This is a genomic window from Pseudomonas sp. P1_F1_2 (assembly GCF_056405815.1).
Window position 1 is genome coordinate 1 of sequence record NZ_JBFUBK010000036.1, and the last position, 53352, is coordinate 53352.

Genomic DNA, 53352 nt, shown 5'->3' on the forward strand with positions numbered 1-53352 from the left:
GTCCTGAATGTCGACGACATCGGCTGTTTCGATCCAGACCTCCATGTAGTCAGGAGCCGAGAATCCCAAGTACCAGGATTTGTAAGGCATTGACTGGCTGTTAGCAAATGTACAGCCACTGAGCAATAACGCGCAGAAGGTAGGTCGTAAATAACTAATCATTAGAGCGTCACGGCTCTGTCACTTCCAAGAATCATAGGGCACACCAAACTTTTCGACGTACGCTTTGGATTGGTCGGATAGCTTGTCGTACTTGCCGCCAGAGTTACCTTCATAAGGTCCACGTGGGTCAATCTCGGCTTTTACCTTAGCCACTTCTATCGCTGGCAGGCACGATCCCATTACCCACACTTTAGCCATCCCTCCGGGTGCCAGATTTATTACCAATACCTCGCGGTAGCCTGTTATCCATTTTCCATCAGCAGCACAAAAGGCTTTTTCACCCTTGCGCATAAGTTCCCTGGTCGACTCGGGTATGTCGATAACCATTTTATAAGTTTGAGGTTCAACCAATGATTGCCATCGGACGTAGATTTTTTTGGGTAAGTCTGCTCCAGTTACATTCTTACCTTTGCCCTGCCCCGGCTTTTCCGGCCAGCCTCTAGGGTCGCCCGTGTTATTGGGAGGAGTCTGTATCGCAGCTATTCCACTCATGGCACGTCTGTATACTTGGCCTTCGACATCAATAACATCAGCTGCTTCGATCCAGACTTCCATGTAGTTAGGTGCTGAGAAACCCAAACGCCAGGCTTTGTAAGGTAGCGTTTCACTGTTGGCTAACGTGCATCCACTGAGCAGAAAGGCGGCGATAGCGACGCGTAAAAAGTTACTCATTTTGATGTGCCGTGCGTACAGAATTTACGTCTGGTCGATTGATGAAGACTATATTCAAGTCACTATTGTTTCGATTTTTAGCGGCGTTCCAGTTGTCAGATAAATGAACGTAACGCTGGAAGAGCAGTTCCTCTTCCTGTGAGGTCAGCCCTATTGTTTTGCTTTTCCCCTGAGCGTACGACAACAATTTTTCGGAGATGGGTATGAGCTCCGCAGGTAGCGCCAGTCTTGGGTTGCTCTCGGGGATTTGTCCAAAAGGCACTCCATTTTCAACGGCTAGTTCGCGCATGATCCGAAAGTAGATCAAGGACAGCTCACTGCGGACCTCTCGTTGACTGCTGACAGCGGCATAAACGTATTTCATATCTTTGCGGTTTTCTTTACCCGTGGTACGAAACGGCACCTCCCACGTGCGGATCTCCAATGGGAGGTTATATTGGGCCAATTGATCCTGTAGCCGCCTCAAGTCCTCTTGGGCAACCTTGTAACTGTTAGCTTCAACAAAAGATGTCCTTTCGTCTACCGGACTCCTACGCGGTTTGCTGAGCAGTATCCGCTCCCTCGCCTTGGGTAGATAGCCGCCACCGAGGTCCGAGTGCACGCCCGGCAAAATAATATCGGCAGCCCCAAGACTGTTTAACGCAAAATTGTAACGTCGCTCATTTCGAGCGACTAATTGGACGACTTTCTTTGCAGCGTCTGGTGCTAGATAGATATTGATCCCTGGGTTAAAAGCATTATTACCATTCCAGTCCCCTACCAGCGGGTTGGCAATGGCTGCAACTGTGTCGTAGACGCCGATGAAATTTATGGAGATGTCGGTATTTGGCTTCCATGCAAAGCTGTCCGATAACATTGGCGATCCCGCCGGCAGCGCTTTAGCGAGAATACTTTGGCTACCTTTTAGTATTTCATTAGCAAAGTCTCTTGCCGCCGCAGAGCCTCGACTGAATCCGAAAATGTCGAACTCAATGTTAGAAATACGCTTATCAGGATTGTTGTTTTTAAAGAGTCGGATCGCCTGAATAAATAGGTCTGGAGTCTCTTCTACCCGCGCCCGGACACCCTGTGCACCTATGCCTGTGCCTTGTGAAAAAGTGGAGTCCTCCTCGGTACTGCTGGTGCCGATCCCATCCACATAAATCGATAAACTCGCCCTTTCTGCATCAATAGGCAGCGCTTCATCCACTTGGTTCTGATAAAGGTCATACAGTCTGGCTACGTTACTGACATCATTGCCATAACTGTTGTCCGGGCTACTTCCTTTGCCGTCGTAGCCAAAAGAGGCGCAGTACTGACGGATGTCTGCGGCCGAATCTTGCAGGTTTACATCCGGAGCGAAGCAACCATAAACACGCTCGCTATTACTGCGGTTGTTCCCCGTACCATCAAAGAACACCCCAATCCGCAACGTAATATCTTCCAGCTCGACCTCTTCTTCCTCTTCCTCAAGTTCCTCTTCAGGATCATCCCCTGCAGCCGTTTTCACTGTCTTGGGCACGGAATCAGCAACAGCATTGAACTTGCCAACCGGCGGAGCACTCAGCACTTTCCCTGCCGCGGCAGCCGCAGCAGCGGCCGGTGTGATCGGCGCAAGAATCTGAATCCCGCTCCCCGCACCCGGCGCACCACCGGAGTTGGTCTTGACCTCAGCCCCGCTGATCGTCACACCCCCCGTATCGACCTTGACGAAACTCCCGCCAGCCGTGGCCGTCAGTTCCATCCCGCCCTCAACCACAACCTTTTCCCCGGCGTTGTAGTGAATCTCCTCACCGGCCTCGACAAACTGCGCCGTCCCGACCTTCACATGCTGGGTCACGGCGACGGTCAGGTGGTCATCGGCTCGCGCTTCGGTCTTGCGGTCGAGGTGGGTGATGCGGTGTTCTTGAACTTTGAACTCGCTGTAAACATTGGCCTCAACCGTGTCGTGCCGCTCGTTGCCGATGCGGATTTTCTGGTCGTGCTCGATGTTTTCGTCCCAGTCGCGCTGGGCGTGGAGGTAGATCTGTTCCGCGCCTTTTTTGTCTTCGATGCGAAATTCGTTGTAGCCCTTGCCGCCCGGTGAGCTGAGGGTTTTGAAGGTGCTGCGGGTTTTGTTCGCCGGAAGGTCGTAGGGGACAACGTTTTCCTTGTGGTACAGGCAGCCGGTCACCAGCGGTTGGTCGGGGTCGCCTTCGAAGAAGCTGACCAGCACTTCCATGCCGACGCGCGGGATGGCGATGCCGCCGTAGGCACTGCCGGCCCAACCGGTGGCGACGCGCAGCCAGCAGCTGGTTTTGTCGTTGGCCTGGCCGTCGCGGTCCCAGTGGAACTGGACTTTGACGCGACCGTATTCGTCGCAATGGATTTCTTCGCCCGGCGGGCCGGTGACGATGGCGGTCTGGCTGCCCAGGACTTTCGGTTTCGGGTGTTCGAGGGCGGGGCGGTAGTGCGCGTCCCAAGGCGTGGCGAGGAAGCGGTTGCGGTAGCCCTGATGGAAATCGTCTTTGTTTTGGGTGACGTCGCTGGTGATGTTCTCGCCCAGCACCTGCGGTTGTTTGCCTTCGTGGACGACTTCCAGCAGCAGCCAGAGGTCGTTCCACTCGGCGCGCGGGTGTTCGCTGAGGGCCATGAAGTGGCCGCTGACCAACGCGGGTTCGTCACCTTTGCCTTCAGCGAGTGCGTAGTCGCTGCGATGGCGCTCCAGGGCGCGGGTCGCCAACTGCTTGCCACGCTCGCGGGTGAGGAACAGGCCAGGGTAGTCGTAGTCTTCGAGGTCCGGGGCGAACGCGGTCTTGGCGGCGCCTTCGGGCAGGATGCGCGGTTTTTCGAAGTCGTAGTCGCGGCGACTGACGCGGGTGGTCCGGGTTTCCAGGCGCAGGTTGAAACGTTTGATCACCGGTTTCTCGGCGGCCATGCCAGAGTCTTGCTGGTAGGCCACGGGCGCCAGTTTGCGGAACACGGTCTGGTCATCGCCAAACACCAGTTTGTGGCCGCTGGCGCTGTGCTGGAAGTGGAAGTGAATGCCTTCTTCTTCGCACAGACGCTGGATGAAATGCAGGTCCGACTCGTCGTACTGCACGCAGTAGTCGCGGTCGGGGTAGATCGCGCCGAGCTGGAAACTGTACGCGTCAGCCAGAATGCCGCGCGCTTCCAGCACCTGCGCGATGATCTTCGGCACGCTCAACTGCTGGAAGATTTGCTGGTCGTGGCTGTGGCGCAGGTACGCCAATTGCGGGCACAGGCTGATGCTGTAGCGGGTCAGTTTTTTACCCGAGTCGCCTTGCTCGATGCGATAGACCAGACCGTGAATGATGCCTTTGCCGGTCGCGCCGAAAGTCAGGCAGCCAGGCTTGTGCAGGATGTCTTCGAGTTTCAGGTCGGGGCGGGCGCTGACCAGTTCGATGTCGAAACAGAACGGTTGGTTGAGGGCTTCGCGACCGACGAAACTGAGGACTTGCAGGTCGGCAGAAACGCCTTCCAGCGTGAGGGAAATATGGGTTGCGTTAGCGTCCAGCATGCCTTGAATTCCGTCCTTTGGATAAGCTGGGGCGGATGGTGCAGGATTAAACGGCCTCGTTCAAGGCGCAAATGGCGTAGGCGAGCGGCTCTCCAACCATCGGGAAAACCCTTAGTGGCACGGTTTGGACCAGTGAATCCGGGAGGTATTTCGTTATGTTTTACTAGGATTTCTGGTGTCACAGTCTTGAAGTAGCGACGAACCGAGAGGAGGCGGTGTGAGTGACACCGCCATCGCGGGCAAGCCCGCTCCCACATTGGGATTGTCGCCGACCACAAAAACTGTGCTCACCGCAAATCCCCTGTGGGAGCGGGCTTGCCCGCGATGCGGCCATCAGCTACGGCGAAGATCCAGTTGATGCCGATACGGCAAATCCGGYCCGGTCTTGCTGCACGTCAACGCCGCCGCCTGCACTGCAAACTTCAGCATCGCATCAATCTGCTCGCGCCCAAGCTGCTTCAACCCCTCAATCGAATCCAGCTGCTGCTCGGTCAACCAGGTAATCAACGCCGCCTGGAACGTATCACCAGCCCCAACTGTGTCAGCAATCTTCACGGTACTGGCCGGCACCGACCATTCGCCATGAACACGGCTAAACACCGTCGCACCTTCACCGCCCCGGGTCAGGAACACCAACTGACAGCGATGCTGCAACCAGCCTTCGATCACCCGTTGCGGATCTTCCTCGGGGTACAACAGACTCAAATCCTCGTCGCTGACTTTGATCAGGTCCGCATACTCGACCAGTGTCGCGATCCGCGAACGCCAGAGTTCGATGTTTGGTTCTGGATTGAGCCGCACGTTGGGATCAAGGCTGATCAGGCGTTGACCGCTTTCGCGTTGCACCAGCGCCAGCAGCGTGTCGGCAATCGGCTGCACCACCAGCGAGAATGAGCCAACGTGCAAGCCGCGCACCTCGGGCCCCAGCGCCGGCAGGTGTTCGAGTGTCAATTGCCGATCCGCGCAACCTTCACCTCGAAAGCTGTAGTGCGGCGAGCCATTGGCGCCGACGGCAACCATTGCCAGCGTGCTTGGCGCGGCGAAATCCACCAGGTAATCGGCGCGTACGCCTTCACCCTGCAGCACTTGCTGCAAGCGTCGGCCGAGGTAGTCGGTGGACAGCCCGGCAAACAACGCCGACTCCACACCCAAACGGCGCAAACCGACCGCCACGTTGAACGGCGAACCGCCGGCAATCGCCTTGAAATTCACTTTTGAAGCCAGGCCGCTGGCGTCCTCTTCACTGAAGAAATCGAACAGCGCTTCGCCACACACCAGGTACATAGTTACTCACTCTTTAAAGGGTTGCGACATGCTGTCGATAGCGTTCATAGGCCTGCTCAAAGGCCTGCACATTGGTGGCAATCGGCAAGGTTTCGCTGGCCAGATCAAGCGTTACGCAGCGCTCGCACAGGTCGGCCAGGCTGTCCTCGTGCCCGTTTGCCCAGGATTTGCACCACGCCACCTGAATCGCCGCGCCAAGGGCGGCGGCTTCGCTTTGTTCGGTGCAGATGACAGGGGTGTTCATGATGTCGGCGACGATCTGTCGCCACACCGGACTCTTCGAGCCGCCGCCGATCAGGCAGATGCTGCGGCTTTGTAAGCCATTGTGCCGCAACAGGTCCAGCCCATAACGCAATCCGAAGGTCGTGCCTTCCACCCCTGCACGGCACAGATTTGCCTGGGTCAGGTTAGTCATCGTCAAGCCCAGCAGGCTGCCGGTGGCGTGGGGCAGGGCGGGGACGCGTTCGCCGTTAAGGAATGGCAGCATGCACACGCCTTCGGCTCCGATGGGGGCCTGCGCGACCCAATCGTTGAACTGTTGGATATCCAGGTCGAACAACTCGCGAATAGCACCCGTCGCGTTGGTCAGGTTCATGGTGCAAATCAACGGCAACCAACCACCGCTGGATGAACAGAAGGTGGCGACCGAGGCGTCCGCGCTGACTTTGGGCTGATCGGCATAGGCGCACACCGTGCCCGATGAGCCGAGGCTCATGGTGATCGCGCCGGGCTTGATGTTGCCGGTGCCAATCGCGCCCATCATGTTGTCGCCGCCACCGCTTGAAACCAGCGCTTGCGGGTTGATGCCCAAGTGTTCGGCGATGCTCGGCAACAACGTGCCGACGGCCTGGTGGGCGTCGATCAACTCCGGCAATGCGGCTTGCAGGCGGCCGGTGGGATCAATGTCACGCAGCAGTTGCAGATCCCATTGACGGGTGCGTACGTTGAAATAACCGGTGCCGGAGGCGTCGCCGTATTCACTGCAACTGCGGCCGGTGAGCCAGAAATTGAGGTAGTCGTGGGGCAACAGGATGCGGGCGATGCGGGCGAACACGTGCGGGTGTTGCTCCTTGGTCCAGAGCAGCTTTGACACGGTGTAACCGGGTGCGATGACGACGCCGAGGCGCTCAAGCGAACCCTTTTCACCACCCAGATGCGCCAGCAGGCGATCGTTTTCCGGAGTGGATTCGGTGTCGCACCAGAGTTTGGCCGGACGCAGCACCTGGCCTTGATCGTCGAGCAGGACCAGACCATGTTGCTGGCCGGAAACGCCGATGCCGAGGATGTCCTGGCCGTCGACATTGGCTTCGCGCAGCGCATTTCGGGTGGCCAGGGTGAAGGCATACAGCCACTGGCGGGTGTCTTGCTCACGGCGACCGTTGGCGTCGCTGATCAGGCTGTGGGCGGCGGCACCCTGGCCCAGCACCTGGCCGCTGACCGAGTCGAGGACAATGGCTTTAGTGCCTTGGGTGCCGCAATCGATGCCGAGAAATAATTGTTGATTTGCCATGAATGTCCCCTACAGATCGTCAAGCCAACACCCGTTCCAACGTCCGCGTCACACCCACGTCGCGCAAGCTGTTGCAACACCACTCGAATGCCGCCACAAACTCGGCCGAATGCGGGATCGCCGTGCCAAAAATCTCCTCGACCGCGAGCAATCGTTGGGTGATCAACACATCATCCGCTACCAGTGCCTGACAGAACGCCGCCCGTGGATCAGGGATCGAGTAGGTATCGCCATTCTCATCCACACCCTTCAAATACAGGGCCCACGCCGCCACGACCAGCGCGGCCCGTTTGGTTTCGCGACCATCAGCAATCAAGCGGTTGATGGTCGGGAGGGTGAACTTGGGAAACTTCGACGAACCGTCCGAGCACACCCGCTCCAGTTGATCGGCAATGGCCTGGTTGGAGAAGCGCTGCACCAGCGTGTCTTTGTAGTCCGTCAGGTTAATCCCTGGCACGGGCGACAGCTGCGGGGTCACGTCCAGGTCCATGTAGGCGCGCATATAGCGCACGAACAGCGGGTCGTTCATGGTTTCGTGGACAAAACGGTAACCCTTGAGAAACCCCAGATAGGTCAGTGCCAGATGGCTGCCGTTGAGCAGTTTGATCTTCATCTCTTCATAAGGCGTGACGTCATCGGTGAATTGCACGCCGACCTTTTCCCACGCGGGGCGACCGTTGACGAACTTGTCTTCCAGCACCCATTGCACAAACGGTTCGCAGACCACCGGCCAGGCATCGTCGACCGCGTGTTTGTCGGCCAGTTGCAGACGATGTTCGGTGCTGGTCATCGGCGTAATGCGGTCGACCATGGCGTTGGGAAAACTCACATTGCGCTCGATCCAGTCGCGCAGATCGGCGTCGCGCAACGCGGCGAAGGCCAACAGAGCCTTGCGGGTGACCGCGCCGTTGTGGGGCAGGTTATCGCAGGACATCAGCGTGAACGCCGGCGTGCCGGCCGCTCGACGCTGGGCCAGCGCCGCACACAGGAAGCCGAAGACGGTCGTCGGCGAATCCGGGTGCGCCAGGTCGTGCTGGATCTGCGGCAGATCGGCCATGAACTCGCCGGTACTGTCGTCGATGCAATAGCCGCCCTCGGTGATGGTCAGCGAGACAATGCGGATGTCGGGGCTGGCGAGTTTATCGATCAGCGTTTGCGCACCGTCTTCAGCCAGCAGCATGTCGCGGATCGCACCGATGACCCGGACTTCGGTGTCATCGGTATCGCCCAGCTCAAACAGGGTGAACAGGTAGTCCTGCTCGTTGAGATCGTCCCGGGCGCGGCGGTCTTCGGCGCGCAGGCCGACCCCGCAAATGGCCCAGTCCAGCGCTTCGCCAGTATTCATCAGCGCGTCGGTGTAATACGCCTGATGCGCGCGGTGGAAACCACCCACGCCAATGTGCGCGATGCCTTGGCGCGTGTGGCTCAGTGCATAGGCGGGCAGACCCACCTCAGGCTTGAGGCGATGCAGATTCTGATTATTGAGTTTCATCACATAGTCTCGGGATCAGGCGGCGGCGCGCAGTGGGCGAGTGAGCGCCACGCCGTCGGCATCGAATAAATGGCAGTGTTCAGCGTCCAGGTGCAGGTTCAGGGTTTCGCCATAACGGCTGGCCAGGTCGCCACGCACGCGCAGGGTCAGGGCTTCACCGGACGTGGTCACGACGTGGCAGAAGGTGTCGCTGCCCAGGCGCTCGCTGACGTCGGCGGTGACCTGCAGCGTGCAGTCGCCGGTCTGCGCCAGTTCCAGATGTTCCGGACGAATGCCCAATGTCACAGCGCTGCCGACGCTGAGGGTCGCCGCGCTCAATGGCAGGCTGATGCGGGTTCCGGCGTCCAGCAGCACTTCGGTGTGCTGGCCCTCGATGCGGGTCACTTTGCCCTTGAGGAAGCCCATTTTCGGCGTGCCCAGGAACCCGGCGACAAACAGGTTGGCCGGCTGGTGATACAGGTCCAGCGGCGAGCCGACCTGTTCGATTTTACCGCCATTGAGCACGACCACCTTGTCGGCCATGGTCATGGCCTCAACCTGGTCGTGGGTCACGTAAATCATCGTGGCTTGCAGTTCTTTGTGCAGGCGCAACAGTTCCAGGCGCATCTGCACCCGCAGGGCGGCGTCGAGGTTGGACAGCGGTTCGTCGAACAGGAATATTTTCGGGTTGCGCACAATCGCCCGGCCGATGGCCACGCGCTGACGCTGACCGCCAGACAGCTGTTTCGGCTTGCGTTCGAGCATCGGCCCCAGTTCCAGGATGCGCGCCGCTTCGCCGACTTTCTTCTCGACTTCCGCTTTTGGCACGCCGGCCAGATCGAGGGCGAACGACATGTTTTTGCGCACACTCATGTGCGGGTACAGGGCGTAGGTCTGAAACACCATCGCCAGGTCACGCTTGGCCGGGCTGACTTCGGTGATGTCGCGTCCATCGAGCTCTATGGTTCCGCCGCTGACTTCTTCCAGGCCGGCGATCAGCCGCAGTAGCGTGGACTTGCCGCAACCCGACGGACCGACGAACACCACGAACTCCTTGTCGTTCACTTCCAGGTCGATGCCTTTAATGATGGAAAAGCCTTCGAAGCCTTTTTGCAGATTCTTGATTTTCAGGTTGGCCATGGTGGCGCTCCTTTTGTGCTTATTCTTTGAGGGCTATTTCACGGCGCCGAACGACAGGCCGCGGACCAATTGTTTCTGGCTGATCCAGCCGAAAATCAGGATCGGCGCACAGGCCAGCGTCGACACCGCCGACAACTTGGCCCAGAACAACCCTTCGGGACTTGAGTACGAGGCGATCAATGCAGTCAGTGGCGCGGCTTTCGACGAGGTCAGGTTCAGCGACCAGAACGCCTCGTTCCAACACAGGATCAGCGACAGCAAAACGGTCGACGCCAGGCCACCCTTGGCGATGGGCAGCAGCACCCGGACCATTTCCTGCCACAGCGTGGCGCCGTCCAGGCGTGCGGCTTCGAGGATGTCTTTGGGGATGTCTTTGAAGTAGGTGTAAATCATCCAGACCACGATGGGCAGGTTGATCAGCGTGTAAATGACGATCAGCGCAATGCGCGTATCGAGCAGGCCAAAGCTCTTGGCCAGCAGGTAGATCGGCATCAACACGCCCACCGGCGGCAGCATTTTGGTGGAGAGCATCCACAGCAGCGTGCCTTTGGTGCGCTGGGTTTCATAGAACGCCATCGAGTAGGCCGCCGGCACCGCAATCAGCAGGCACAACGCAGTGGCGCTGAACGAAATCACCACCGAATTCCAGGCAAAGCTGAAGTAGTCACTGCGCTCATTGATGTGCAGGTAGTTCTCCAGTGTCGGCGTGAAGATGAACTGCGGCGGCGTGGCGAATGCATCGATTTCGGTTTTGAAACTGGTCAGCACCATCCAGAAAATCGGAAAGAAAATCAGGATGGCGATGGCCCAGGCCAGGGTGCCGAGCAGCAGGCTTTGCAGGCGGCGGGATTGTTGAAGGGTCATGGCGCAGGCCTCAGGCTTTGTCTGTCAGGTTTTTGCCGATCATGCGCACCAGCACGATGGCCGCGATGTTGGCGATCACCACGGCGATCAAACCACCCGCCGAGGCCATGCCGACGTCGAATTGCACCAGCGCCTGGTTGTAGATCAGGTAGGCGAGGTTGGTCGAGGCGTAGCCGGGGCCGCCGTTGGTGGTGGTGAAAATTTCGGCGAACACCGAGAGCAGGAAGATGGTTTCGATCATCACCACCACCGCAATCGGTCGCGCCAGATGCGGCAAGGTCAGGTGCCAGAAGATCGCAATCGGCCCGGCACCGTCGAGGCGCGCCGCTTCTTTCTGTTCCTGATCGAGGGACTGCATGGCAGTCATCAGGATCAGGATCGCGAACGGTAGCCATTGCCACGACACAATGATGATGATCGACAGCAACGGGTAATGCGCCAGCCAGTCCACCGGTTGCGCGCCGAACAGTTTCCAGACGTAGGCGAGGATCCCCGACACCGGATGGAAAATCAGGTTCTTCCAGATCAGCGCACCGACGGTGGGCATGATGAAGAACGGCGAAATAAGCATCACCCGCACAATGCCGCGGCCCATGAACTCAGAGGCCTCAAGCAGTGCACTGATCAGCACGCCGAACACCACGCTGATCAGCAAGACGCTGCCTACCAGCAGCAACGTATTGGTAGCGCCGGGCAGGAAGCCCGAATCCGTCAGGAAGTAAGTAAAGTTCTCCAGCCCGACGAACTCGTTTTCACCCGGATTAAGCAGGTTGTAGCGAATCGTTGAGAAGTAGACGGTCATGCCCAGCGGCACAATCATCCACAACAGTAACAAGGCCACTGAAGGGCTGACCAAAAACCAGCCGGGATTGGTCAACCGGCTTTTACGCACCGGTTGGGGCAGGTCCATGTGAGCTTTGGCAGTTGAAATATTCATGGCATCAAAACCGATTGGCTACAGGTAAATGAAGTTCAGCTGTAGGAGCAAAGCTTGCTCACGATTGCCGCGATGCAGTCCTTCGGATGAACCTCGTTATCGTTCATCGCGAGCAAGCTTTGCTCCTACAGGGATTGAGGGGTTACTTGGGATAACCAGCGCGCTTCATCTCGCGTTCGGTGGTTTGCTGGGCAGCAGCCAGGGCTTGATCAACGGTGGTTTGACCGATCAGCGCCGCTGAGAACGCCTTGCCAACCTGGGTGCCAATGCCTTGGAACTCAGGAATGGTCACCAACTGAATGCCGATATAAGGCACCGGTTTGAGCGTCGGTTTGCTCGGGTCCGCGGCCTTGAGCGATTCCAGCGTGATCTTGGCGAACGGCGCGGAGTTCATGTAGGACTCGCTGTAGGTCGAGGCGCGAGTGCCGGGCGGCACGTTGGCAATTCCGTCTTTTTCCGCGACCAGCGCGCCATATTCCTTGGAGGTGGCCCAGGCACTAAAGGTCTTCGCGGCGTCCTTGGCCTTGGAACTGGTCGGGATCGCCAGTGCCCATGAGTAAAGCCAGGCCGAGCCCTTGTCGGTGGTTTCATGCGGGGCATAAGTGAATCCGACGTGGTCAGCCACTTTGCTTTGCGTTTTGTCGGTGACGAAAGACCCGGCGACGCTGGCATCGACCCAGATCGCACACTTGCCGCTGTTGAACAGCGCCAGGTTTTCGTTGAAACCGTTACTGGAAGCACCCGGAGGGCCGGATTGCTTCATGGTTTCGACGTAGAAATTCAGGGCGTTTTTCCACTCAGGGCCGGTAAATTCCGGCTGCCACTTCTCATCAAACCAGCGTGCGCCATAGGCGTTGGCGACGGTGGTGATCAGCGCCATGTTCTCGCCCCAACCGGCCTTGCCGCGCAGGCAGATGCCGTACTGTTCTTTATCCTTGTTGGTGAGTTTGCTGGCGAATTCGCCGATCTGGGTCCAGGTCGGGTGCTCGGGCATGGTCAACCCGGCGTCCTTGAACAGGTCAGTGCGGTAATAAGTGATCGAGCTTTCGGCGTAGAACGGCAGGGCATACAGCGAGCCCTTGACCGACAGGCCTTCACGCACTGACGGGAAGACATCGTCGAGTGCATAGCCGGCCGGCAAATCCTTCATCGGCTCCAGCCAACCCTTGGCACCCCACAGTGCGGCTTCGTACATGCCGATGGTCAGCACGTCGAACTGCCCGCCCTGTGTCGCGATGTCGGTGGTCAGGCGTTGGCGCAGAACGTTTTCTTCGAGCACCACCCAATTGAGCTTGATGTCCGGGTGCTCGGCTTCGAAGGTTTTCGACAGCTTTTGCATGCGGATCATGTCGCTGTTGTTGACGGTGGCGATTGTCAGGGTTTGAGCGCCGAAGCTGACGCTGCTGAGGGTCATGCAGGTGAGGGCAAGCAGAGCTTTTACAGAAGGTTGCATCGAGCACTCCTTTTCTGCACCTCGAGGGTTACAGAAGGACAGTTATTGTTTTTGTGTCTTCCTGAGCAGGGAAGAATGTGCGCTGATTACAGCCTTCAATCGATGGCGTGACAAATCATCCATCGCACTTGAATCGATACTATTTTGCACTGGGATCTGGAAAGGAAGAATTCCGCACCAAGCGCCCTGTAGCAGCTGCCGAAGGCTGCGTTCGAGTGCGCAGCACTCGTTAGGGCAGAGTACACGGTGTTACTGGCGGACCAGAGTTGCAGGTTTTGCGCCTGCTTTGCAGTCGAACGCAGCCTTCGGCAGCTGCTACAGGTCGGAACGTCAGTGCTGATTTTGCTCAGTAAGGCGTTGCACCGCCAACCGCCGGTAGTGCGACGGCGTCATGCCCTTGAGTTGCTGAAAGCGTCGATTGAAGTTGGAAATATTGTTGAAACCCGACTCGAAGCACACATCGGTCACCGGTTTGTCGCCATCGGCCAGCAGCTCGCAGGATTTGCTGATTCGCAGCCGATTGACGAATTCGATGAAGCAGCGCCCGGTGGCTTGTTTGAACACCCTGCTGAAGTACGTCGGCTTCATGCCCAGATGCTCGGCAACTTCCTCAAGCGGCAGCTCCCGGGCGTAATGGGCAAAAATGTAATCGACGGCGCGGTTGGTGCGATCGATGTTGTGTTCATCGGCCAATTGCGGTGTCGTTGCGCCCGACAGTAATTGATAGTCGTCGCATGCCGCCAGCAGCTCCAGCAGAATAAAAAAATGCCCGAGGCGAGTGACGCCTTGGGTGTCGGCAATGCGTTGCATCAGGGTCATGGCCTGGCGGATGGTGCGCTTGCCACGAAACTCGATACCGTACTGCGCGCGCTCCAGCAGTGGCGCGAGGGTCTTGAGCTCGGCGAATACCTGGTGGCCGCTTTCGAACAGTTCGTCGGTGAAGTTGACCAGCATGTCGCGTTTGGGCACCACTTCGTCTTCCGCGACCTGGCTGATCCAGTTGTGAGGCAGGTTGGGGCCGGTGAGGAATAGTGTCTCGGGATAGAAATTACCGATGTAGTCGCCGATGAACACCTTGCCGGAGCTGGCGACGATCAGGTGCAACTCGTATTCCTTGTGAAAATGCCAGCGCACCAGCGGGCAGGGGAAGCCGTGCTGACGATAGATGATGGACAGCCCGTTGTGGTCGTCCATCAATTCGTAGGAGGGGTCGGTCACGCGGGCTGTTCTGGTCATGTTTGGTTGCTTTTTTTGTTATCGCGTTTCGGATCATGCCTCGTTTGCTGCCTGCGGTGCCAGCGTGGCGCGACGTTCGCTTATGCGGGTGTATGCAACCGGTGTCCGTAAACTGCCTTCATGCTGGTGGCGCTCCAGCAATAGCGAACGATATCCGTCTCTTCAAAGAAATCAGTGCTGATGATGCTGCACCGGGTGACCCAATTGCCGGTGGTGTGGAACCAGTCATTGATTTGGTTTTTGATGTGCTGCGGGCCACCCAACAGCGAATAGCAGGTCGCCGGCAACGACCAAAGAAATGACTCGTAAGGTGCTTGCGCAAGGGTCGTTTCGATATGCGTTTGCAGTTCGCCGATGTCGGTGAACACCTTGCCGTTCCACTTGTGACGGATGTGCGGCCAGAAATACTCGCTGTTCAGCCCGGGATTTGCTTGAGCCGCCATGACGATGCGCCGCTGCGAGCTGGCGTGCTTGAGCTGTTCCACGGTACTGAAAGCATCCGCAGAACGGATCAAGCGCGTCCCCAGTCGTCGCATCAGCAAATCATTGAATTGTTGATAATCAAAAAGCTTTGAATCATCGCCCAATTGATGGAAGTCGAAGATGATGAACTCGTCCGGATTTTGAGTGAGGAACGTCGTCACCGCCTCGATCAACTCATCAAGAATGCGGTGGGACTGATAGCCGTTGTGGTGAAAGTAGTAGACCGGTGCTTGCGGGCCGGCGGTGCAGCCGAGGCGAATATCGAACGCCCGTGCGCCGTTGGCCAGTTGCCAGGCAAATGTGTCGGTCTGGCAGGTTGTCCAATTGCCGAGTACCACTTCGTAGTTTGGCGCCCGTTCGTCCATCCCGGCATTATGCGTGCCGGGCCAAATAATATCGGTCAGCTTCAATCGACCTACATCCAGTACGTTGCTCATCCATTGTTTTTTGTCGAGTGGGGTTGCCGTGTTGCGGGTCATGAGAGTTCCTTGTTGTGGAGTCGCCCCATCCGTGGGAAGACTTTCATGACCCAGCGTAGGAGTGCTTGGCCGCATTGCCAGTCACTGAAACAACTGCACAAAAATAGCCATTTAATGGCACTGCAACTAAGGCGTCCGGTTGCCAGCTTTTGTCAGGTTGACGGTTCGGCAATAAGAAACCAGTTGTGATTCGTCAAAGAAGTCGACATTGATAATGTTGCACTTTATCGCCCAGTCGCTGTTCTTTGGGTCAAACCAGGAATCAAGTTTTTCATGAATGTCCACCGGGCCGCCCAGCACGCTGTAACTGGTGGCGGAAAGCGACCAGGGCGCCCAGGTTCCCGGTGGAAACTTCAGCACATCAACAATATGTTTCTGCAGTTCTGCGACATTGGTAATTGCGTTGCCAGTCCACTTGTGCTGTATCTGTTCGAGAAACACATCTTTATCAAGTGCCCTGTGCCAGGGTGCCGCGACTAACACGCGTTGTGCCGGACTGATGTTTTTAAGTTGAGCCAGGCTCTTGGAGCGGTTTTGGGTAGGGATGATGCGATCGCCGAGAAACCGTATCACCATGTCGTTGAAGTAAGCGAAATCAAAGTCATCACCATCCAATGCATGGAAATCCAGGATGATGAATTCGTTGGGATTCTCTATAAGGAAACGCCTCACGTCTGTGACAAGATTGCCCAGGATACGATTATTGCGGTGACCATTGTGATGAATGCGGAATTTCCCCAGCCCGGGCGCCTTGGTTCAACTGGGCATAAAACGATTCGTGCTGACAGGCGAGCCAGTGCGCTGGACGCGGAAACCACGACGCTTTCCAGTCGCTGCCCGCATTATGGCTGCCCGGCAAGGTTAATTGACTGAGCGACAAAGTATCAATAGCCGGCGTCGCGGACATCCAGTTTCTAAGTGCGTAGTTATTCTGAGCGATAGTATCCATTCAATGCATCCGTGCATAAGTTTGTTAGTTGGTTGGTTGTGCCGAACATCACTAATAAAGTTGATGTTCGGTCGCGTATTTATAGAGGGGGTGTCGGGCGCGGTCAATAAGGCGGGTTATGCAAAATGTTTGTTACTGGCAAAAACACTAAGATGGATTGCGGTTCTTGGCTTCAATCCATTGAGACATGTATTGCGTACTTTTATGGTGATGATGGCGCAACATGCTGCCAGTGAAGTTGTCGCGTCTAAGTTGCGCGAGATGTTGTTGGCAGTACAGCAACTTTTCGATGAGTGCAGGGCCATGTTCCGACTGTCGATAACGATCGGCCAACAGCGTTTGCCCCTGGGATTGGGCGTCTGTCCAAAGCGCTTCGTCCTGGTACAGTTGAACCGCGCAATCGGCGAACGCCTGCGCTGTGCGGGTCACCGCGCCGGGCCAGCGGTGTTCGCCGTGCATGGCCTCGGCTCCGATTGGTGTAGTGATCGTCGGCGTTCCACATAACATGGCGTCGACAATCTTGCCTTTGATGCCGGCACCGAAGCGCAGGGGCGCCAGGCAAATCCGCGCCGCCGACATGACTTGCAAGGCATCTGGCGCCCAGTTCATCACATGAAATCCCTGGGCGGCGTTGTGCAGCGCGGTCGCTTTGGGCGGGGTGTAGGCACCGTAAATGTGTAGTTGAGCCGTGGGCAGTTGCGCGCGGATCAGCGGCCAGATGGTGGTTTTCATCCAGAGCACTGCATCCCAGTTCGGCGCGTGTCGAAAGTTACCAATACTCAAAAAGTGCGCACGGTCTACAAAGGGCACCGGAGGTGCACTGGGCAGATCGACCATCAACGGGCACCAGTGCAACACCTTGCGTGGCAGCTTGAACTGCTCGACCAGCAACTCGATTTCCACTTCGGAGATCATCAGGTTCAAGTCGCAACGATACAGCGCCGCGATCTCGCGTTTGGCCAGGTCGGTATCCGCCATCAGTTCGAACTCTTCACGCAGTGCCGGGGCAAATAATTCGCTGAAGTCATTGGCGTCATCACGCTCTTTCAAACGCTCTTTAAGCCGCTGGTGCCGGGCGTGTCGCAGGCTTTGCAAGTCCGAAGTCTCAAGTACTCGCAACGCGTTGGGGCAGTGCTTTTCAACACGCCAGCCAAATTGTTCTTCAATCATGAACTGGTCGAACAACACGATATCTGGTGCCAGTTCACTGATGAACGCGTCGAAACTGCTGTTGTTCAACTCGATGTCCACTTCGCGAATACCCAACGCAGTCAGGTCCGCGCGGTGTTCACCGGTACCGGCGGGGCTGCTGAAGGTAATGTCCCAGCCTTGCTGCAAGAATGTATCGAGGATTTGCATCACATGACCACTGGCCGCAGAAGAACGCGGCTCGGGCCAGACGTAACCAATGACCAGGACTTTGGTTGCGCGGGGCTGACTCATTAACGGGTATTCCTTGGTGCGGGTAAAGGGAAGGGGGGGCGAGACAATCAAGCCTGGCAGGCGAGTATGGATTTGACCTTGTCGCGCAACTGATCGATCGAGAACGGTTTTCCGATCATATGCATGCCATCAGGCACGTCGATGTTTTCGGCATAACCGCTGGCGAACAGGATTGGCAACTGCGGGCGCAGCTTACGCGCCTCATTGGCCAATTCCCGGCCGTCCATCACCGGCAAGCCGACATCGGTCATCATCAAATCAATGTATTGGTCTTCGTCGTTGAGAAATTCCAGGGCCTGTTCGCTGCCATCCGCCTCGAGCACGTTGAATTCCAGCTCCTCCAGCACGTCAACGATCAGCATGCGCACGATCGCATCGTCTTCGACGACTAAAATGATGGATGCCTTGGCGGACATAATGTGTGCTCTCAAAAGATGAGTTCAGGGGGCGCGGGTGGAAAGAAATCGTCGGGCTCTTGCATGAGTAAGTGGTGGATCCCGACAAGTTCCCTACGCTGTGCAAAAAGAATAGCTGCGCGGCGGCCGGCAAGGATAACCGGTCCCTTTTAGGCTCGCGCAGCTAAATGCGGGGATTGCGCTTGATTCATGGCATATAGTTGGATCAATACGCCTTTTTTGGGGCAAACTCCCTGATTTCGAACAGTTCGACAAGGCCTCCCCATGACCACTGCGTCTTCGGTTGATGAGCAACGATTCCGCAAACTCCTGAGCCGCAACGTCAGCCTGCCATTGGGTGTCGGTGTCATCAGTGCGGTGTTTTTTGTCTCACTGATCACTTATTTGTTGTCAGTGATCCAATGGGTCGATCACACCGACCGGGTGATCAATAACGCCAATGAAGCGGTAAAGCTGACAGTCGATCTGGAAACCGGCATGCGGGGTTACTTGCTCACCGGCGACGAGCATTTCCTCGACCCCTACGAGACAGCCAAGCCGAAAATCACGGTTGCGCTCAACACCTTGCTCGAACTCACGGCCGATAACCCGGTGCAGACCGATCGCTTGCGCCGGCTTCAAGCGTTGCAAACTGAATGGGCGAGCTATGCCCAGTCGATAATTGATTTGCAGCGTTCCAGTGGCGATTACCGCAGCGTGGTCAAGGCCGGTCGTGGCAAGCGACTGACCGACGAGATTCGCAAACAGTTCGAAGACGTGATCGACTCGGAGCAGCAATTGCGCACCGCGCGCAACGAAGAGGTGAGTAGAGCCACGATCTGGAGCATCTCCCTGTATCTGATATTCATCGCGACGATCAGCGGTTTGCTGGCTTACATCGGTCGTCGGGATTTGCTTGGCCTGTCGCAAAGTTACGCCGCGAATCTGGCCGCACAACACGCCAGCGCCCAGCGCCTGGAACAGCAAGCCTGGCTGCGCAATGGCCAGACAGAACTTGCCGAGCAAGTACTGGGGCAGTTGAGCCTCAATCTGTTGGGTCGCAATATTCTGCAGTTCTGCGCGCAGTACCTGGGCACCGCCGTGGCCGCCATTTATGTGCGTGAAGATCATGGCGCGCTCAAGCGCATAGCCTCCTACGGTTTCTCTCGCGAGCAAGAAGAGCGCGATCAGCAGATTTACAGCGATGAAGGGATTGTCGGCCAGGTCGCCAACCAGGCTCGCCTGATTCGTCTGGATGACGTGCCGAGCAACTATTTCAAGGTCAGCTCCGGTCTGGGCGAAGGCTTGCCACACAGCGTGCTCGTGGTGCCGACCAGTGACGACGACCGGGTCAACGGTGTCATTGAACTGGGCTTCCTGCGACCGCTGATTGATCGTGACATCGAGTTGCTGGAGTTGATCGCCGGCAACATTGGCACCTCCATCGAGGCGGCTCGCTATCGCCAACGATTGCAGGAAGTGCTGGCCGAAGCCCAACAACTGAATGAAGAGCTGCAAGTCCAGCAAGAAGAGCTGAAATCCGCCAACGAAGAACTCGAAGAACAGTCACGGATTCTCAAGGAGTCCCAGGCCCACCTGGAAACCCAGCAGGTTGAACTGGAGCAGACCAACGAGCAACTGGCCGAGCAAGCGCAAATCCTCGCCGATCAGCGCGACGCCATGGACCAGAAAAACACCGAGCTGAACCAGGTGCAAGTCCAGCTTGAAGACCGCGCCGAAGAGCTGCAACGCTCCAGCAAGTACAAGTCCGAGTTTCTCGCCAACATGTCCCACGAACTGCGCACGCCGTTGAACAGCTCGTTGATCCTGGCCAAATTGCTCGCCGAAAATCCCCAGGAAAACCTGACTGTCGAGCAGGTGAAGTTTGCCGAGTCGATCTATTCCGCCGGTAATGACTTGCTCAATCTGATCAACGACATCCTCGACATTTCCAAAGTCGAGGCTGGCAAGCTGGAAATACGTCCCGAGAACACCAGTGTCGAGCGCCTCGTCGACGGCTTGCGCGGGATGTTCGAGCCGGTGGCGATGGACAAGGCGCTCGCGTTTCATGTCGAGTTGCAGCCCGGTTCGCCAAAGATGCTTTTCACCGACCGCCAGCGCCTGGAGCAAGTGATCAAGAACCTGCTGTCGAACGCTGTGAAATTTACGGAGAAAGGCTCGGTCAGCCTGACCGTCGCGCCGCAGCCCAATAACGGCGTTGCCTTCGTCATTCGCGATTCAGGTATCGGTATCGCTGATGAACAGCAGGAAAGCATTTTCGAGGCGTTCCGCCAGGCTGACGGCACCACCAATCGGCGTTACGGCGGCACAGGCCTGGGCTTGTCGATTTCAAGGGATCTGGCCGCGTTGCTCGGCGGCTCCATCAGCGTGGCCAGCGAACCGGGGCAGGGCAGCGTGTTCACGCTGGTCTTGCCTCAACAATACGTCGAGCCGACCGGGGAACCGGTTGAGCCCCTTAGGGCTTCAGCCGTTGCCATCGCCCACCGCGTGGCGCCAGCAGCACCGGTATTGGTGACTGCCGCGGTTGATATTCCTCGCTTCAACGATGACCGCACTCAGGCGCCTTTCACGACTCGATGCATTCTGGTGGTGGAAGATGAGCCGAACTTTGCGCACATCCTCTACGATCTCGCGCACGAACTGGGCTATCAATGCCTGGTCGCCCACGGTGCCGATGAGGGGTATGACCTGGCCAGGGAGTTCATTCCCGACGCCATTCTGCTGGACATGCGCCTGCCGGATCATTCCGGGCTGACCGTGTTGCAACGCTTGAAGGAACACGCCGAGACCCGCCACATTCCGGTTCACGTGATTTCGGTTGAAGACCGGGTCGAAGCCGCGATGCACATGGGCGCCATCGGTTACGCGGTCAAACCGACCAGCCGCGAAGAGCTCAAGGATGTATTCACCCGCCTCGAAGCCAAGCTGACCCAGAAGGTCAAGCGGGTGCTGCTGGTCGAAGACGACGATTTACAGCGCGACAGCATTGCCCTCCTGATTGGCGATGAAGACATCGAAATCACCGCCGTTGGCCTGGCTCAGGATGCGCTGGACCTGCTGCGCACGACGATTTTCGATTGCATGATCATCGACCTGAAGCTACCGGACATGCTCGGCAACGATTTGCTCAAGCGCATGTCCACCGAGGACATCTGCTCGTTCCCGCCGGTGATTGTCTACACGGGGCGCAACCTGACCCGCGATGAAGAGGCTGAACTGCGCAAGTATTCGCGCTCGATCATCATCAAGGGTGCGCGCTCGCCCGAACGCTTGCTGGATGAGGTCACACTCTTTCTGCACAAAGTCGAATCGAAGTTGTCCCATGAGCGGCAGAGGATGCTCAAGACCGCGCGCAGCCGCGACAAGGTCTTTGAGGGTCGCAAGGTGCTGCTGGTGGACGACGATGTTCGCAACATCTTTGCCCTCACCAGTGCGCTGGAGCAAAAGGGCGCCGTCGTGGTCATTGGCCGCAACGGTCATGAAGCCATTGAGAGACTGAATGAAGTCGAGGACATCGATCTGGTGTTGATGGACGTGATGATGCCGGAGATGGATGGCTTTGAAGCCACGATCGAGATCCGCAAGGACCCGCGCTGGCGCAAGTTGCCGATCATTGCGGTGACGGCCAAGGCCATGAAGGACGATCAGGAGCGCTGCTTGCAGGCGGGCGCTAACGATTATCTGGCCAAGCCCATCGACCTCGATCGGCTGTTCTCGCTGATTCGTGTGTGGTTACCGAAGATGGAACGCATTTAGTGGAACGCATTTATTCCGTGGAGCGAAACAGCGAAATCGAGTTGCGCTTGTTGATCGAGGCGATTTACCTCAAGTACAGCTACGATTTTCGCGATTACTCCGGTGCTTCGATCAAGCGTCGGGTGAATCATGCGCTGGCACAATTTGAGTGCACTACCATCTCGGCCCTGCAAGAAAAGGTGCTGCATGACCCGAACGCGTTCATGCAGTTGCTGCAGTTGCTGACGATCCCGGTCAGCGAAATGTTTCGTGACCCATCGCATTTCCTGGCGATCCGCAAGGAAGTGGTGCCACTGCTCAAGACCTATCCCTCGATCAAGATCTGGATCGCGGGTTGCAGCACCGGTGAAGAGGTCTATTCGATGGCGATTCTGCTGCGCGAAGAAGGCCTGCTGGAGCGCACCATCATCTATGCCACCGACATCAACCCGCGCTCGCTGGAGAAGGCCAAGCAGGGGATTTTCTCCATGGAAAATGTCCGGGCCTACACTGCTAATTATCAGCAGGCAGGTGGCCAGCGTTCATTTGCCGATTACTACACGGCGGCCTATGGTTACGCCATTTTCGACAAGAGCCTGTGTGAGAACGTGACCTTTGCCGATCACAGCCTGGCGACGGACAGTGTCTTTTCAGAAACCCAATTAATTTCGTGTCGTAATGTATTGATTTATTTCAATAAAAAACTTCAGGATCGTGCGTTCGGGTTGTTCCATGATTCCCTGTGCCATCGTGGCTTCCTGGTGCTGGGCAGCAAGGAAACGCCTGATTTTTCGGCCTTTGGCAACCAGTTCGAGCCGTTGGTCAAACAAGAACGGATCTACCGCAAATCATGAAAAAGGCTGCAGAGTTTCCTTCCATCGAGGCCATCGTCATCGGCGCGTCGGCCGGCGGCGTGGAGGCGTTGCTCACGTTGCTCAGCCCGCTGCGTAAAGGTTTCGCGTTGCCGATCATCGTGGTGCTGCACTTGCCCGACGAACGCTGCAGCCTGTTGTCCGAGGTGTTTGCGCGCCGGGTTTCGATGCCCGTCGAAGAAGCCGCCGATAAAACCCGGGTCAAAGCCGGCACGCTGTATTTCGCCACACCCGGTTACCACTTGTCGGTGGAGCAAGACCGCAGTTTTTCGTTGAGCCTGGAAGATCGCGTGCACCATTCGCGCCCCGCCATTGATTACTTGTTCCAGTCTGCTGCTGACGCCTACGGCCCGAGCCTGGCCGCGGTGTTGCTGACGGGCGCCAATCGCGACGGAGCGGTTGGTCTGTCTCACGTTAAATATCACGGTGGGCTGACCGTCGTGCAGGACCCGAATGAGGCGCAGGTAGCGACCATGCCCCAGGCTGCGCTGGATATTCAGCAGCCCGACCACATTCTCTCTATTGGCGGCATCGGCCGTCTGCTTGTCGAGCTGGAACGAATAGCATGCTAAGTAACATCCAAGCCAAACTGCTGATCGTCGACGATCTGCCGGAGAACCTGTTGGCACTCGAAGCGCTGATCAAGCGTGAAGACCGGGTGGTCTATAAAGCCTTGTCTGCCGATGAAGCGTTGTCGCTGTTGTTGCAGCATGAATTCGCCATGGCCATTCTCGATGTTCAGATGCCGGGCATGAATGGTTTCGAGTTGGCCGAGTTGATGCGCGGCACGGAGAAAACCAAAAACATTCCGATTGTGTTTGTCAGCGCTGCAGGTCGAGAACTGAACTACGCGTTCAAAGGCTACGAAAGCGGTGCCGTGGACTTCTTGCACAAGCCGTTGGACATTCACGCGGTCAAGAGCAAGGTCAATGTGTTTGTCGACCTGTATCGCCAGAGCAAGGCGATGAAACAGCAGGTCGAAGCGCTGGAGCAAAGCCGCCGCGAGCAGGAAGAACTGCTCAAACAGTTACAGCACACGCAGTTGGAATTGGAGCAAGCGGTGCGCATGCGCGATGACTTCATGTCTATCGTCGCCCATGAAGTGCGTACGCCGCTCAATGGCCTGATTCTCGAAACTCAGCTGCGCAAGATGCACCTGGCTCGGGACAACGCGTCGGCGTTCACCCTGGACAAGATGCACGCCATGGTCGACCGCGACGAGCGCCAGATCAAAAGCCTGATCCGCCTGATCGAAGACATGCTCGATGTGTCACGTATCCGCACTGGCAAGCTGTCTATCCGCCCGACAAAATTCGACCTGGTGCAACTGGTGGGCAATGTGTTGAAAAACTTTGCGCCGCAGGTCGATTCCGCCGAGTGTTCCACGCACTTTACGGCCGGGCAGCCAGTGGTCGGCAATTGGGATGAATTTCGTATCGAGCAAGTCATTTCAAATTTACTGACCAACGCCTTGCGTTATGGTGGCAAAAGCCAGATTGACGTGCGGGTTTATGCACAAGACGGTCAGGCGCGGGTTGAGGTGCAGGATCGAGGGATCGGTATCAGTGAAGAAAACCAGAAGCGTATTTTTCAGCAGTTCGAGCGTGTTTCAGCCAAGACCGTGGTCGCGGGGCTGGGGCTTGGGCTGTTTATTTCCGAACAAATTGTCGCCGCACATGGCGGCTCCATCGCCGTCGAGAGCAAAATCAACGAAGGCGCCTTATTTCGCGTTTGTCTGCCGCTTTAGGAAATGAGCCAGATAAACGCAACCTCTGAGCGACCCCAGGGTCGTATCAGCAGCTATTGACCGAACAAAGGCTTCCCATGAGTGAAGATGCACAAGACGTCGTACTGATCGTCGAAGATGATCCGTCTATTTTGATGGTCCTTTCGGCGTATTTGTCGGGCGAGGGTTACCGGGTACTGCAAGCGGAAAACGGCGAGCAGGCCTTTGAAATTCTGGCCAGCAAACCGCACCTGGACATGATGATCACCGACTTTCGCCTGCCGGGCGGGATTACCGGCGTACAGGTCGCGGAACCTGCGGTCAAGTTGCGCCCGGAGCTCAAGGTGATCTTTATCAGCGGCTATGCACAGGAAGTCCGCGAGACGGACAGCCCGATCACCAAAAAAGCGCCGATTCTGGACAAGCCGTTTGATCTGGATGTATTGCAAGAGCTCATGCAACAAATGCTTTCCTGAGCACCTTGCCATCGGCGGTCACGGTAGGGATCAGATGCTGATCATCTCCCGAACCTTGGCCGTCAGCAGATCAAAGGTAAAAGGTTTGGTGATCATCTGCATGCCAGGGTCCAGAAACCCTCCACGCACGGCCGCGTGTTCGGCATAGCCGGTGATGAACAGCACCTTTAGATCAGGTCGGTACTGCCGACCGATTTCCGCCAGTTGCCGGCCATTCATGCCCGGCAGCCCGACGTCACTGATCAACAGATCAATGCGTTGCGCCGAGTCGAGAATTGGCACGGCACTGTCGGCGTCGCCGGCTTCTACATAGGCGTAGCCCAATTCACTCAACACGGCACTGACCAGTACCCGGACCGCCGGATCGTCTTCGACAATCAGCACGGTTTCACCGTCCAGGGCGTGAGGGGCATGCTGGATGTCGATCAGGTTTTCCTCAGCCAGATCCCCGCTGTAACGCGGTAGAAACAGGCTCACCGAGGTGCCGTGACCGACTTCGCTGTCGATCGTGACGTGACCGTGGGATTGTTTGCTGAATCCGTAAATCATCGACAACCCCAAACCGGTGCCCTGGCCAATCGGCTTGGTCGTAAAGAAAGGGTCAAAGGCCCGGCTGATGGTGCTTTCGGGCATGCCGCAACCGGTGTCGGTGACGCGCAACAACACGTAATCACCCGGTAGCAGATTGCCGTGAGCTGCAACGAACCGCGAGTCCAGTTGCTGATTTGAGGTGTTTACAATCAACGTGCCGCCTTCAGGCATGGCATCGCGGGCGTTGAGCACAAGGTTGAGCAGGGCACTTTCGAGTTGATTGGGATCGGCCTCGGCCACCCACAGGTCTTCGCTCAGTTGTATGTCCAGTTCAATACTTTCGTTGATGCTGCGTTGCAGCAATTCGCCCATGGACGCTACGAGGGTGTTCATTTCAACGGGCTTGGAGTCCAGTGATTGGCGCCGCGAGAACGCCAGCAATCGATGGGTCAAACCGGCGGCGCGGTTGGCGGATGTCACGCCAAGGTCGATCAACCCGTCCAGGTCCTCGGTGCGCCCCCTCGCAAGGCGCCGACGCAGCAATTCAAGACTGCCGATGATGCCAGTCAGCATGTTATTGAAGTCATGGGCGATGCCGCCGGTAAGCTGTCCGACCGCTTCCATTTTCTGTGATTGCCTGAGGGCTTCTTCGTTGTGGCGCAGCTGTGCGGTGCGTTCCTCGACCTGTTGCTCAAGGGTTTCCAGGGTTGTTTGCAGGCGCAGCTCGCTTTGGCTCAGGTCAATCAAGCGGTCCCTGGCTTCATACTGTCGTCGTCGCCCGCGCAAGGCGGTGGCGACCAGGCTGATCAGGGTCACGGGATGGAAGGGGCGCTCCAGAAACGTTACGTTGCCCAGCTGCGCGCCCAGCCGAGAGGCGGGGTTTTGCTCCGGGCCGCCGTGGTGGGTCAGCAGTACGATCGGCAGGTCCGACCAGGCGGGTTGATGGTCGATCAAGCCCAGAAGGGGGTCAAGATCAGAGCCCAGCAAGGCTTCGGATGCAATCAGCAACAGCCCGGCGCCTTGCTCAAGTTCGTCGCACAGTGTGATCAAGTTACGGGTGACGAGCCCTTCAAATCCGGCTTCATTGAGCATCATCAGGGCTATCTGGCTGTCGCGTCCCAGTGGCGCGAGGATGATCGCGCGCTCGGACATCGCCTCGATGGCCGTCACTTTTGATCTTCCCTGAGCAACGGGTTGCTGGCGCCCAGATAAGTAGGCACGCCACGCAACACGCCTTGAAACGCGTCCAGCGGTTCACCGATGGTCATGCCAAGGCTGCTGATGCGGTATTCGCGGATGGTCGACTCGTGGCTACCCGTACGTTTCTTGATGATCGAGATCGCCCGGCGAACCTTGCCCAGCGCTTCGAAGTAGCGCAGCAGAATCACCGTGTCCGCCAGGTAAGTGATGTCGACCGGCGCCTGCATGTCGCCGACCAGCCCGTGTTGGGCCACCGTCATGAACGTCGCCGCACCCTGGCGATTGAGGTACAGCAGCAACTCGTGCATGTGCAGCACCAGCGCATTTTCCCCGGGCATCGCAGCCTGATAGCCGTTGATGCTGTCGATGACCACGGTTTTGATATGGCCTTCGTCGACGCAGCAGCGAACCCGGTGGGAGAACTCTCCGGGAGACAACTCGGCTGCATCCACTTGTTCGATCAGTAAATTGCCGGTGTCTTGCAGGGCCTGCAAATCAATACCCATGTTTTTCATGCGCTCGAACAACAGCCCCATTTCTTCATCGAATATGAACAACGCGGCTTTTTCACCGCGCGCCACGGCGGCGGCGGCGAAGATCATCGAAATCAGCGATTTGCCGGTACCGGCCGGGCCAAGGATCAGCGTGCTGGAGCCGGTTTCTATTCCGCCACCGAGCAGGGCGTCCATTTCCTTGATGCCGCTGGTCAACTGTTGCCGGGTGTAACGCCCGCGGTGCTCGGCGGCCACGAGGCGCGGGAAGACATGCACGCCATCGCCCATGATGGTGAAGTCATGAAAACCGCCACGGTATTTTTGACCTCGATACTTCACCACGCGGATGCGACGGCGTTCGGCGCCGTAGTTGGGTGTCAGCTCTTCCAGGCGAATCACGCCGTGGGCGACGCTGTGTACGGTTTTATCGAGGGATTCGGTGGTCAAGTCATCCAGCAACAGCACCGTGGCGTCGTACCGCACAAAGTAGTGCTTGATCGCCAGAATCTGTCGGCGGTAACGCAACGAGCTTTGAGCCAGCAGGCGGATTTCAGACAGGCTGTCGAGCACCACGCGGGTCGGTTTGATCCGTTCAACCACTTCGAAAATCTGCTTGGTGGCTTCGCCCAGCTCAAGGTCCGAGGAGTACAACAGGCTTTGCTGCTGCTCGGCATTGAGGAGGCTTTCCGGTGGGGTCAGCTCGAAGATGTGGATGTTCTCATCCAGCTCCCAGCCGTGGGAACGCGCACCTTGGCGCAGTTCGCGCTCGGTTTCCGACAGCGTGATGTACAACGAGCGCTCGCCCGCCAGGGCGCCGGCCAACAGAAAATGCAAAGCGACGGTGGTTTTGCCGGTGCCGGGCTCACCCTCCAGCAAAAAAACATGCCCGCGGGACAAGCCACCGGCCAGGATGTCATCCAGGCCTTCGATGCCGGTGGCGGCTTTTGCACTGATGAACTCGTTAGATGTAGACAAAAAGAACCCTCTCATAAATAGGGGAAGTGAGGCGCCAGGCTGAAGTGCCTGAACGGGCTGCCTGATCACTTGACCGCTGGCCGTGATGACGGTTCAACGTAATTTCGTGAGGGTTAAAGCCCTTGCTGCAACGCGGGATCATCCGGGTTGAGTTGTTCCAGTTGTGCCAGCAGGATTTGCACGTTCTGCAACTGTCCGCTTTCCTTCCAGTAGTTGATCAGCAGCACTCGCGCCTTGCGATCGGACGGGTGACGCTGGACGATTTCCTGTAACTGTTTTTGCGCAGCCTCCAGCTCTTGCTCAAGGTGCAAAGTGGTCGCCAGGTCGTAGCGATATTCCTTGTTGTCAGGCTCCAGCTCTACGGCTTTGGAGAGGCCGAGGAGGGCGAACTCACTCTGTCCGTGGTGCAGCAACCACAGCCCCAGGGCGTGTTGCAGATACGCTGAGTCGGGTTGCGCCTTTAACTGTTTCGCCAACAACTGGCGCGCGGCATCGCTTTGGCCTTGCCGGTCGAGCACGTCGATTTGCATCACCAGCGCCGGCAAATTGCCGGGTTCCAGCTGCAACGTGCGGTCCAGCGCCTCTTGTGCCTCTTTCAATTCGGCGTTGTGCAGGTGCAAGCGCGCCAATTGGTATTGGTTCTGCGCGCTGGGTGGCTGACTTTGAAGGGCCCATTCCCAGGCGTCGATGGCTTGCTCCAGCGGTCCGAAATACAACCCCAGCTCATCCGGCGAGAGCCCCAGCAGGGCGTTGACGGCTGCAAAACGCACGCTTGGCTCGCTGTCGTCGAGCAACGGGCCAATCAGCAGGCTGCGTTGCCCCGCGGACACCAGGCCGCTAATGCTTTTGATCGCGGCGATCCGCACGTCTTCATTGGCATTTTGCAGGTCCGCATCCGCCAGTTTCAGGGCTTGCGGGCTTGGGTAATTGGGCAATTCGGCATGCAGCCAGATACGCCGCTTGGCGGACAGGTCAGGGCGTGCCAGTTGTTGGTATAGCACCCGTGCGGCTCCCGGTTGACCGGTACGTGCCTGAGTCAGTGCTTCGCTGTAACCACGCTTGATCGCCTCCGGGACCTCAGGTGTGGTGCTGCGCAGGAGTAACCAGGCAATAAAGACGGTAAACAGCACACAGAGGCTGATAAGCAAATAGCGGCGGGGCTGGGGCATGCAGGAATCCAGGAGCTGGCAAGCTTTTGCAAAGCTGTCAGCTTCGGTCAGGTCGGGCTGTGAGTCAAACGCTGACTTGGCCCGGTGTCGACGATTTAGCCTACAGGGTACGTCGACATTGAAACCTGTCGAGGCTCTGAAGCAGTGACTACGCTTGCTAGAGATGACTCGACGAGTATTCCCATGCAACCGCTGCTCCAATACTTCAAGGCAATGCTCAATCCCGGGCAAGCGGTGCTGCTGTTTGCCTTGAGAACCATCGCGGCCGGGTTGTTGACCCTGTATCTGGCGTTCCTGTTCGACCTCRACCAACCCAAGTGGTCGATCATGGCGGTGGTCATCGTCAGCCAACCTCTGGGTGGCATGGCACTGGCCCGCAGTTTCGGCCAGGTCATCGGCACCACAATGGGCGCTGCGGTGGCCGTCCTGATCATGGCGATCTTTCCCCAGGCGCCGCTGCCTTTCATCATTACCCTGGCCCTGTGGCTGGCGCTGTGCACCGCCGGTGGCACCTTGTTGCGCTACACCAGCTCCCAGGCATTTGTACTCAGTGGTTACACGGCTGTGGTGGTGGCGCTGTTGGCCATACCGGATCAAGACGGCACCTTTCTGCTGGCGATTACCCGTGTTACCGAGACGCTGCTGGCGGTGGCGTGCGTCTGCGTCGTCAGCCTGTTGACCGCGCGACCGGAGGCCGTAGCCCGGAGTTATTTCACCAAGATCGATCAAGTGATCAAATTACTGGCGACACACGCCGCAGCGGCGATTCGAACCGAAGAATCCGAAGCTGATTTCCACCGCCGGCAAATGCAGTTATTAGGCGAAATCAGCGCCCTGGAGGGATTGCGCCGGCACCTTTATTTCGACGCCCCCCGACTGCGTAGCGCCGATGGCCTGGTGCAACTGCTGGGAAACCAATTAGTGTTGCTTACCTCCCGGCTGACGGCCCTGCGTCACCAGCGTCAACTGCTGGCTGAGCGCTGGAAAGGTGATTTGCCCGAAGAAATACAGCGTTTGCGCGCCGAAGAATTAGCATTTCTTGATGAGCTGGCCCTCAAGGGACGCTCGCTTTCACCCGATGATCGCCATCATTTTTCGGCATTGCAGCAGCGATTTGATGATCAGGCCTACAAGGCTGAACAACTGACTGAAGCCATGCCGGCGACGCTGCGCTCATTGGCGTGGGCGCTGCGCTGGGAGCAGGCGCGGATGCTGCAGCAACTGGAGCAGATTCTGGAGTTGAGCGACGCCATTCAGGAGGAACGCCAGGCCAGTTGCGTGTTTCGCGGGCAGGAAAACCCATTGCATCTGGATTACACCCTGGCAGCGATGAACGCGACCCGGGCATTTACCGCGTTGCTGGTCGCCGGGCTGATCTGGATCGAGACCGGTTGGGACGGTACGCGGGGCGCGATGATCCTGGTGGGGATCCTTTGCTCCCTGATGGCAACGTTCCCCAGGCCGCTCCTGGCGGCGCAAAGCTATGCAAGGGGGCTGGGCCTGGCGTTGGTGGTGTCGGCGCTCTATCAATTCATGCTGATACCCATGATCAGTGATTTCCAGCTATTGGCATTGCTGTTGGTACCGTTGTTGTATGCCGTCGCAGTGGGGCTTTCCACGCCTGCCACCACCGGGACAGGCATCGGTCTTGGGCTGACGACATTTCTGTTGTTTGGACCGCAAAACGTCGGGATAGGCCAGAACAGTGCGATCCAGTGGTTCGAGTTTGCCGGCGCATACATCAGCGCAACCGTCCTGGCCTTGAGCGTCTTCGCGTTGATTTTTCCGTTCAGGCCTGACTTACGGATTCGTCGGCTGTTCAAGGAGAATTGCGAGCAGGTCCACGCCTTGATGAAAACATCGGCCGCCGACGAACATCAATTTGCCTTCGAAAGCCGTATGGTCGATCGATTGACCATGATGTTGGGATTATTGCCGGCCACCAGCGACAAGTCTTCCGGGGAACTGTTTCAGGTCAGTCTCGGGTGCATGGCTTTGGGCGTTGCACTGAACCAACTCCGGCAGCAGGGGCAGGGCAACACGTTGTTGAGTTCGGAGCAACAGCAACGGTTGCTGACTGCGGTGCGCGATTGCGGAAGGTGGGTTGCCGGGCGGCCGGGGATAGACCTCAACCGGCTACTGGGGGATTTGCACACCTTGGGCGACGAGATGGACGATCTGCATCTGGTGGTTCACGAACAGCTGTGGTCGGTGTTCCGAATGCGCGTGGCACTGCTGATCGTCGAGTCGTTCATCCAGCGATATCGCGAGTACTTCCAACCTGTGGACACAGTAGGAGCGCCAGCCCTTGCCCATTGATTTTGAACTGGGTGGCGTGTATTTGCCGCCTATCGCTCAGGCACTGCTGTTGGCGCTGCCGATATTTCTGGCGCTGGATTGGGGCTTGCGTCGCCTCGGCGTGCTGCGTTTCGTCTGGCATGAAGCGTTGTTCGAGGGCGCGCTGTATGTCTGCGTATGCGCAACGTTGATTTTGCTGATGGGAGCCTGATGCCTTGAAGAAAAACCTTGCCCGATTCGCAACACTGGCTGTTGTACTGTTGGCCTTTCTACTTGGCTGGTTTGCCTGGCAGCATTACACCCGATCCCCCTGGACCCGGGATGCACGGGTTCGTGCTGATGTGGTGACCTTGTCTGCCGACGTGTCAGGGCGCATCGTCAAGTTGGCCGTTCAAGACAACCAGCATGTTGAAAAAGGCCAGTTGCTGCTGGAAATCGACCCGGCTCGCTACACCCTCGCGGTGGAGCATGCCAAACGGTCTGTGGAAGTAGCGAAGGCTTCGCTGGGGCAATCACAGGCGACGATTTCCGCCAGCGAGTCGCTGCTCAGGCAGCGGCAGAGTGAGGAGCGTCGGCGCCGTACGCTAAAGGACCGCTCGGCGATCTCAGGGGAGGAGTGGGAAAAAGCCAACACCGACGTATCCGTGGCCGAGGCCGATCTACTGCGTAACCAGGCCAATCTGATTTTGGCCCAGGCCAACGTGCAGCTGGCGATCGCGGCGTCGACTCAGTCTGAACTGGACTTGCAACGCACCCGGGTCGAATCGCCCGTCACGGGCTATGTCACCAACCTGCTGACCCGTCAGGGCGACTATGCGTCTGCTGGCGGCCCACTGTTGGCGCTGGTAGACAGCAATTCGTTTTATGTCAGCGGCTATTTTGAAGAGACCAAATTGCCACGGATCCGGCTGGGCGACCGGGTCAACATCGAGTTGATGAGCGGCGAAGCCTTTGGTGGCACGGTGCAAAGCATTGCTTTCGCCATCGCCGACCGGGAAAACCTGCCCGGCGGGCGCTTGCTGGCCAACATTAACCCCAGTTACACCTGGGTCAAACTGGCGCAACGGGTGCCAGTGCGAATTGAGATTGACGCCGACTATCCCGGTAAAAACCTCCTGCGCGCGGGGACGACGGCCACGGTGAGCGTTCTGGAAAACCGCGAAGCCCGGGATCATCGGTAATCCTTGAAGCAAAAAAAAGCCCTGCGACCGAATGAGGCGCAGGGCTAAAAAAATGGTTGATTGTGACCAACCAATGGAGCTCTTCAAAAAGCTTACTTGCTGGCGACCGTCTCGGGTTGCCAGCCACCGCCAAGGGCTTTGTAAATTGCGACAATGCCGCGATACAGATCGGTTTCGGCCAGGGCCTGGGAGTCTTCGGCCGCCAGTCGCTCGCGTTGGGCATCCAGCAGGACGAGGAAGTCGGTACCGCCTTCGCGGTAGCGAATTTCGGCCAGGTCGGCGGCGGCACGGCTCGATTCGCTTTGACGAATCAGTGAGATCAACCGCTGCTGAAGTTTGCCGTAATCGCTGAACGCATTTTCCGACTCTTCCAGCGCCAACAGCACTTGCTGCTCGTAAGTCGCCAGCGCGCCTTCGGCATCCGCATCGGCACCGCGCAAACGGGCCTTCACACTGCCCAGGTCAAACGCGGCCCAGGTGATGCTTGGGCCCAGCGCCCAGGCGTTGGCCGCCGAGGAACCGATTTGCGACCCGCGCCCGGCGGTAAAGCCGAGGAAACCGCTGAGGCTGACCCGGGGGAACAAATCAGCCTTGGCCACGCCGATGCGGGCGGTGGCAGACGCCAGTTTGCGCTCGGCGCTCAGGATGTCCGGGCGACGTTGCAGCAGTTCACCCGGATCACCAATCGGCAGCGCTTTGGCAATGGCCGGCAAATCTTTCGGGCTCAGGTCGACTGTCAGCTTTTCCGGACGCTCACCCAGCAGGGTGGCGATGCGGTTTTTCTGGCGAACCTGTTCGGCCTGCAGTTGCGGCACGCTGGCTTCGACGGACGCCAAACGTGCGTCGGCACGCTCCACGTCGAGCTGATCGCCGACGCCGGCATCACGCAGGCTGATGGTGATTTTGCGCGACTCTTGCTGGTTTTCCAGGTTGGCCAAGGCGATCTTTTCACGCAATTGCGCACCGCGCAGTCGACCGTAGGAATCCACCAGTTCGGCAATCATGGTGACTTGCAGTTGGTACAAATCGGCTTCGAAAGCCTGTTGTTCCGCGTTGGCGGATTCCAGGTTGCGCTGGATCCGGCCAAACAGGTCGATCTCCCACGCCATGTCCAGGCCAAGGTCGTAGCGCTCACTGTTAACCCGGTCAGTGGTTTGGCCCGGGATTTGCCCCTTGCCCAGGTCACTGCTGACTCGGCTGGTGATGGTCGGCATCGCGTTGTTGCTGACATCATCGCGAATCGCCCGGGCCGCTTTCCAGCGTGCGAACGCTACGCGCAAATCCCGGTTGCCTTGAAGTGATTGTGTGACCAACTGGTTCAGGGTCGGGTCCTCGAACTGCTGCCACCAAATGCCTTCGAAGTGCGAGCGGTCGAAGTTTTTCTGACCGGCAGCACCATCGGTGGCGGCGGTGATGTTGGCCGGCTCCGTGGCTGGGGTCTTATAGTCCGGGCCGACCGCACAAGCACTCAGGGCCAGTGCCAGCAGGCTCGGCAGGAAAGCTTTAAAACTCATTGATGCGACTCCAGTTTCAGGGCCTTGGCCGCTTTGCGCGCTTCACCGCGTTCCACAAAGTTGCGAATCAATACGTAGAACACAGGCGTCAGCAACAGACCGAAGAAGGTCACCCCGAGCATCCCGGAGAACACCGCCACACCCATGGCGTGACGCATTTCGGCACCGGCACCGCTGGAGAACACCAGCGGCACAACACCCATGATGAACGCGAAGGAGGTCATCAGGATCGGACGCAGACGCAGACGGCAAGCTTCCAGCACCGCCGCGAGCGGGTTGAGGCCTTCCAGCTGTTTGTCCTTGGCAAACTCGACGATCAGAATCGCGTTCTTACAGGCCAGCCCCACCAGTACGATCAAGCCGATCTGGGTGAAGATGTTGTTGTCGCCGCCCGACGCGATCACACCGGTAATGGCCGACAGCAACGTCATTGGTACGATCAGGATCACCGCCAGTGGCAGGCTCCAGCTTTCGTACTGCGCCGCGAGTACCAGGAACGCCAGCAATACGCAGAGCGGGAACACGAACAGCGCAGTGTTGCCGGACAGAATCTGCTGGTAGGTCAGGTCGGTCCATTCGTAGGTCATGCCGTTTGGAAGTTCTTCCTTGAGCAGTTTCTCGATGGCTTTTTCCGCCTGGCCGGAGCTGTAGCCGGGGGCTGCCGCACCGTTGATTTCAGCGGTGATGAAGCCGTTGTAGTGCATCACGCGGTCTGGGCCGGAGGTGTCGCTGACCTTGATGAAGGTCGCCAGCGGGATCATCTCGCCTTTGTTGTTACGCACTTTCAGCTGGCCGATCTGGTCGGATTCGAGGCGGAACTGTTGCTCAGCCTGAACGTTGACCTGATAGGTACGACCGAAACGGTTGAAGTCGTTGGCATACAGCGAACCCAGGTAGATCTGCAGGGTGTCGAAGATGTCGCTGACGGCGACGCCGTGGGTCTTGGCTTTTTCGCGGTCGATGGCAGCATCGACCTGGGGCACGTTCACGGTGTAGCTGGTGAACAGGCCGGCCAGTTCCGGCACGTTGTGGCTTTTGTTGATGATGTTCATGGTTTCTTTGTACAGCTCTTCGTAGCCCAGGTTGCCCCGGTCTTCGATTTGCAGGCGGAAACCACCGATGGTGCCCAGTCCTTGTACTGGTGGCGGCGGGAAGATCGCCATGTAGGCTTCTTGAATCCCGGCGAACTGACCGTTCAAGGCTCCGGCGATTGCACCCGCGGACATGCTCGGGTCTTTGCGCTCGTCGAAAGGTTTCAGGGTCACGAACACGATGCCGGCGTTAGGACTGTTGGTGAAACCGTTGATCGACAGGCCCGGGAAGGCCACCGCACTTTCCACGCCCGGCTGTTTCAGGGCCAGGTCGGACATGCGCTTGATCACGTCTTCGGTACGGTCCAGGCTCGAGGCATCCGGTAGTTGAGCGAAGGCCACCAGGTATTGCTTGTCCTGGCCGGGTACGAAACCGGTCGGGGTGTTGGCGAAACCGAAGAAGGTCAACACCATCAGGCCCGCGTACAACAGCAGGGCGATGCCGCTGCTGCGGATAACCCGGCCCACCGTGCCGACATAACCATGGCTGGCCTTGTCAAAGAAGCGGTTGAACGGACGGAACAACCAGCCACCGAAGATCTTGTCCAGCACCTTGGAGAAACGATCTTTCGGCGCGTCATGACTTTTCAGCAAGACGGCAGCCAGTGCTGGCGACAGGGTCAGCGAGTTGAACGCCGAGATCACGGTCGAGATCGCAATGGTCAAGGCGAATTGCTTGTAGAACTGGCCAGTGAGGCCCGAAATGAACGCGGCCGGGATAAACACTGCACACAGCACCAGCGCCGTGGCAATGATCGGACCGGTCACTTCACGCATGGCACGCTTGGTTGCTTCGACCGGCGTCAGTCCCAGTTCGATATTTCGCTCGACGTTCTCCACCACCACGATCGCATCGTCCACCACGATACCGATGGCCAGTACCAGGCCGAACAGCGACAGGGCGTTCAACGAGAAGCCGAACAGGTGCATGACGGCAAACGTACCAATCAGCGAAACCGGCACCGCTACCAACGGGATGATCGAGGCGCGCCAGGTTTGCAGGAACAGGATCACCACCAGTACCACGAGGATCAGCGCTTCGAAGAGGGTATGAACCACCGCTTCGATGGAACCGCGCACGAAGATCGTCGGGTCATAGACGATGCTGAAATCCATGCCTTCAGGGAAGTTCTTCTTCAGCTCGGCCATTTTTGCCCGAACTTCATTGGAAATTTCGATGGCGTTGGAGCCTGGACGCTGGAAGATCGGGATCGCCACGGCCGGTTGGTTGTTCAGCAAGGAACGCAGGGCGTATTGACTGGAACCCAGTTCGACGCGAGCAATGTCTTTGAGGCGAGTGATTTCACCGTTATCGCCGGAGCGAATGATGATGTTCTCGAACTCTTCCTCAGAAACCAGGCGACCTTGAGTGTTGACCGACAGCTGGAAGGCGGTGGCATTCGGCGCAGGCGGCGCGCCCAGTGCACCGGCAGCCACTTGACGGTTCTGTTCGCGAATCGCGCTCACCACGTCGGTTGCTGTCAGGTTGCGCGAGGCGGTCTTGTTCGGATCGAGCCAGACCCGCAGCGAGTAATCGCCCATACCGAACAACTGCACGTCACCGACACCGCCCAGGCGCGCCAGCTCATCCTTGATGTTGAGCAGGGCGTAGTTGGACAGGTAGAGCATGTCGTAGCGTTTGTCCGGTGAGGTCAAGTGCACAACCATCGTCAGGTCGGGCGAAGCCTTGTCCACGGTGATACCGATGCGCGTCACTTCTTCTGGAAGTTTGGGCTCGGTGCGGGTTACGCGGTTCTGCACCTGCACTTGCGCGTTGTCCAGGTCAGTGCCCAGCGCGAAGGTGATGGTGAGGGTGATTTTGCCGTCGGCGGTGGACTGCGAGGACATGTACAGCATGTTCTCGACGCCGGTAATGGCTTGCTCCAGCGGAGCGGCCACGGTTTCACCAATGACTTTAGGGTTGGCGCCCGGGAAGTTGGCACGGACCACAACGGTGGGCGGCACGACTTCCGGGTATTCGCTGATCGGCAACTGGAACAGCGAGATGGCGCCGGCGATCAGGATCAGCAGCGACAGCACCGCTGCGAAGATCGGCCGTGAAATGAAGAATTGAGAAAAATTCATCGGAGTTTTTGTCCCTTAACCGCGTGGGGTCGCAGCAGCCAGTTTCACAACCGAACCCGGCGCGACCTTGGCAGGTGCGACTTGGGGCAGGTTGCTGGCTTCCAGCGCTTGTCGTTGTTGAGCCAGGGCGGCGATGGTTTGTTCGCTGGCCATCGGGATCACTTCAGGGGTGACCGGCGAGCCAGGGCGAACCCGTTGCAGGCCCTTGACGATGACCGTGTCGTCCTTGTTCAGACCGCTACGCACGATGCGCAAACCTTCGATCTTCGGACCCAGTTCGACGGCGCGATAGGCCGTTTTGTTGTCGGCATCCATCACCAGCACAAACTTTTTACCCAAGTCGGTACCCACTGCTTCGTCATTGATCAGCACGGCGGAATACGTGCCGCTGCCCACCAGTTTCAGGCGCGCATAAAGGCCCGGGGTGTAGCTGCCGTCGGTGTTGTCGAATACAGCGCGACCGCGGATGGTGCCGGTTTTCGGATTGACCTGGTTGTCGATGAAGTTCATCACACCCTGATGCGGGTTGCCGTCTTCGTTGGACAGACCCATGTAAACCGGGGTGGTGGCGCCGCGTTTACCTTGGCGGGCAAGCTGGGTGTACTTGAGGAATACGCGCTCGTCTGCGTCGAAGTAGGCGTAGACCTTATCGGTGGACACGACGCTGGTCAGCGGTGTGGTATCGGCGGTCACCAGGTTGCCGGCGGTGATTTCGGCACGGCTGACACGACCACTGATCGGGGCGGTGACACGGGTGAAACTCAGGTTCAGTTTGGCCAGGTCCAGTTGCGCCTGAAGGGCACCGACGGCGGCGCGGGCTTCTTGAGCGGCACTGGTACGCGAATCGGCCAGTTCGGCAGAGATCGCGTTGCTGGTGCGCAGGCGTTCACCGCGCTGGGCTTCGTTTTCACTGCGAGTCGCATTGGCGCGGGATTGGGCGACCAGGGCTTCGAGGCGGCGGACCTCAGCCTGGAACGGACGCGGGTCGATCTGGAACAGCAAGTCGCCTTTCTTGACCAGTGCGCCTTCAGTGAACGCCACTTCATCAATCTGCCCGGAGACTCGTGGGCGAATTTCTACCGTTTCCGGGGCTTCCAGGCGCCCGGTAAATTCGTCCCACTCGTTGATCGGTTGTTCCAGCACCTTGGCGACACTGACTTTGGCCGCGGGCATGGTGGCGGCAGACTCCGGAGCCTTGCCGCAAGCGCTCATCACCACCACGGCCAGCAGGGCCAACGGGAAGCGCAAATGTTTGAGTGACTGTTCCATGGATGCATCCGCCAATGTATTGAGATGGGCGGATGATGAGCGGCGAGGGTGTATCTCACGAATCGAATGAAGCGAAGGTAACTATCATTCGGAATGATATGAGGCTCGGGCGAGCTCTCTAGCTTGCACCTTGCGTTGGTGAGCTATCAACGGGCTTGATGGAAATTCTGTGTTACTGGAAAAGCATCAATCAGTCTTGAAACCGAGGTGAGGCTATCGCGGGCAAGCCTGGCTCCTACATATCGTGCAATGGCCCTGTAGGAGCAAGGCTTGCCTGCGATAGCGTCGGCGACATTCATACGTATGTCACGCCAGGCTGTCCGGATCCCCGAAAAACATTTTGACTGGGCTCTAGGACAATGTTTTTAGGTCGATAACGCTTTTGTTTGCCCCCACTTTTGCCCCCATTCGCACCGAGTGTGCGAGTGATTGCGAATGGCGATCTCCGACGGACTACAGTATGGCAGTGGCTGGTATTCAGTGCGCCTCCGTATACTGGATGAGCAACCCGTATCTGGCAAATCCTTGGTCGTTCGGAAGAGGATATGGGTAATGAGTCGATATCCTTAAGTGGAGTTGTCGGGTCTGTCTCTCTGCACCTATCCTGAAATTGACTCGCGAGATGCTCGTGCTCTGCGTGATGTTGCCAGGGCTCTGGTCGCTAGGGGCATCGATCCGCGTGTCCATCGACAGCTGGAGCGTAATGCTAGGCGCCTGGTCACGGAAAACGCCTAAGAAGCGGTTGTTCTGCATTGAAAGTGGAACGCAAAGTTGAAAATGGTATTTCTGGTCTTGGGTCTCGATAGTCCGGTTAGGCCCAGAACCTCCCGCTTCAATTGGCCGCCAAGTCGGCTGACAACGAGGGCGCTCAGGTTGAGATGTAGAGGGGGCGCCTTACCTTCTCTGTTCTTGGCCAATTAAGCCGTTGGGCCAGGTCGCTGATCAGTGATTAGGCAAATGCAACTGCACTTCCATGGCGTCATTAAGGAGTCGGACGATCTCGATCACGTCGTCGTTTGCCACACGATAGAACACGATATGGCGTAGACTTTTGACCGTCCCACGCGGGAGCGTCGGCAGAGAGCATGCACATGGCGCCTCGGCAATACGCAATGATAGTGGAATGATCTGGAAGGGTAGTAACCCAAGTTTCCAGGTCCTCCAGCTCAATGTTTAATGCGCCGGGCAGATGACCTGCTTCAAATTCATCTCCATGGCGCACATCCAAAAGAAAGACCGAGCCCTCTTTCATCCGTTCAGAAAGCTCATTCAGAGTGGTCGCGTCCGCAGACTTAATGTTGAAAACCTGATAAACCGCACGATGGGCGAGTACGTCACAGGTAATACACAGCGTTACCTCGGTAGCTTCGAGCGACCTACCGCCTGAGTGCAGCGACTGGAAACGGCCGCAGCGGTGGGGTAGAGGCGTCGAGCTTTCGACCTTTCGACCTGAGGGTCGGCTGCTTTGGCGTACCCCGGAATAAGGCGAATACTTCGGTAGCCCCCTAGCCGCGATGGCTTGGGGGCAGCTTGATCCTTCAGTTTCAGATTTATCCGGTCACCGATGCCACAAGCCATCCATCGAGCGGCGGATATGTTGGATAGCTACGGGGCTCGCGCTCATTGAGCAGTTTGAGCCGCAAGGCTTCAATCTCCGTCAGCAACTCTCCGCTGTCTATGTTTAACTTCTTGACCATCCGTTCGATGTATTGGCAGGTCGCCCAATGCCGAGGTGGCTGTACCTCAAGAAGCTTCCGCAATACATCGGTAAGATCAGATGCATATGACGGTACAACGGCGTCAGAGTCCGAGGAACTGTTTGGCAACTGAGACAGCCTTTGCAAGAGCTGCATGAACCTCATATCTGGTTCCATATGCTTCAGAAACTGCTCTATGAATGCTCTGGGCACCCACTCATCAACTTCTGTAAGATCGTCCAGGACCCAAGGGGCAGCCTTGGCCATTAGGCCGATCCACTGTGCGGTGAGCTGTTCATCTGCTGCGACCTCAAAGAGCGATTTCCATGCCTTCGGCAGAAAGTCGCCTGTGGTCTGCATATTCCGCGCAAGCATGATGTCGAAAAGGCGCGGAGCATGTTCAGCGCCGAGGGCTTTGATGGCCTCCGAGAGCTCAACGGTGTCCCCTGAGGAAAGCATTGTCTCCCAGCAAATCTCGAACAGGGGATGGCTGGCTTGTTGAGCGAAGTGTGCCACGACAGGGTGCCAGATCTTGTGCGGGCCACCATAAACTCCGATGTACTGAACCTCTGGATGCCACCCTGTGAACACGTGCACAGCAGCATTCAGCAGCGCCGTTGGGGTATTCAGGATTGCCGGCAGTGAACTCAGCGCAAGCAGACCTTCCTCTGGGAGGATGAGTGTCAGGATCTCAGGAGGGACTGACTTTCTCGTGATCGCGGTCGCACGGAGCCAGTCAAGGTCTTCGGCCGCGGTTTCTAGCTGCTGCAGCAGCGCGTGTTGTTCTGCAGGTGTCAGCAAGTTCCACCGGGGAACCAGGTCGGCGACAACACGCATACGAGCGCTGGTGCCCGGTAATTCCAACAGCCTTTCCACGCGGCCTAAGCGTGTCGAGGGTTCAGACGTTGTACCTTCAATCAGAATGTCTGTCACACCAAGCATGTAATCGCTGAGTCGGCGAGTTGTGACACTGTTGTGCAGCAAATCAATCCAGTGATCCGCAATTCGTAGGAGCGCCTCATTTGGTATATGTGCCAGCCCCTCGGACAGCACATTGTAAAGGCGAGCTTCGCGAAAAACGGCGCCGGTAGGTAGCGCTTTCATGACTTGGCTCATCAACTCGCTGAACAGTTCCCAAGGGGGGGTGTCTCCGGTTTCCTCGATACGGTCAAAAAGCACAAGGCGTTCGATGAACGCTAAAGCAGCAATTGGAGAGTTTGCCATGGCTACCAGACCACCTTGGAGCTTGAGGCGCCTTTCTGGCTCGCAATCACCCCAAACAGCCAAGACCGACTTGAGAGCCTCAGTCGCTACAGCTGGATGCTCTTCTCCGAATATACGATCTAGCAGATCATCGTCATCGGCACGGGGTACAGAAAGCCACGCAGCGGCAGCTGGCGCTCGGATCAACGCAACGTCATAGCTGAGGAGGCGCCCCGCAGAGCTATGAGTCATTTTTTTCGGATGATGGCTTAAGTGTGTCAGCGCAGCCGCGGCTTGCTCCGGCGAAATGACAGTGGCTTCGGCGTTGTCGAGAGCTCGAACGACGTCCTTAATTTCCTCCCAGGGCCTTTCTTTGGTGAATATGCCACTTTCTATAGTGGCCCCCATGGTCCCAGCAGGAATACGGGGCTGCCCGTTAAACCATTCCACATCGTCAATATTAAAATAGGTGACAGCTGAAACCCATTTAGAAATCTGACTTTGCTTTTCGGAAGGCAAATGCGTGAGTCGCTTCACCAAGAAGCCAAAACAGTCATCGCGTGTTCTTGGGAAGATCGAGCTCAGGCCATCGATTGCGATTTCAATCACCGCCGCGCGACCATCCGGGGAATCAAGTCGATCGTAGAGCCAGGAAAGATTCCTGGCGGCCGCATCAGAGCTTTCCGGGGACAGGCTCAGCAGCGTACGACCCACTGTTTCGAGAGCACTTTTTGCTGCGCGCGCAGTAGCACCGTCAATCAGCGACTCAGAGCTCGCTCGGTAGAATGGGTGAGTAAACGCATACAAGCCGCCTGCTCGAATTTCCAAAATTCGGCGTGACTCCAGAATTTCAACCAATATATCCGTGCCAGAAACGAGTTCCGGTAATGGATCGTACTGTGGTTCAGGACGTCTGCCCCGAGTCGTCGGGGCACCAAAGGAAATTGATTTGCCAATGACCTTACTCCTGCCAGGACGATCAGGGCCGCCAGCACCCATTGCGAATGCCAGCTCTGTAGGGGATACCGGCAGGTCGGGTGTGGTCGAGATGGCCAAGGCCGTGACAAGAGGGCCAAGCCCCTCTGACTTCAAGGCTCGGCCAAGCGTCTGAGCGTCTTCGCGCGCGAGCCGAATTATCTCTGGCAGCGTTGCACCCGCTGACAATTTATGGTGGTTTGTAGCTAGATAAAGCAGGCAGCCTGGTTCGAGATCGAGTGCCGAAGTGGAGAGGGCAGATTGCACACACTCACTCAGCCATTTCGGTACGGAGTAGGTTGTGCAGGCCTGCGTCCAGACACTTGATAAAAAAACGCAGTCCAGGTGGCCAAGTTCTATCCACTTCACGCCGCGTGTTTCCATCTCATCGACGGACTTCTTGCGCGCGATCTCCAGCAACCGGTCCTGCGCTTGGACGACGATAAGCCTACGGTTTGTGCGGATCGACCCAAGCAATTGCTCAAGTAGAGCCAGCTCTCGTAAGGCATCGTCAGTGGCGTGCGCGCCACCGAATGGATCATCCACAACGGCAAGGCGATTCTCGTCCACCGGGTCCATCAAGAACCGTTGAGCCGATTGAACGCTTTCGGCAATTTTGACGATGAACCCCATTTGTTCAAAGTCACCCGCAAGTTGTCGCGATGTCATGGTCTTACCGATGCGTGGCCGACCGGCGAGGAGCAGTACTTTTTGCGCGGTTAATTTGAGTTTTAGGTTTTCCTCATCTCCTCGGGCTATATAGCCAGCGGGAGCCAGGCGTTCGTCGGGTCTGGCCGCCCGTATTTGCATCCGGATCGCTGGCAGCACATCGGCGCCGGTGCCTTTCGCGTCGAAGATGATGGTCTCCAGGGCCGTCAACGTCCCGGCGATAAGGTCAGGAACGACTCCGTGAACAGACTGGAGAAGACTTTCACACATTTGCTGCACCGTGCTTTCGTCCAGCCGCTCGATTACGCGTACACGTCGCACGGCTTGACGCAGCGCTGGATCCTTCAGCAGAGAGAAGAGGGTGTCGATGGCCTTTCTGCGCTGTTGTTGCAGAGGGCTATCCCCATTGAGGGGCACCTCATAAGACGCAAAACCTTTTCGGATATTCGCCAGGTCTAGCGTCTTGATTCGAGTTGCTGGCCAAGGGGCAATCGGATCGCCAAGATCGGCTACATAAGTGGATGTGGCGTCATCACAGCGGCCAGAAGCGATCATCATGACGTTTTGGGTAGGGGTATTGACCAGACGTGCAATCAAAGGATCCTCGGCCTCGTGTGCCGGGAAATGGGCAAGCCAATCGGCGAGGGCATCAACAGTGACTTTAGCTTTCGCCCCTTTGACCTGAATTTCAAAGACTTTGCGACTCACGCTGTCGTCAAAAACCAATTGCGCATCTTCGCCACCGCGCGGTTCGATTTCCAATTGCGCGTGTGCGTTCTGTGCATGTTGCAGCGCCAAAAGCAGACATACACGATCCTGGAATTTGTATTTTTTGGGGCCAATGATTTCGATAGACATCCAGTTCCTCATGGATCTGCAGTGTGGTGGTGCAATCTAGCCGAATCATCCTGCCTCGACCATGGTCCTGAAGTTCGGTTGACAGCAAAAATCAGGATGGGTAAGGACTATTGCGGTCAACTGGCAGTCAGATCCGGACTCCCCCAGTTTTTATTTAGCGGTTCTATGAGGCTGGTCACCCCGGACCGCTGGTTGTTCTCCAGCAATCGCATCTCGCACGTGCCCTCTACGATTCGAGTGCGAATTTCCGTGGTGCAAAACTACCTGCAGTCACTGTTGATCGCCCTCAGAGGGCGCGCGCCATCGTTGCTAAAAGCATTTTGCAAAGAGCAACTAGAAAGCCGTCATTCGATTAATATGTGTCGCGAGTGAAGGAGGGTCCTGACGAAGGCTTTAGAAGGAGCGGGAATTTTGATTACGACACACATGGGCTCCTTGAGCGCCGCTCATAGGGGCTATGCCTACCAAGATTTGGTTACCGCATACTTACTGGTTCGAGCACTTGTTCACCAGCATGAAGCGGTCATCGTGGATCGTAAAACTGTCGAAGACGACCGCTTCGACGATCTTGAGGTGACGGCCAATGGAACCAGAATCCGGCGCCAGCTAAAATCCAGCCTGAACCCCGACGTCGCACTGAAGCTTCAAGATTTCACAGGCCATGCCTCCTCTCTTCGATTTGACCGCTTGGTTCAGACGTTCACCCATGCAGGCATGGACGCAGCTGACGAGTACAGGCTCTGCGCGACCTGGCAGGCCCCTGTTATAGCCGACGCCATGTCCGCTTTATTTGAAGTGTCAGATGCCGCTGGCACGTTCGCAGGGTTTACTACAAAGCGATATCGCATCGATTCAGCTCGAATATGGCCAGATGCCGAAGGCCCCAAACTCTCGGTACTCTGCCCCGCCAAGGAGGGCCCAGCACCGCTTACCCGAGATCAGGTTGTCGCTTTTTGCGAGCGCTTTGTCATTGAACTTGCTTTGCCCTCAGCAACGCTTGATCTTGATAGCCCCGGCCCGTTAGAGGATTTACTGCTCGACTTGTTGAAGAAGGATGTTGGAATAGGGCGATACCCCAACGCCGAAAGACGGCCTGAGGATGTTGCAGCGTTAGCTATTCACATCGCCACCAACGCGCGCATTCAAGGCGAGAGACTGACTCCTGGGGATGTAGCAAGTCGTTTGATGCTGCGCACAGATTTCGGGCGAGTACTTCAACAGTTCCCGATTGATAATTCTGTGCTACAGCCGCGACCGCACGTTCGCGACAATCTGGCTGAAACGGTGCTGCAGGGCGGCGTTCATTTGATCCTTGCTGGCCCAGGATCAGGTAAATCTTGGGAGTTGACGCAGCTTGCCGATTTTTTGCGAAATCGCGGTGTTGTTGTAGCGCAGCACTATTGTTTCCTTGCCCCTGGAGACGGTTTGGCAGAGAAGCGGATTAGCACCAACATCCTGTTTGCAAATCTTCTGGGGGACATCCAGGACTGGTTGAGTGAGCAAGAGAGCGTATCTGCTCGGCAAACCTTCGCGGCAGGAGCTGATGTCCTTGAAGAAAGCCTGCAGCAGGTCGTTGAAAGCGGTTCCCGAGTCGTCATTATTGTCGACGGTCTGGATCACATTGCGCGAGTACGCAGCACCTCTCAAAGCCTAAATGACAATGAAACGGATATCGTGGAGCGCTTATCTACACTTGCTTTACCCGAAGGTGTATCGCTTGTCATTGGCTCTCAACCTGGCGAACATCTTGATCCTCTCCGAGATCGTTTCAAGGACTCACTGCACCAGCACACCCTTCAAGCGTGGCAACGCGAAGAAATAATTTCTCTGTGTGACAAGCACGGCGTTTCACAAGCATTTGAAGACGTCGCCATTTGCGACCAAGGTGAACGAGACGAGTTACTCACCTTACTGGCGTCGAAGGCCCAAGGAAATCCACTCTACACCCGCTATTTGTCGGTTGGCCTCGTTGAGGGGTTAAAGAGCGGGCGCATTCAAGCACCTCATGAATGGCTATCGTCAGCGCCAGCCTTGGACGGTGACATTACCCGTTACTACCAACACCTGAACCTGACCGCCAGCCGCAACACCATCCCCGTGGCTAATATCCTAGGTGTTCTTGATTTCTCGGTAACGGAGGCAGAGCTGCAAGAAATTGTCGGGAGCTTGATGCAAGACTATGTTCCCGAAGCGCTGGCCATGCTTTCCCCCATCCTTTCCCGCGCCACAGGTCAAGGCGGTGTGCGGATATTTCATGAGAGCTTCAGACGCTTCATTCTTGACGAGTTACAAGCCGCAGGCAAAAGCGTTCGCAATATCCTGAATCCGGTCATCGCCTGGCTAGAATCCAAGGACTTTTTTCAGGACGCTCGCTCATACCGCTTTTTGCTTCCCTCTTTGCGCCGGGTGGGGCGGGACGATGAGATTCTGGAGCGGGTCTCTGCCACCTTTGCGCGTGACAGTCTCGTTCATGGACACTCTCGAACGTCTATTGAGGACGGCGTCTCGCTTGCAGCGGACATTGCGGCAAGCAGCGGAAACTGGCCAGTGCTGCTCAGGTGCTCTGAGATCTTCCGTTCACTCGACATGTGCTTTGATGAAGGTACAAATCGCTGGCATCCGTATTGGATCACCTACCAGGCGCTACATGGGCCGCACGCTCTCGCACAACGCATGCTTTTCGATGGGGAACCAACTCTGGATGCGACTCAAGGACTGCTCGCGTGTGAGGCGGTCGAGGCCCAAGGCGCAGTAGCACCTTGGGCGGAATACCTTGAGTTGTGGTTTGACGGCCACCGCAGCAGTCACTCTGATCACTTCGATCCTGAGGCTGATCTGTATGAGGAGGAGAAGGTTTACCTGGCGTCGCTGCGTGGACAACTGCGCTTAGGGTATACGTTTGGTGTCGCCCGAGAGGTTTGTGATCAGTTGTATTTCGAGGAAGAACTCAAATTCATCTTCGTACGTAGGCTTTCGAGCATGCTCTCTCACGAGCTACCTATGTCTTCCGTTGAACGTCTCGCTGGGCGAGTGCGCGTTCAACCTGATCAGCGATTCGGCTTAAACGATGAGCGCGCGTGTGCGACTTGGTTGGGGCTGTCAGACGTTGCATGGGAGGCGAGCAACCTTGTGGCAGCAGCAGATTACGCCAGCAACGCGCTGCGTCACGCCAGAGGGGTAGAGCAGGCTGTCTGGTGTCTTGAGCGAGGCGCTTCAGTTGAAAATGGCCAGCCATTTTTGGTCGAGCCAGATACGCTCGACATCGCTCTGGGCGACGATGGCCACCTACACAGCGCCCAGCCAGTGCGTGACTGGGTCGCATCCACACGTCTACATGCCTTAACTGGCAACTCACAAACCCTGGACGCAGAGCGGCATCGTGTTCAAGGAGAGGGCTGGTACCGTTGCTGGCTACGTTTCGTGATAGCAAGCGCAGAAGCTGAAGCGGCGACCACCCAAAACAGGCCATACGACTCTAATGTCGTTTTTGCACAGTTGCTCGGGGATCTTCGTCCCTTCGTGGGATCTCCTCGGGCATGCGACCTCTATCTAATCCATTCAGTTATAGCCGATAGCCTCGCCCGAGCACTGAGTCTCCCTAGAACGCTGGAGGAATGGGAATACGCCATTTCTTCCATATCAGAGGCTCGTCTGGGTATTGCGACCCAGATGGACAGGGAAGACGGCGGGGCTATTTCGGCCAACACTTTTTTTTCGATACTGATTCCCTACGCTAAACATGAATCAGCGTCGCAGTTGGTGGTCGACGCTTTAGATCGTGAACTCGTGGCGGAGGAGATAGACGGCGGTACTTACTACAGCAACCATGCCGAGTTTTCCATGCGGGTGGCACAGGCGTTAGCAGTTGCAGGACAACCTGAGGCGGCGGCCAGTTATTGGCGGCACTCTTGTGGGTTTCTACTGGGGTACGGGTTTCACAAAGACACCTCTCTATTTGACCTGATCGAGAGTGTGAGCGCCTTGAAGAGTGGGTCTTCCACCGCAGCGCTTGATGGCTTAATCAAGTTACAGCCGCTCGTGCGGGCAGTAAGGAACCATACCGACGGCAGAGAGACAAAGCATGCGCCGAATGCCTGGTTCAGTGCGCTCATGGCTGTTGACCCGGTACGCGGTGTTCGGCTTTTAGCGTCGACGTTGGCACGTGAGCGTGGGGGTGAGTCCTGGGTCACGCTCGCCGCGCTGACCAGCGCATTGACGAAGGTTGCCGAAACGGCAGATCCGCTCTTGCTCGATGGGGTTTGGGGCTCAATCTTGTTCGTGGTTGACCACGATGGTGCCGGCAGTAAGCTTGTCATGGAGCGGCTCAGACCGCTCGAACGGCTTATCCCGAGCAACCTGTCCTACGTCCAGGATCGATTCACACAACTATGTGCAGAAGTGTTAGATGACGCTACGGGGTATCGGATCGATGCCGTTGAGCGACTTCTTACATTTGCATCAGAGCATGTGCTTACAACTCCAGCAGCCCTGCGTGATTACCGTCATCCCACGCAGATAGTTCGCAGTGAAAGCAGATCCCGTGAAAACGACACCACAGGTGAGGAGCTTCGTCCCGCCTTTCCTCAAACGCGTACCTATACGGATGTGCTGTCTACGCTTCGCAGGCTAGGTGAAGCGAAAATCTCGGATTCCGAGATCGACGGGGTAGTGACACTACCTCTGGCTTATATCATCAGCGAAATGGTCGATGCAGGCGATGAATTAGCAGCCCAACGACTGATCCACTTTTATGTGCACGATACGGATTACTGGTTTCGGGATCGTTACCAGGCCATCAAAGGCCTGGCTGACGCGCTTGATAACGCCGGTCATGTACAATTGGCCGCCATCACGTACGTGCTTGCGTATAGCTGTGCAAAAGGCGGCGGTGGCTGGCATAACGTCGGCGGCCGTAAGCACGCAGCTTCGGTAGGCAGAGCGCTTGAGCTTGATCCTGCGCAAGCCCGGCAGGTGCTAGCAGACGAGACGGCCCGTAAGCTGCGGTCTGGCAATGTTCATGGTGTGACGCAACGTCTGGTTGAGCAGCTTGCCGAATGGGAGGCTCCAGGCATCGCAACACAGGCTTGGGCGGAGGCATTCGATGTGATGGAGCTTCGTTTGCCGCTGCCGGGACGCTACCTTGGGTTTGAAGATCTTGAGCCGGGGGGCTGCGACTGGTCAGTGGACGAGGCCTTGATCAGCCTGCTCCTGAATCGCCTGGGCAATCCGGTCTTGCCACGCAAAGGGCTGGTCTTGAGTGCCATAGCACGTCTGCTGCGTGATCGTACTCATCTATTCGCGCGTCCTTTGAGCCACTGGCTACTGGCTGATACATCAGTGTCCTTGCTGCATCTAGTGCTTCGCGTGTTGCTTGAGTCTCCAGTCGATCTTTCACACCTGATTGCCGATGTCACACCCGAGCTTACGCTGTGTGCCGAGTCCGACTCATGGGCAGTGGCGAGCATGGCGCAACTACTTCTTGCCAGGATAGATGTGACAGTTGCAGACCGAACTGATCCGACGATGTCGTCCACACCGGTCGTTCGTCAACAGTTACGGATGATCGCGGCACTTGAGCAGCTTGAAGTGATGGAATTTCTGGCGCAGTTCTGGCCTGACCTCCCGTACATCATCGAGGGACGTCTGAATAACATCGTGTGGCGTGATTCTATTCCAGGTCGCCGGCGATGGGAGCTCAGTGTCGGTCGTGATGGCAATACCCGTCTTCCAGCCCAAGTCTTGCTATGGCAAATGGAACTCTATCTATCCATTCTTGACTCCATGCTCGTTAGCCTTCCGCATCCCGTAGGGCTGCCCGAAGGCTTCGAATCAGAGTTGGTCGAGGAGATGCTCCGCTACATCCTGCCAAATATTCCGGCGCACTTGATGGCTGTCGCCAGCAGGACGCCGCGCCCTAAATGGGAAGCCAGCGCACGCAATGGTCTTAACCCGATCGTCACAGTTGCCGACGATGATCCGGAGTACAGTGGTTGGATTCGACTTGGCTTCTATGAGGAGGAGCATCCTCAAAACTCACGTATAAAATCGGATCGGCAGCGAATGATTATTCGTATGGGCGGGATTGTCGCAGTGCATCCTGATGAAGATATCCCGCCCGATGCGTGCCCTTTCAACGAAGGGTATGTTGAGGACTGGTTGATCAGTGCGGGCAGTCCAGATGAGCTAATGGACGAGCGTAGTCTTTGGTTAGTAAACCGGGTCCCGATTGATGACTGGTTGGGAAGGACTTCATTACTGGTCCCTCCGGCAAGTCTTCAAATGCTCGCTGATCTGCGACATTGCGGATACGCAGGCTCTATGAGATGGGTGGATACCGCCGGAAACCTTGCGGTGGTTCAACGTACGTGGCGAGTGCGGAGCGATCAGATTTCAGTTGAGGACTCGTACTGCGTAGAGGGGTGTGACGTACTGATGCGACCGGATCTACTACCTACACTACACCTAGCGTATGGGCCTTGGTTAACGGAGTTGAGTCAGGTCATGTGACCTTTGTCGTGAGTGGCAGCAAACGACCCAGAGTGTTTAAAAACACCTTTGCGAACACTTGCTATGATTTCTGAGGATTTCATCGCAGGGATCGCCCATGAAGCGCTTTATCCAAGGTGAACATCGAGGGCAAGGCACCTTACTTCCCGAGAGCCTCGACGACTACGTCAGCGATACCAATCCGGTGCGCGTAGTCGACGTCTTTGTCGACGAACTCAACCTGGTCAATCTGGGTTTTGAAGGTCCATTCCAGCCGATACTGGCCGGCCTGCTTACCATCCCGCGATCTTGCTGAAGATCTACATCTATGGCTATCTCAATCGCATCTAGTCGAGCCGACGTTTGGATCGAGAAGCCCAACGCAACATCGAGCTGATGTGGTTGACCGGGCGGTTGATGCCGGACTTCAAGACCATCGCCAACTTCCGAAAAGACAACAGCAAGGCCATCCGAGGCGTCTGTCGGCAGTTCGTTGTGCTGTGTCAGCAATTGGGACTGTTCGGAGACCACCTGGTCGCCATCGATGGCAGCAAATTCAAGGCCGTCAACAACCGCGACCACAATTTCACCAGCGCCAAACTGAAGCGGCGAATGGAAGAAATTGAATCGAGCATCAGCCCCTGATTCCCAAGGCTACAAAACGGCCTGCTCACTATACCGGTGGGACAAGTGAGCGTAACCCAGATGTGATAACGTCTCGTGCCTCAGCAAACCGCGTAGACAAAGGAGTTCGTGTGGATAGGGATTGGGTAAAAGATCTGATTGAGAATTTTTCTTCGGCCACGATCGGTGACATGGACATCCCGAAGCTAATCAACGACAAGCACCTGAACACGCCCAATCGACTGTTCAAAATCAGAGCCTGCGGCGAGTTTGCGCTGAAGAACCTGGCTGAGAAAACCCTCTATCTGGGCGTAGCCAATGAATTCAACGATCCCTACGACACGGCATTCTGGGTTGACTACCGGAAGCTCGCTGCTTGGGAAAAACTCGATGAACTTGGCTTTAGCGATGATCAAGTCGCCACTGCGCTTGAATCCGAGGATCCGATCTCAGCTGTAGTAGCATTGGTTTCGGCTCAAGAGCCCCCAATCATGAACGTTGCTCACTGGCTCCATGAAGTCGGAGTCTTAGCGCCAAATCACCAGGCCGGGCAGCTCCCATGGCTAATTGACCAGCTCAAAAGCAGCTACAAAATCTGCAGCTTGAGCGAGCGTGTGGATTCGGTGTTGATGTGGAGCCACTATGGCTACAACCACACTGGCTTTGCCATGGAATACGACTTCACAGGGCTTCATCGGAATCAGCTTCCGACCCTCACGCTATGGCCCGTCGCATACACAAATCAACTGTTCGACGTCACGCACATTCTCAGAGCCCAACGCCGGGAGAAAAACTACAACGAGCTTTATGGAATTGCCGCCTCGTTGTGCAAGGCTGTCGATTGGCAGTACGAGCGAGAGTGGCGTTTAGTGGTTCCAGACGACGATAGTGAGGTCAAAGGCTTCAATGTTGCTGCGCCCCTGAAGGCCGTTCATCTTGGGGCTAGAATCTCGGATTCTCATGCGCTCGAGATCTTGAGGATATGYGGTGAAATCGACATCCCGGTCTACAAGGTCACGCTTGCGCCTAACGAGTACCGGATGATCTCGGAGCCTACTAACCTGGACGATTGGTGTTCCTATCGTTGAAGGAAAGGTGCCAACGTACCTGGTAGACACCATCGTCCCTAGTTTCTAAATTTTGAAGGGGGCTGTGCGAGACCCTTACGCATCATTCCACGGGAAATCACAATCAGGGGACTTGCATGGACGTGAAGTGGGAACCGTTGGTTTTAAAAAACACTGGGCTAGATTCCCTTCGGGGCTACCTGACAGAAGAAGGGAAGCTGTTTGTGGAGAACACGCCGGACGCTAACCTCGTAGGCTTTATGCCTGGTACATGGCGTCCGACGGCCGAAGCTGTGAAAAATCCTGAGAATGCCCTTATCGTCGCGGGCCCACAGCCGTTTGTGGGGGAATGGCTGTGTGAGGGTCGGGACAATGAGCACGCAGACGCATACACCTATCCGTCATTCATTTTCTACCGAAAATGATGATGGCGGACTAAGTCCTAGCCTCCGACCTGTTGTCTGGGGAAGCCAAGTCCCAGATTCGGTCAAGTAAACCCATCATGAGTGTTCCCAAGAACGACCGCGAAAGCCAATTACATGGGCGGCGAGCTGGGATTGCTGCGGGTTTGAAGGGGAGAGATAGCAAGAGCTTCACGAGCCGCTACACCACACTGCTTGTGAAACTCGATCGGGATTTACGGTTCTAGTCCGAGCGCTTGCCTCATTCGGATGATCGCCATATCCGCCTCGCCGTTGGGCAGCGTCTCCGCTCGATACGGGACGTCTAAGGCTGACATATAGCAGGGCGTGGTTCGGCTCCAGCGTTGGCACCACTACGTGCCAGATCGAGCACCACTATTTTTACACGCCCTTGTGCGAGCGCCTGGCAACGCTCTTCAAGCATCTTCGACATTTCCTCCGCAGAGGATGGACGACGCGAAAGAACACGAATACGCCGGTAGCCAAGGAGGAACTGCAAAAACTCTCTATATCAATGCTCTCTGAGATGGCTATATTGTCCATGTCCGAAAGTAATACGACGATGTCATAACAGGGAGAAGTGGTAGACATGGCTCCAGCTCCAACGGCTAATGACATTGCGGTGCGTGAGGTGCTTGAGAAACTCGAGTCCGATTTCGCTCCGGCTGCCAGCGCGGTCGCGAATGGCGAATTTGCGCTATGGGTAGGCTCAGGGATTTCAAGGCAAGCTCCAAACC

At 57.0% G+C, this 53352-nt stretch carries 32 protein-coding genes and 5 pseudogenes; 13 read left to right on the forward strand and 24 right to left on the reverse strand.

What is annotated here, in order from left to right; all coding sequences use genetic code 11:
* From AC1D2P_RS13015 to AC1D2P_RS13085, 15 genes and pseudogenes are all read right to left on the reverse strand, one after another.
* Positions 1 to 162 (reverse strand): annotated as a pseudogene (locus tag AC1D2P_RS13015) (DUF2931 family protein); the annotation flags it as partial.
* Between the two features lie 18 nt (positions 163 to 180).
* Positions 181 to 834 carry a DUF2931 family protein gene (locus AC1D2P_RS13020; protein WP_477758248.1) on the reverse strand — a complete coding sequence of 218 codons (654 nt, stop codon included), beginning with the start codon at positions 832 to 834 and terminating at the stop codon, positions 181 to 183.
* Positions 827 to 4333, reverse strand: a complete 3507-nt coding sequence (gene tssI / locus AC1D2P_RS13025) for a type VI secretion system tip protein TssI/VgrG (protein WP_477758249.1) — start codon at positions 4331 to 4333, stop codon at positions 827 to 829. The genes AC1D2P_RS13020 and tssI overlap by 8 nt, the downstream gene beginning before the upstream one ends.
* Before the next feature lie 333 nt (positions 4334 to 4666).
* Positions 4667 to 5617, reverse strand: a complete 951-nt coding sequence (locus AC1D2P_RS13030) for a carbohydrate kinase family protein (RefSeq protein ID WP_477758250.1) — start codon at positions 5615 to 5617, stop codon at positions 4667 to 4669.
* A 13-nt stretch (positions 5618 to 5630) separates the two neighbouring features.
* Entirely contained in the window at positions 5631 to 7127 is a 1497-nt protein-coding gene (gene xylB, locus AC1D2P_RS13035) for a xylulokinase (RefSeq protein WP_477758251.1), read from the reverse strand.
* Between the two features lie 19 nt (positions 7128 to 7146).
* On the reverse strand, positions 7147 to 8619 hold the full coding sequence (locus AC1D2P_RS13040; RefSeq protein ID WP_109786965.1) for a mannitol dehydrogenase family protein: 1473 nt from the start codon (positions 8617 to 8619) through the stop codon (positions 7147 to 7149).
* A 15-nt stretch (positions 8620 to 8634) separates the two neighbouring features.
* Complete coding sequence (locus AC1D2P_RS13045; RefSeq protein WP_109786964.1) at positions 8635 to 9738, reverse strand: ABC transporter ATP-binding protein; 1104 nt, start codon at positions 9736 to 9738, stop codon at positions 8635 to 8637.
* 33 nt (positions 9739 to 9771) lie between these two features.
* Positions 9772 to 10602 (reverse strand): carbohydrate ABC transporter permease, encoded by an 831-nt coding sequence (locus AC1D2P_RS13050; RefSeq protein WP_007936731.1) that lies wholly within the window; start codon positions 10600 to 10602, stop codon positions 9772 to 9774.
* Between the two features lie 10 nt (positions 10603 to 10612).
* Entirely contained in the window at positions 10613 to 11539 is a 927-nt protein-coding gene (locus AC1D2P_RS13055) for a carbohydrate ABC transporter permease (protein WP_408980954.1), read from the reverse strand.
* A gap of 142 nt (positions 11540 to 11681) precedes the next feature.
* Entirely contained in the window at positions 11682 to 12992 is a 1311-nt protein-coding gene (locus tag AC1D2P_RS13060) for an ABC transporter substrate-binding protein (RefSeq protein ID WP_477758252.1), read from the reverse strand.
* Between the two features lie 330 nt (positions 12993 to 13322).
* Positions 13323 to 14228 (reverse strand): AraC family transcriptional regulator, encoded by a 906-nt coding sequence (locus AC1D2P_RS13065; protein WP_046033130.1) that lies wholly within the window; start codon positions 14226 to 14228, stop codon positions 13323 to 13325.
* 80 nt (positions 14229 to 14308) lie between these two features.
* Complete coding sequence (locus AC1D2P_RS13070; protein ID WP_223525540.1) at positions 14309 to 15190, reverse strand: phosphatidylinositol-specific phospholipase C domain-containing protein; 882 nt, start codon at positions 15188 to 15190, stop codon at positions 14309 to 14311.
* A gap of 126 nt (positions 15191 to 15316) precedes the next feature.
* Positions 15317 to 16139 (reverse strand): annotated as a pseudogene (locus tag AC1D2P_RS13075) (phosphatidylinositol-specific phospholipase C domain-containing protein).
* A gap of 147 nt (positions 16140 to 16286) precedes the next feature.
* Positions 16287 to 17582 carry a glycosyltransferase gene (locus AC1D2P_RS13080; protein WP_223525542.1) on the reverse strand — a complete coding sequence of 432 codons (1296 nt, stop codon included), beginning with the start codon at positions 17580 to 17582 and terminating at the stop codon, positions 16287 to 16289.
* 47 nt (positions 17583 to 17629) lie between these two features.
* On the reverse strand, positions 17630 to 17998 hold the full coding sequence (locus AC1D2P_RS13085; RefSeq protein ID WP_046033134.1) for a response regulator: 369 nt from the start codon (positions 17996 to 17998) through the stop codon (positions 17630 to 17632).
* 264 nt (positions 17999 to 18262) lie between these two features.
* On the opposite strand from AC1D2P_RS13085, the gene AC1D2P_RS13090 reads away from it, so the two are divergent.
* The 5 genes from AC1D2P_RS13090 (at position 18263) to AC1D2P_RS13110 (ending at position 24807) form a co-directional block, all read left to right on the forward strand.
* On the forward strand, positions 18263 to 21754 hold the full coding sequence (locus tag AC1D2P_RS13090; RefSeq protein ID WP_477758253.1) for a response regulator: 3492 nt from the start codon (positions 18263 to 18265) through the stop codon (positions 21752 to 21754).
* Positions 21754 to 22587: a CheR family methyltransferase gene (locus tag AC1D2P_RS13095; RefSeq protein WP_109786955.1), complete on the forward strand. Its 834-nt coding sequence runs from the start codon at positions 21754 to 21756 to the stop codon at positions 22585 to 22587. The genes AC1D2P_RS13090 and AC1D2P_RS13095 overlap by 1 nt, the downstream gene beginning before the upstream one ends.
* Positions 22584 to 23177 carry a chemotaxis protein CheB gene (locus AC1D2P_RS13100; RefSeq protein WP_477758254.1) on the forward strand — a complete coding sequence of 198 codons (594 nt, stop codon included), beginning with the start codon at positions 22584 to 22586 and terminating at the stop codon, positions 23175 to 23177. The genes AC1D2P_RS13095 and AC1D2P_RS13100 overlap by 4 nt, the downstream gene beginning before the upstream one ends.
* Complete coding sequence (locus AC1D2P_RS13105; protein WP_077432135.1) at positions 23171 to 24352, forward strand: hybrid sensor histidine kinase/response regulator; 1182 nt, start codon at positions 23171 to 23173, stop codon at positions 24350 to 24352. Before AC1D2P_RS13100 ends, AC1D2P_RS13105 begins: the two co-directional genes overlap by 7 nt.
* Positions 24353 to 24429: 77 nt before the next feature.
* Positions 24430 to 24807 (forward strand): response regulator, encoded by a 378-nt coding sequence (locus AC1D2P_RS13110; protein WP_046033139.1) that lies wholly within the window; start codon positions 24430 to 24432, stop codon positions 24805 to 24807.
* Positions 24808 to 24837: 30 nt separating this feature from the next.
* On the opposite strand, the gene AC1D2P_RS13115 is transcribed toward AC1D2P_RS13110, so the two are convergent.
* The 3 genes from AC1D2P_RS13115 to AC1D2P_RS13125 form a co-directional block, all read right to left on the reverse strand.
* Complete coding sequence (locus AC1D2P_RS13115; RefSeq protein WP_109786953.1) at positions 24838 to 26508, reverse strand: ATP-binding protein; 1671 nt, start codon at positions 26506 to 26508, stop codon at positions 24838 to 24840.
* A complete protein-coding gene (locus AC1D2P_RS13120) occupies positions 26505 to 28007 on the reverse strand; it encodes an ATPase domain-containing protein (RefSeq protein ID WP_223525545.1) in 1503 nt (500 codons plus the stop codon). Before AC1D2P_RS13120 ends, AC1D2P_RS13115 begins: the two co-directional genes overlap by 4 nt.
* Positions 28008 to 28120: 113 nt before the next feature.
* Positions 28121 to 29176: a tetratricopeptide repeat protein gene (locus AC1D2P_RS13125; protein WP_477758255.1), complete on the reverse strand. Its 1056-nt coding sequence runs from the start codon at positions 29174 to 29176 to the stop codon at positions 28121 to 28123.
* Between the two features lie 183 nt (positions 29177 to 29359).
* Between AC1D2P_RS13125 and AC1D2P_RS13130 the strand changes: the two genes are divergently transcribed.
* The 3 genes from AC1D2P_RS13130 to AC1D2P_RS13140 are packed head-to-tail and all read left to right on the forward strand — an operon-like array spanning position 29360 to position 32655.
* Positions 29360 to 31495, forward strand: a complete 2136-nt coding sequence (locus tag AC1D2P_RS13130; protein ID WP_477811461.1) for an FUSC family protein — start codon at positions 29360 to 29362, stop codon at positions 31493 to 31495.
* Positions 31485 to 31685: a DUF1656 domain-containing protein gene (locus tag AC1D2P_RS13135; protein ID WP_046033144.1), complete on the forward strand. Its 201-nt coding sequence runs from the start codon at positions 31485 to 31487 to the stop codon at positions 31683 to 31685. The genes AC1D2P_RS13130 and AC1D2P_RS13135 overlap by 11 nt, the downstream gene beginning before the upstream one ends.
* A gap of 4 nt (positions 31686 to 31689) precedes the next feature.
* The gene (locus AC1D2P_RS13140) at positions 31690 to 32655 is read left to right on the forward strand and encodes an HlyD family secretion protein (RefSeq protein ID WP_223525546.1); all 966 of its coding nucleotides are present in this window, start codon (positions 31690 to 31692) and stop codon (positions 32653 to 32655) included.
* A gap of 92 nt (positions 32656 to 32747) precedes the next feature.
* Here AC1D2P_RS13140 and AC1D2P_RS13145 read toward each other — a convergent pair whose 3' ends face one another.
* Genes AC1D2P_RS13145 through mexE form a run of 3 tightly spaced genes read right to left on the reverse strand, consistent with a single transcriptional unit; the run spans position 32748 to position 38614 of the window.
* Positions 32748 to 34169 (reverse strand): efflux transporter outer membrane subunit, encoded by a 1422-nt coding sequence (locus AC1D2P_RS13145; protein WP_077432138.1) that lies wholly within the window; start codon positions 34167 to 34169, stop codon positions 32748 to 32750.
* Positions 34166 to 37345 (reverse strand): efflux RND transporter permease subunit, encoded by a 3180-nt coding sequence (locus AC1D2P_RS13150; RefSeq protein ID WP_109786948.1) that lies wholly within the window; start codon positions 37343 to 37345, stop codon positions 34166 to 34168. The genes AC1D2P_RS13145 and AC1D2P_RS13150 overlap by 4 nt, the downstream gene beginning before the upstream one ends.
* Positions 37346 to 37360: 15 nt before the next feature.
* A complete protein-coding gene (gene mexE, locus AC1D2P_RS13155) occupies positions 37361 to 38614 on the reverse strand; it encodes a multidrug efflux RND transporter periplasmic adaptor subunit MexE (RefSeq protein WP_046033148.1) in 1254 nt (417 codons plus the stop codon).
* A 570-nt stretch (positions 38615 to 39184) separates the two neighbouring features.
* Here mexE and AC1D2P_RS13160 point away from each other — a divergent pair.
* Entirely contained in the window at positions 39185 to 39349 is a 165-nt protein-coding gene (locus AC1D2P_RS13160) for an integrase arm-type DNA-binding domain-containing protein (RefSeq protein ID WP_232566575.1), read from the forward strand.
* 207 nt (positions 39350 to 39556) lie between these two features.
* Here AC1D2P_RS13160 and AC1D2P_RS13165 read toward each other — a convergent pair.
* The 3 genes and pseudogenes from AC1D2P_RS13165 to AC1D2P_RS13175 form a co-directional block, all read right to left on the reverse strand.
* Positions 39557 to 39676: pseudogene (locus tag AC1D2P_RS13165) on the reverse strand (type II toxin-antitoxin system RelE/ParE family toxin); the annotation flags it as partial.
* Between the two features lie 19 nt (positions 39677 to 39695).
* Positions 39696 to 40130 (reverse strand): annotated as a pseudogene (locus AC1D2P_RS13170) (rhodanese-like domain-containing protein); the annotation flags it as partial.
* 34 nt (positions 40131 to 40164) lie between these two features.
* Positions 40165 to 44016, reverse strand: a complete 3852-nt coding sequence (locus AC1D2P_RS13175; protein ID WP_477758257.1) for an nSTAND3 domain-containing NTPase — start codon at positions 44014 to 44016, stop codon at positions 40165 to 40167.
* Between the two features lie 411 nt (positions 44017 to 44427).
* On the opposite strand from AC1D2P_RS13175, the gene AC1D2P_RS13180 reads away from it, so the two are divergent.
* The 4 genes and pseudogenes from AC1D2P_RS13180 to AC1D2P_RS13195 all read left to right on the forward strand — a co-directional run bounded on the left by AC1D2P_RS13180 (position 44428) and on the right by AC1D2P_RS13195 (position 52618).
* Positions 44428 to 50523, forward strand: a complete 6096-nt coding sequence (locus tag AC1D2P_RS13180; protein ID WP_477758258.1) for an NACHT domain-containing protein — start codon at positions 44428 to 44430, stop codon at positions 50521 to 50523.
* A 97-nt stretch (positions 50524 to 50620) separates the two neighbouring features.
* A pseudogene (locus AC1D2P_RS13185) lies at positions 50621 to 51141 on the forward strand (transposase); the annotation flags it as partial.
* A 116-nt stretch (positions 51142 to 51257) separates the two neighbouring features.
* On the forward strand, positions 51258 to 52214 hold the full coding sequence (locus AC1D2P_RS13190) for a DUF2971 domain-containing protein (protein ID WP_477758259.1): 957 nt from the start codon (positions 51258 to 51260) through the stop codon (positions 52212 to 52214).
* Between the two features lie 116 nt (positions 52215 to 52330).
* On the forward strand, positions 52331 to 52618 hold the full coding sequence (locus tag AC1D2P_RS13195; protein WP_125916361.1) for a hypothetical protein: 288 nt from the start codon (positions 52331 to 52333) through the stop codon (positions 52616 to 52618).
* Positions 52619 to 53352: the final 734 nt, after the last annotated feature.

Coding starts and splice junctions, on each gene's coding strand:
- mexE (WP_046033148.1), bottom strand. CDS start 38,614: ATGGAACAGTCACTCAAACATTTGCGCTTCCCGTTGGCCCTGCTGGCC.
- AC1D2P_RS13195 (WP_125916361.1), top strand. CDS start 52,331: ATGGACGTGAAGTGGGAACCGTTGGTTTTAAAAAACACTGGGCTAGAT.
- AC1D2P_RS13125 (WP_477758255.1), bottom strand. CDS start 29,176: ATGCCCCAGCCCCGCCGCTATTTGCTTATCAGCCTCTGTGTGCTGTTT.
- AC1D2P_RS13105 (WP_077432135.1), top strand. CDS start 23,171: ATGCTAAGTAACATCCAAGCCAAACTGCTGATCGTCGACGATCTGCCG.
- AC1D2P_RS13175 (WP_477758257.1), bottom strand. CDS start 44,016: ATGTCTATCGAAATCATTGGCCCCAAAAAATACAAATTCCAGGATCGT.
- xylB (WP_477758251.1), bottom strand. CDS start 7,127: ATGGCAAATCAACAATTATTTCTCGGCATCGATTGCGGCACCCAAGGC.
- AC1D2P_RS13060 (WP_477758252.1), bottom strand. CDS start 12,992: ATGCAACCTTCTGTAAAAGCTCTGCTTGCCCTCACCTGCATGACCCTC.
- AC1D2P_RS13055 (WP_408980954.1), bottom strand. CDS start 11,539: ATGAATATTTCAACTGCCAAAGCTCACATGGACCTGCCCCAACCGGTG.
- AC1D2P_RS13065 (WP_046033130.1), bottom strand. CDS start 14,228: ATGACCAGAACAGCCCGCGTGACCGACCCCTCCTACGAATTGATGGAC.
- AC1D2P_RS13020 (WP_477758248.1), bottom strand. CDS start 834: ATGAGTAACTTTTTACGCGTCGCTATCGCCGCCTTTCTGCTCAGTGGA.
- tssI (WP_477758249.1), bottom strand. CDS start 4,333: ATGCTGGACGCTAACGCAACCCATATTTCCCTCACGCTGGAAGGCGTT.
- AC1D2P_RS13080 (WP_223525542.1), bottom strand. CDS start 17,582: ATGAGTCAGCCCCGCGCAACCAAAGTCCTGGTCATTGGTTACGTCTGG.
- AC1D2P_RS13100 (WP_477758254.1), top strand. CDS start 22,584: ATGAAAAAGGCTGCAGAGTTTCCTTCCATCGAGGCCATCGTCATCGGC.
- AC1D2P_RS13110 (WP_046033139.1), top strand. CDS start 24,430: ATGAGTGAAGATGCACAAGACGTCGTACTGATCGTCGAAGATGATCCG.
- AC1D2P_RS13040 (WP_109786965.1), bottom strand. CDS start 8,619: ATGAAACTCAATAATCAGAATCTGCATCGCCTCAAGCCTGAGGTGGGT.
- AC1D2P_RS13085 (WP_046033134.1), bottom strand. CDS start 17,998: ATGTCCGCCAAGGCATCCATCATTTTAGTCGTCGAAGACGATGCGATC.
- AC1D2P_RS13045 (WP_109786964.1), bottom strand. CDS start 9,738: ATGGCCAACCTGAAAATCAAGAATCTGCAAAAAGGCTTCGAAGGCTTT.
- AC1D2P_RS13090 (WP_477758253.1), top strand. CDS start 18,263: ATGACCACTGCGTCTTCGGTTGATGAGCAACGATTCCGCAAACTCCTG.
- AC1D2P_RS13145 (WP_077432138.1), bottom strand. CDS start 34,169: ATGAGTTTTAAAGCTTTCCTGCCGAGCCTGCTGGCACTGGCCCTGAGT.
- AC1D2P_RS13070 (WP_223525540.1), bottom strand. CDS start 15,190: ATGACCCGCAACACGGCAACCCCACTCGACAAAAAACAATGGATGAGC.
- AC1D2P_RS13150 (WP_109786948.1), bottom strand. CDS start 37,345: ATGAATTTTTCTCAATTCTTCATTTCACGGCCGATCTTCGCAGCGGTG.
- AC1D2P_RS13050 (WP_007936731.1), bottom strand. CDS start 10,602: ATGACCCTTCAACAATCCCGCCGCCTGCAAAGCCTGCTGCTCGGCACC.